47 protein-coding genes and 1 other RNA gene are annotated in these 46,993 nt (G+C 73.8%); 37 read left to right on the top strand and 11 right to left on the bottom strand.

The window, feature by feature from the left end:
- The first annotated feature begins 46 nt into the window (after positions 1-46).
- A complete protein-coding gene (locus VF202_12230) occupies positions 47-499 on the top strand; it encodes a GNAT family N-acetyltransferase (protein ID HEX7040880.1) in 453 nt (150 codons plus the stop codon).
- A gap of 95 nt (positions 500-594) precedes the next feature.
- Here the strand turns inward: VF202_12230 and VF202_12225 are convergent, their stop codons facing one another.
- Complete coding sequence (locus tag VF202_12225; GenBank protein HEX7040879.1) at positions 595-1,053, bottom strand: hypothetical protein; 459 nt, start codon at positions 1,051-1,053, stop codon at positions 595-597.
- Positions 1,054-1,109: 56 nt separating this feature from the next.
- Between VF202_12225 and VF202_12220 the strand changes: the two genes are divergently transcribed.
- Positions 1,110-1,553 carry a VOC family protein gene (locus tag VF202_12220; GenBank protein HEX7040878.1) on the top strand — a complete coding sequence of 148 codons (444 nt, stop codon included), beginning with the start codon at positions 1,110-1,112 and terminating at the stop codon, positions 1,551-1,553.
- Positions 1,554-1,592: 39 nt separating this feature from the next.
- Positions 1,593-1,952 (top strand): nitrilase-related carbon-nitrogen hydrolase, encoded by a 360-nt coding sequence (locus VF202_12215; GenBank protein HEX7040877.1) that lies wholly within the window; start codon positions 1,593-1,595, stop codon positions 1,950-1,952.
- Between the two features lie 90 nt (positions 1,953-2,042).
- On the opposite strand, the gene VF202_12210 is transcribed toward VF202_12215, so the two are convergent.
- A complete protein-coding gene (locus VF202_12210; protein ID HEX7040876.1) occupies positions 2,043-2,780 on the bottom strand; it encodes a CsgG/HfaB family protein in 738 nt (245 codons plus the stop codon).
- A gap of 214 nt (positions 2,781-2,994) precedes the next feature.
- On the opposite strand from VF202_12210, the gene VF202_12205 reads away from it, so the two are divergent.
- Positions 2,995-3,183 carry a hypothetical protein gene (locus tag VF202_12205; GenBank protein HEX7040875.1) on the top strand — a complete coding sequence of 63 codons (189 nt, stop codon included), beginning with the start codon at positions 2,995-2,997 and terminating at the stop codon, positions 3,181-3,183.
- 28 nt (positions 3,184-3,211) lie between these two features.
- Here VF202_12205 and VF202_12200 read toward each other — a convergent pair whose 3' ends face one another.
- Positions 3,212-3,748 carry a class I SAM-dependent methyltransferase gene (locus VF202_12200; protein HEX7040874.1) on the bottom strand — a complete coding sequence of 179 codons (537 nt, stop codon included), beginning with the start codon at positions 3,746-3,748 and terminating at the stop codon, positions 3,212-3,214.
- A gap of 275 nt (positions 3,749-4,023) precedes the next feature.
- Here VF202_12200 and VF202_12195 point away from each other — a divergent pair, with 275 nt between their 5' ends.
- Genes VF202_12195 through VF202_12180 form a run of 4 tightly spaced genes read left to right on the top strand, consistent with a single transcriptional unit; the run spans position 4,024 to position 6,504 of the window.
- Positions 4,024-4,251, top strand: a complete 228-nt coding sequence (locus VF202_12195; protein HEX7040873.1) for a hypothetical protein — start codon at positions 4,024-4,026, stop codon at positions 4,249-4,251.
- An 8-nt stretch (positions 4,252-4,259) separates the two neighbouring features.
- Positions 4,260-5,747 (top strand): pyridoxal-dependent decarboxylase, encoded by a 1,488-nt coding sequence (locus VF202_12190; protein HEX7040872.1) that lies wholly within the window; start codon positions 4,260-4,262, stop codon positions 5,745-5,747.
- A gap of 3 nt (positions 5,748-5,750) precedes the next feature.
- Positions 5,751-6,314 (top strand): nuclear transport factor 2 family protein, encoded by a 564-nt coding sequence (locus VF202_12185; protein ID HEX7040871.1) that lies wholly within the window; start codon positions 5,751-5,753, stop codon positions 6,312-6,314.
- 10 nt (positions 6,315-6,324) lie between these two features.
- The gene (locus VF202_12180; GenBank protein ID HEX7040870.1) at positions 6,325-6,504 is read left to right on the top strand and encodes a hypothetical protein; all 180 of its coding nucleotides are present in this window, start codon (positions 6,325-6,327) and stop codon (positions 6,502-6,504) included.
- A gap of 10 nt (positions 6,505-6,514) precedes the next feature.
- Here the strand turns inward: VF202_12180 and mgtE are convergent, their stop codons facing one another.
- The gene (gene mgtE, locus VF202_12175) at positions 6,515-7,912 is read right to left on the bottom strand and encodes a magnesium transporter (protein HEX7040869.1); all 1,398 of its coding nucleotides are present in this window, start codon (positions 7,910-7,912) and stop codon (positions 6,515-6,517) included.
- 191 nt (positions 7,913-8,103) lie between these two features.
- Between mgtE and VF202_12170 the strand changes: the two genes are divergently transcribed.
- The 5 genes from VF202_12170 (at position 8,104) to asnS (ending at position 13,888) form a co-directional block, all read left to right on the top strand.
- A complete protein-coding gene (locus VF202_12170) occupies positions 8,104-8,466 on the top strand; it encodes a hypothetical protein (GenBank protein ID HEX7040868.1) in 363 nt (120 codons plus the stop codon).
- Positions 8,467-8,688: 222 nt separating this feature from the next.
- Complete coding sequence (gene hisS, locus VF202_12165) at positions 8,689-9,948, top strand: histidine--tRNA ligase (protein HEX7040867.1); 1,260 nt, start codon at positions 8,689-8,691, stop codon at positions 9,946-9,948.
- The gene (gene aspS / locus VF202_12160) at positions 9,945-11,711 is read left to right on the top strand and encodes an aspartate--tRNA ligase (GenBank protein ID HEX7040866.1); all 1,767 of its coding nucleotides are present in this window, start codon (positions 9,945-9,947) and stop codon (positions 11,709-11,711) included. The genes hisS and aspS overlap by 4 nt, the downstream gene beginning before the upstream one ends.
- A 34-nt stretch (positions 11,712-11,745) precedes the next feature.
- Positions 11,746-12,555, top strand: a complete 810-nt coding sequence (locus VF202_12155; protein ID HEX7040865.1) for an HAD family hydrolase — start codon at positions 11,746-11,748, stop codon at positions 12,553-12,555.
- Positions 12,556-12,589: 34 nt separating this feature from the next.
- Positions 12,590-13,888, top strand: coding sequence for an asparagine--tRNA ligase (asnS, locus tag VF202_12150; GenBank protein ID HEX7040864.1), 1,299 nt, complete (start codon positions 12,590-12,592; stop codon positions 13,886-13,888).
- An 84-nt stretch (positions 13,889-13,972) separates the two neighbouring features.
- On the opposite strand, the gene VF202_12145 is transcribed toward asnS, so the two are convergent.
- The 4 genes from VF202_12145 to VF202_12130 are packed head-to-tail and all read right to left on the bottom strand — an operon-like array spanning position 13,973 to position 18,651.
- On the bottom strand, positions 13,973-14,524 hold the full coding sequence (locus VF202_12145; GenBank protein HEX7040863.1) for a hypothetical protein: 552 nt from the start codon (positions 14,522-14,524) through the stop codon (positions 13,973-13,975).
- Positions 14,521-15,909 carry an N-acetylmuramoyl-L-alanine amidase gene (locus VF202_12140; GenBank protein ID HEX7040862.1) on the bottom strand — a complete coding sequence of 463 codons (1,389 nt, stop codon included), beginning with the start codon at positions 15,907-15,909 and terminating at the stop codon, positions 14,521-14,523. Before VF202_12140 ends, VF202_12145 begins: the two co-directional genes overlap by 4 nt.
- Positions 15,906-16,349: an SsrA-binding protein SmpB gene (gene smpB / locus VF202_12135; protein HEX7040861.1), complete on the bottom strand. Its 444-nt coding sequence runs from the start codon at positions 16,347-16,349 to the stop codon at positions 15,906-15,908. Before smpB ends, VF202_12140 begins: the two co-directional genes overlap by 4 nt.
- 31 nt (positions 16,350-16,380) lie before the next feature.
- Positions 16,381-18,651, bottom strand: coding sequence for a hypothetical protein (locus VF202_12130; protein ID HEX7040860.1), 2,271 nt, complete (start codon positions 18,649-18,651; stop codon positions 16,381-16,383).
- A gap of 199 nt (positions 18,652-18,850) precedes the next feature.
- Here VF202_12130 and purM point away from each other — a divergent pair, with 199 nt between their 5' ends.
- A complete protein-coding gene (purM, locus tag VF202_12125; protein HEX7040859.1) occupies positions 18,851-19,870 on the top strand; it encodes a phosphoribosylformylglycinamidine cyclo-ligase in 1,020 nt (339 codons plus the stop codon).
- 73 nt (positions 19,871-19,943) lie between these two features.
- On the opposite strand, the gene VF202_12120 is transcribed toward purM, so the two are convergent.
- The 3 genes from VF202_12120 to VF202_12110 all read right to left on the bottom strand — a co-directional run bounded on the left by VF202_12120 (position 19,944) and on the right by VF202_12110 (position 22,715).
- The gene (locus tag VF202_12120; protein HEX7040858.1) at positions 19,944-21,407 is read right to left on the bottom strand and encodes an ATP-binding protein; all 1,464 of its coding nucleotides are present in this window, start codon (positions 21,405-21,407) and stop codon (positions 19,944-19,946) included.
- Positions 21,408-21,478: 71 nt separating this feature from the next.
- Complete coding sequence (locus tag VF202_12115) at positions 21,479-22,156, bottom strand: response regulator transcription factor (GenBank protein HEX7040857.1); 678 nt, start codon at positions 22,154-22,156, stop codon at positions 21,479-21,481.
- A 67-nt stretch (positions 22,157-22,223) separates the two neighbouring features.
- Positions 22,224-22,715 carry an S-ribosylhomocysteine lyase gene (locus tag VF202_12110; protein HEX7040856.1) on the bottom strand — a complete coding sequence of 164 codons (492 nt, stop codon included), beginning with the start codon at positions 22,713-22,715 and terminating at the stop codon, positions 22,224-22,226.
- A 27-nt stretch (positions 22,716-22,742) separates the two neighbouring features.
- On the opposite strand from VF202_12110, the gene VF202_12105 reads away from it, so the two are divergent.
- The 23 genes from VF202_12105 to pnp all read left to right on the top strand — a co-directional run.
- On the top strand, positions 22,743-23,366 hold the full coding sequence (locus tag VF202_12105; protein HEX7040855.1) for an NYN domain-containing protein: 624 nt from the start codon (positions 22,743-22,745) through the stop codon (positions 23,364-23,366).
- Positions 23,367-23,495: 129 nt separating this feature from the next.
- Positions 23,496-24,608 (top strand): BMP family ABC transporter substrate-binding protein, encoded by a 1,113-nt coding sequence (locus VF202_12100; protein HEX7040854.1) that lies wholly within the window; start codon positions 23,496-23,498, stop codon positions 24,606-24,608.
- An 88-nt stretch (positions 24,609-24,696) separates the two neighbouring features.
- Positions 24,697-25,064, top strand: an RNA gene (gene rnpB, locus VF202_12095) — RNase P RNA component class A.
- Positions 25,065-25,369: 305 nt separating this feature from the next.
- Positions 25,370-25,798 (top strand): division/cell wall cluster transcriptional repressor MraZ, encoded by a 429-nt coding sequence (gene mraZ, locus VF202_12090; protein HEX7040853.1) that lies wholly within the window; start codon positions 25,370-25,372, stop codon positions 25,796-25,798.
- A complete protein-coding gene (gene rsmH, locus VF202_12085; GenBank protein HEX7040852.1) occupies positions 25,795-26,685 on the top strand; it encodes a 16S rRNA (cytosine(1402)-N(4))-methyltransferase RsmH in 891 nt (296 codons plus the stop codon). Before mraZ ends, rsmH begins: the two co-directional genes overlap by 4 nt.
- Positions 26,682-27,074, top strand: coding sequence for a hypothetical protein (locus VF202_12080; GenBank protein HEX7040851.1), 393 nt, complete (start codon positions 26,682-26,684; stop codon positions 27,072-27,074). Before rsmH ends, VF202_12080 begins: the two co-directional genes overlap by 4 nt.
- Positions 27,065-28,507 carry a penicillin-binding protein 2 gene (locus tag VF202_12075; GenBank protein HEX7040850.1) on the top strand — a complete coding sequence of 481 codons (1,443 nt, stop codon included), beginning with the start codon at positions 27,065-27,067 and terminating at the stop codon, positions 28,505-28,507. The genes VF202_12080 and VF202_12075 overlap by 10 nt, the downstream gene beginning before the upstream one ends.
- Before the next feature lie 101 nt (positions 28,508-28,608).
- Positions 28,609-30,099 carry a Mur ligase family protein gene (locus VF202_12070; GenBank protein HEX7040849.1) on the top strand — a complete coding sequence of 497 codons (1,491 nt, stop codon included), beginning with the start codon at positions 28,609-28,611 and terminating at the stop codon, positions 30,097-30,099.
- A complete protein-coding gene (locus VF202_12065) occupies positions 30,096-31,016 on the top strand; it encodes a hypothetical protein (GenBank protein ID HEX7040848.1) in 921 nt (306 codons plus the stop codon). Before VF202_12070 ends, VF202_12065 begins: the two co-directional genes overlap by 4 nt.
- Positions 31,010-32,512: a UDP-N-acetylmuramoyl-L-alanine--D-glutamate ligase gene (gene murD, locus VF202_12060; GenBank protein ID HEX7040847.1), complete on the top strand. Its 1,503-nt coding sequence runs from the start codon at positions 31,010-31,012 to the stop codon at positions 32,510-32,512. Before VF202_12065 ends, murD begins: the two co-directional genes overlap by 7 nt.
- A complete protein-coding gene (locus tag VF202_12055; GenBank protein HEX7040846.1) occupies positions 32,512-33,597 on the top strand; it encodes an FtsW/RodA/SpoVE family cell cycle protein in 1,086 nt (361 codons plus the stop codon). Before murD ends, VF202_12055 begins: the two co-directional genes overlap by 1 nt.
- Entirely contained in the window at positions 33,594-34,682 is a 1,089-nt protein-coding gene (locus VF202_12050; GenBank protein ID HEX7040845.1) for a glycosyltransferase, read from the top strand. Before VF202_12055 ends, VF202_12050 begins: the two co-directional genes overlap by 4 nt.
- Positions 34,679-36,106 carry a UDP-N-acetylmuramate--L-alanine ligase gene (gene murC, locus VF202_12045; GenBank protein ID HEX7040844.1) on the top strand — a complete coding sequence of 476 codons (1,428 nt, stop codon included), beginning with the start codon at positions 34,679-34,681 and terminating at the stop codon, positions 36,104-36,106. Before VF202_12050 ends, murC begins: the two co-directional genes overlap by 4 nt.
- The gene (locus VF202_12040; GenBank protein HEX7040843.1) at positions 36,099-36,944 is read left to right on the top strand and encodes a UDP-N-acetylmuramate dehydrogenase; all 846 of its coding nucleotides are present in this window, start codon (positions 36,099-36,101) and stop codon (positions 36,942-36,944) included. Before murC ends, VF202_12040 begins: the two co-directional genes overlap by 8 nt.
- Positions 36,945-37,544, top strand: a complete 600-nt coding sequence (locus tag VF202_12035; protein HEX7040842.1) for an FtsQ-type POTRA domain-containing protein — start codon at positions 36,945-36,947, stop codon at positions 37,542-37,544.
- A 21-nt stretch (positions 37,545-37,565) separates the two neighbouring features.
- Positions 37,566-38,801: a cell division protein FtsA gene (ftsA, locus tag VF202_12030; protein ID HEX7040841.1), complete on the top strand. Its 1,236-nt coding sequence runs from the start codon at positions 37,566-37,568 to the stop codon at positions 38,799-38,801.
- Between the two features lie 27 nt (positions 38,802-38,828).
- Positions 38,829-39,893, top strand: a complete 1,065-nt coding sequence (gene ftsZ / locus VF202_12025) for a cell division protein FtsZ (protein ID HEX7040840.1) — start codon at positions 38,829-38,831, stop codon at positions 39,891-39,893.
- Between the two features lie 73 nt (positions 39,894-39,966).
- Complete coding sequence (locus VF202_12020; GenBank protein ID HEX7040839.1) at positions 39,967-40,458, top strand: NUDIX hydrolase; 492 nt, start codon at positions 39,967-39,969, stop codon at positions 40,456-40,458.
- 2 nt (positions 40,459-40,460) lie between these two features.
- A complete protein-coding gene (gene ribF / locus VF202_12015; GenBank protein HEX7040838.1) occupies positions 40,461-41,381 on the top strand; it encodes a riboflavin biosynthesis protein RibF in 921 nt (306 codons plus the stop codon).
- Between the two features lies 1 nt (position 41,382).
- Positions 41,383-42,132, top strand: coding sequence for a 23S rRNA (guanosine(2251)-2'-O)-methyltransferase RlmB (rlmB, locus tag VF202_12010; protein HEX7040837.1), 750 nt, complete (start codon positions 41,383-41,385; stop codon positions 42,130-42,132).
- Between the two features lie 9 nt (positions 42,133-42,141).
- On the top strand, positions 42,142-44,163 hold the full coding sequence (locus VF202_12005; protein HEX7040836.1) for a S9 family peptidase: 2,022 nt from the start codon (positions 42,142-42,144) through the stop codon (positions 44,161-44,163).
- A gap of 229 nt (positions 44,164-44,392) precedes the next feature.
- Complete coding sequence (gene rpsO / locus VF202_12000) at positions 44,393-44,662, top strand: 30S ribosomal protein S15 (GenBank protein ID HEX7040835.1); 270 nt, start codon at positions 44,393-44,395, stop codon at positions 44,660-44,662.
- A gap of 172 nt (positions 44,663-44,834) precedes the next feature.
- A partial coding sequence (gene pnp, locus VF202_11995; protein HEX7040834.1) for a polyribonucleotide nucleotidyltransferase occupies positions 44,835-46,993 on the top strand: 2,159 nt, incomplete at its 3' end.

Genomic DNA, 46,993 nt, shown 5'->3' with positions numbered 1-46,993 from the left:
GCACGACGTCACACGGCCGGCGCGCTCGGCCCCTATCGTGGCCGCGATGAGCGACCCCTCCGTGACCCTCCACCTCGTGACGGCCGTGAACGCCCACCTGCTTGACAGGGTGGCGCCGAACGTCTTCGACCACGACGTCCGGCCCGAGCTGCTGCGCGAGTTCCTCGCCAACCCGATGAACCACCTCGTCGTCGCGGTGGACGAAGGCACCGTGATCGGCATGGCCTCCGCGATCAGCTACGTGCACCCCGACAAGCCGCTCCAGCTCTTCGTGAACGAGGTCGGCGTGGCCGCCGCGCACCGGCGCCGGGGCATCGGTAAGCGACTCATGGCGGCGGTGCTCGACCACGGGCGACGCCTCGGCTGCACTGAGGCGTGGGTGGGCACCGAGGCGGAGAACGAGGCCGCCCTCGCGCTCTACAGGTCGACGAGCCCCTCTCTGGAGGAGCGCGTCGTGATCTTCACCTACGAGCTCGGCGCCGAGGAGCAGGCCGGCTAGGCGTCGACCGACGCGCCGCGGGCCCGGATGCGAGGACGTCGAAGGACGCGCCGCGGGCCCCGGATGGCAGGACGCCGTAGGCCCGGCGCCCGCGCTCACCGCCCTCTGTAGTCGACCCTCTCCCACGGCCACGCCTCCCTCAGCCAGACGGAGACCGCCTCGGCGAGGGGCTGGTCGAGCTGGGCGCGGTCGGCGCGGACCCACGAGCGGACGTCGGCGTCGTGGTCGGGCGACCTGCTCGGGTAGATGTAGACGCAGCCGATCACGTCGCCGTCAGATGGGTCGAGGACGGTGAACGTGAACCCCCGCCGGGCGGCGAAGTCGGCGGCGTGGCGCTCGAGGTCTTGGCGGTTCCGCTCCAGCGACATGCCGCCCTCCGGCGGCCAGCGGCCGTCAGGGTAGCCGGGCGTCGACCTGATGTGCTCGATGCTGCTCGTCCAGGCCCTGTGGTCGGACTGGTTGTGCTGCGGCCCGAGCGGTTCGAGCCGGAAGCGGTCCGTCACCAGCGAGGTGGGAGGGTCGAAGTCGGGAGGTACGAACGGCGCGTCGGCCATGACCGCACTGTAGCGGGAGCCGCGAGGAACCGCGCGCCGGACCGGGATACTGGCCCATGACGATCAAGAGGCTGGACCACACGGTAGTCGTCGTCGATGACCTCGAGTCGGCCGTCGCGTTCTTCTCGGCGCTGGGCATGACGGTCGAGGGCGAGGGGCAGCTCGAGGGCGACTGGATCGACCGCGTCAACGGCATGGACGACGTGCGCGTGAACATCGTGCTGCTGCGCACGCCGGACGGCCACGGGCGCCTGGAGCTGACGCGGTTCCGCAGCCCCGACCTCGTCCCGGTGCAGCCGGCGGTCCAGCCCCCGAACGCGCTCGGCCTGCGCAGCATCATGTTCGAGGTCGACAGCCTCGACGACGCCCTCGACATCGCCCGGAGGCACGGCGGCGTGCTTATGGGCGAGGTGGCCCAGTACGAGGACACCTACCGGCTCTGCTACCTGCGGGGACCGGCCGACATCATCGTCGCGCTGGCCGAGGACCTGCGGAAGTGACGGTGGGCTAGCGCCGCCCCGCTCAGTACGATCGTCGCCATGACCACCGTCAGGGTCGCGCTCGCCAACCTACGCCAGCCGACGTCCGTCGACGACGCGGTGAGCCTCGCCACCGCCGCCGTCGCCGAGCCCGGCAGCTACCGCCCCACGACGTTCGGCGACCCGGCCAACACCTTCCACGAGAAGGCCATCCTGTGCCGCGCGGCCGAGAACACCTGCTACTTCGCCTCGGTGAACTACGCCAGCGAGGGGTCGGGGACCACGTCGGCGATCGCGGCACCCGACGGCGGCCTCCTCTGTTACCAGCCCTACGGTCGGGAGGGGCTCCTCGTGGCCGACCTCGACCTGGAGGCGGCCACCGGTCTGCTGGCCGGCCGGCTGCTCACCTCTCCGCTGTAGGCGCCGCCGGGCCCTATGCGCCACCTGATCCCGCCTCGCTGGCGGGCAGGCTCCTCGCCGCCCCCTGTAGAGGACGGTCGCGCCGGCGGCTCAGCCCTTGGCGGCCGGCTTCGGCGGCAGCGACCGCGCGGCGTTCTCGATGGCCGAGCGGATCGCGTTGCGCACGGCGTAGTCGACGATCGTCGTGCCGGTGCGTCCCACGCGCAGGTCGGTCATCACGTTCGCGATGTCCACCGACACGTTGCGCTGAGACACCTGGGACACGCCCCGACCGATCGCCAGGATCTCGGCGGTGTTCGTGTCGACGAAGCGGATCTCCACGGCCACGCGCGCCGTCACCGTCTCCGACCGTCCGCCGAACACTCCCAGCACCCTGCCCCCGCCGCCGGTGGTCTGCACGCCGAACTCGCTGACGCTGCCGAGGACCATCAGCTCGGCGCCCTCGATGCGGCCGACCGCGGCGGCGGTGTCCGGGTTGATGCGCCCCGACCGCGCCAGGTCTTGTTCGTAGAGGATCTTGTCGATCTGGGCGCGCTCGGTGATGCGGAACTGCTGGCTCTCGTAGGCCTCGGCTATGAAGATGTCGGCGACGCCGGAGCCGAGCTCGCGGTAGAAGTCCTCGCCCTCGCGGGAGAGGTCGACGGAGCCGATCCTCACGCTCCCCGCGCCGACCTCGAAGCTCGGCACGGCGATGATCCAGCGCTCCTCGCGCGGCACCGGTTCCATGGTGAACTCCACGAGGTGCACGCCCGTGTCCTCCACCGTGACGGCGGGAGCGCACGCCGAGAGCAGGAGCAGTGCCAGCAGGGCGGGGAGGCCGGTCCTCACGGGGTGGAATATAGCCCGGGTGCCCTCGCCTTCCCGTCACCCGAGGGGGGCGGACTGCGCCTCCCGGCACGGCGCGCCGCACCGTACGGCTGGGCGGTCGCTCGAGGCCATGTGGCGCGAGACACGCGTTCCACGCGGCCCTCGTCGCAGGGTGGCGTTCCACTCCAGTCCCGCGCCGGGCGGGCCGCGGTGACACCTTCAAGGAGGCGTTCTGATGGCCATCCAGGAGGGTCAGGTACGCCGCTTCCTCGAGGGCTACACCCGGGCGCTGTCGAGCGGCGACGTCCGCTGGGACCACCCCGCCCCGGACGGCGGCTCCCTGGGCGGCGAGCACGCGTTCTACGTGGTCAGCGCGGGCCCGGACGGACGGCTCGGCATCGACCTCTGCTCGCCGGGCGACTGACGAGGCTGGTGTCTTCGCACGGACCGGCTCAGGTGAGCGCGACCGCGGCGTAGATGTCCCGGGGTCCGTAGCGGGAGCGCCGCCTGCCCACCTCGCGAGGAGCTCCGAGCCCGGCCGCCCTCGCCAGGTCGGCGAAGCGTCGCGGCGGCACGGGGTGCGGCACCCACGGGCTCCCCAGACGCTGGTCGTACTCGACGAGCACGAGCGCCCCGCCGGGTCGGAGGTAGGAGGCCACGAGCCCCAGGACGCGCTCCTGGTCACCCCGCGGCACGAAGTGCAGGGCGTTCGCCACGACCACCCCGTCGAGACCCTCGAGGGGCAGCGGACTCCTGATGTCGGCGACCAGCGGGACGAGACGGGCACCGCCTGGTCCGGGGCGCGCCGGGCCGGTCAGCCAGGCCAGCGCGTAGGGGTCCCTGTCGACCGCGTAGACGGTGCCCTCCGCGCCGACGAGCTCGGCCAGAGCGCGCGTGAACGTGCCCGTGCCGGCGCCGAGGTCGGCCCACGTGCCGCCCGTGCCGCTGACGGCACCGCGGATGAGGTCGACGGCGTCGGACGTCTCCATGCGCTCCGCACAGCATGGCGCACGCGGGCCCGGTCCGAGGCGACCGAGACGGAAGTCCCCACCAGGGAGCGACCGGCAACCAGCGCAAGGTCAAGCCGCGCCCGGGGCCGAGCCGGGCGGCGAGCGACTCCTCTGCCACAGGCGCGGCGCATGAGGGCATGAGCGACTCGATCGAGCTCCCCGAGGCCACCTGGCGACCGCACGATTTGATAACTCGCCCGAGCTCCTACCTTCGGCTCTTGCGCTACCGCGCTCCCCGGCTGTCTCATGCGTCCATGGGCGCGCTGCCCATCGAGGTCGACCTGCGGGAGAAGCTCGCGGGCATCACCGAGCACCGGAGCCCGCGCGTCGTCGTCCCGCGCGGCGCGGAGCACCGGCCCGCCAGCGACGAGGAGGGGCACGTCCCGCTCTTCGAGCCCGTCGGGACGCCGAACACGGGGGAACGCGCGCGACGAGCGCACCGTCGAGGGGCCCGAGTGGGCCTGAGACGCCACACCACCTAGGAGGGAACTTGAGACCCGCTGCCACAGACCACCAGGTCCGCGACGCCGCCGAGACCGGGGCGCTGACGCCGCTGCTCGGTCGCATCGGCGAGGCCCTCGACGACTACCTGAGGTTCGAGCGCCCCGACGCCCTCGTCACCGCCGACGACTGGCGTCGGCGCCTGAGCAGGCCACTGCCCGAGCGCGGTGTCGGCATCGCGGCGGTGGCTGAGGAGCTCGCCGCGACCGTGATCCCCAACGGGTCCGCGGTGCCGCGACCCGGCTTCACCGGGTTCATCACGACCGGCGGCGTGACCGCGTCCACCCTGGCCTCCACCGCCGCCAGCGTGGCGGCGCCCCAGCGCTACGGGCTGAACGCCTTCAACCTCCTCGAGGAGCTGAGCCTCGAGTGGCTGGCCGAGATGCACGGCATCGCCCACCTGAAGGGGGTCTACAGCAGCGGCGGCTCCACGGCGAACCTCGTCGCCCTGGGGGCGGCGCGGCAGCACGCGTTCGAGTCCGTCGGGCGGGACCCGGGCCTGGAGGGCGTCGACGGGCCCACGGCCGTCTTCGCCACCGCCGAGGCCCACCACACGGTCCAGCGCGCGGCGGGCGTGCTGGGCCTGGGCCGGCGGGCCGTGCGCCTGGTGGCCACCGACGAGTCCGGGCGCATGGACGTGGCCGACCTGCGCCGCGCCCTGGCGCGGGCCGCCGACGAGGGCGTGCTGCCCGTGGCCGTGGTGGCCACGGCCGGCACCACGAACACGGGCGCCGTGGACCCGCTCGGAGAGATCGCCGACGTCGCCGCCGAGCACGGCGTGTGGCTGCACGTGGACGGCGCCTACGGCCTGCCCGGCGTCCTCGACGAGAGGAAGGCGCACCTCTTCCGCGGCGTCGAGCGCGCCGACTCCGTGATCGTCGACCCGCACAAGTGGCTCGGCGCCTCGGTGGGCGTGGCCGCGACGTTCGTGCGCGACAGGGAGCTGCTGGCCCGCGGGTTCACGCAGACGCCGGCCGACTACCTCGAGGGCAACGTCGCGGACGAGGACCCCGAGCCCGGCCTCGGCCACTCGATGGACGACTTCGGCATCCCCTACTACGACTACGGCGTCGAGCTGAGCGCCCCGCCGCGCGGCGTGGTGGTGTGGGCCCTGCTGCTGGAGGTGGGGGTGAGCGGCCTGCGCGACCGGGTGCGCCGCCACAACGACATGGCCGCCCGCGTCGCGGCGGCGGCCCGCGAGCACCCGAACCTCGAGCTCCTCCTCGAGCCCACGCTGTCGATCTGCTGCTTCCGCTACGTGGCGCCCGGCGTCGCGGACCTCGACGCGCTGAACAGGCGCCTGCACAGGCGCCTCGTGAGGGAGAACGTGAACATCCCGTCCACCACGCGGGTGAACGGCAAGCTGGCCATCAGGCCCTGCTTCATCGGCGCCCGCACGGGCCCCGCGCAGGCCGACTCGCTCGTCGAGGACGTGCTGCGCATCGGCGCCGAGCTCACCGCCGGCCAGGCGTCCTAGGGCGTGGTCACGGGCGGCGCCACCTGGCACCGCGGGCTCGTCGCCCTCGACCCTGTGCAGGGGGTGGCGCGCCGCGAGACAGCGGCCACGCCGTGGCGGGGCGGGCGCTGGCCGCGCGTGCACCTGGGCCGGGAGGGCGCGCATGATGGGGGCACGGGCGCGTACCGCGCCCCGTGGGACCGCGGAGGTGGCGCCATGCCGGAGCACGTGTCGGAGCGGGTCCTCAAGGAGCTACTCGAGGCGTTCAACCGCCACGACCTCGACGCGATCATGGGCTACTTCGCCGACGACTGCGTCCTGTACATGCCGCGCGGCGCCGGTCCGCGCGGAGACAGGTACAGCGGCAAGGCGGCGGTGAGGGCCGGGCTGGCCCAGCGCTTCGAGGGCATACCCGACGTGCGCTACGGCGACGACACGCACTGGGCCTGCGGGCGCCTCGGCGTGTCGGAGTGGACGCTCACCGGCACGTCCGCGTCGGGGAGGGTCGAGGTGCGCGGGGTCGACCTCCTCGAGTTCGAGGGAGGCAAGGTCGTGCGCAAGGACTCGTTCTGGAAGATCGTCGGCTGAGGAGGAGCGGATGCGTTTCCTGCAGACCCTGCTGGGCGTCGTCGTCACGGCCGCCCTCATCTACCTGGCGTTCATCGTCGGCGGCTTCGTCCTGCGCGTGCTGCTCGGGCTGCTGGCGATCGCCGTCGTCGTGCTGCTCCTGATGCGGCTGTTCGGCGGGGGGCGCAGGCGCCCGCCGGGGCCGTACTGACCAGCCCGGCTCAGAGCAGCGTGCCGGTGAGCACGGCCTTGGCGATGAAGAAGAAGACGACGATGCCGACGACGTCGACGATCGTGGCCACGAACGGCGTCGAGGACGCGGCCGGGTCGGCGCCGAGACGCTTGAGGAAGATGGGCAGCAGCGACCCGACGAGGGAGCCCCACATCACGACGCCCACCAGCGCCAGGAAGACGACGAGCCCGATCAGCGGCCACAGCGGCCCGTAGGCGTCGAGGAGCGCGCCCCATATCGCCACGCGCAGGAAGCCGAGCCCGCCGAGGAGCACGCCGAGCGTCAGGCCGGCGACGAGCTCGCGTCGAGCGATGCGCCACCAGTCGCGCACCGTCACCTCGCCGAGGGCCATCGCGCGCGTGACCAGGGCCGCGGCCTGCGAGCCCGAGTTGCCCCCCGAGGAGATGATCAGCGGCAGGAACAGCGCCAGCACGACCGCGTCGGCGATCTCCGACTCGAACAGCCCCATGGCCGTGGCCGTGAGCGTCTGGCCGAGGAACAAGAGCACCAGCCAGAAGGCGCGCTTCCTGATGATCCCGCCCAGCGACGTCTTCAGGTAGGGCTCGTCGAGCGCGGACACGCCGCCGAGCATCTGGATGTCCTCTGTGGCCTCCTCGGCGGCCACGTCGAGCACGTCGTCGACGGTGACGATCCCCACCAGGACGCCCTGGCTGTCGGTGACGGGCAGCGCCGAGCGGTCGAGCTTGCGGAACTCGGCGACGGCGACCTCCTGGTCGTCGGAGGCCCGCAGCGCGACGAAGCGCTGGTCCATCAGGTCGGAGATCCGCGTCTCCGGGTCGACCAGCAGCAGCTCGCGCATGCGCAGGTCGTCGACGAGCACGCCGCCTGGCCCGGTGACGTAGACGACGTTCAGCGTCTCCGAGTCCTTGCCGTAGACCCGCACGTGCTCGAGGGCGCGGGCGACCGTCCAGTGCGGCTTCACGGCCACGTAGTCCGGGGTCATCAGGCGGCCGATCGACTCCTCCGGGTAGCCGAGGAGCTGCTTGGCCACGCGGCGCTCGCGCTCGTCGAGGAGGTTGAGCAGGCGCTTCGTGACCGCGCCGGGCAGCTCCTCGAGCAGGGCCGTGCGGTCGTCGGGCGACATGCCGTTGAGCACCTCGGCGACCTCGCTCTCCGCCATGCTCCGCATGAGCGCCTCCTGGTCGTCGATCTCGAGGTACTCGAACACCTGGCGCGCCAGCTCGCGGGGCAGGACGCGGAACGCGACGGCCTCGACGTCGTGGTCGAGGTGGCGGAACACCTCCGCCACGTCGTGCACGGTGAGGTCGGCGAGGAGGCCGCGCACCGCCGCCAGGCGCCTGGCGGCGACGACGTCCCTCACCTCGTCGGCGAGCGCGCGTGGGTCGACGGTCACGTCCTCCGGCATGCCGACGGGTATGGTAACGCCGCCGCCCCCGCCGGCCGCCCTCGCCCGCGTCGGCGCTCGCGGGCGCCCGAGGACAGCGCCGCTGCCCTCGCCGTGAGCCCCGCGGGGCGCGGCACGCCCGTACGGGGCTATGAAACAATGCATTGACCCGCAGCGAGGGCGTTCATACCCTCTGCGCTTAGGAGGACATAGTGAAGCGTCTCGCCTGGTTGACCATCGGCCTAGTGGCCCTGGCCGTGAGCGCCTGCGCACCGCAAGCCACCGTCCGCAACGACGTGATGCCCACGCTCATCTCCGTGACGGTGCCGAACGAACCGGGCGGGACCGTCGTGCTGCAGGGCCGCTACTTCGGCGACGGCTTCGGCGGCGAGGCCGACGACTCCTACGTCCTGGTGGGCGCGAACATGAACGGCGAGGGCGGCGTGCAGGCCGAGGTGACCATGTGGTCGCCCACGCGCATCGAGTTCGTGGCCCCCGAGCGCGCCGGCTCCGGCTTCGTGTTCGTCGTCGTCGGCGGCGTGAGGAGCAACGGCCTGCCGGCCAGCCTCCCCTGATCTCCTAGCCTTAGCGAGCGCGAGCGGGCGGCCTCTCGGCCGCCCGCTCCCTTCGTGGGCCGCGCGGCGGCCCCTCGTCGGCGGGACGCGAGCGCTCGCCAGTCCCTATGCGAGACCTTTCCTCGGCCCCCCGTTCGCTTCCACAGCCGACCCCGGCCGCTCGTTCCCCCTGACCTCCGCACGGCAGCCGCACCTGCCCTCGTCGGCGTACACTCGCACGTCATGAAGGCTAGGTCCGTCAAGGGCACGAGCGACGTCCTGCCGGAGCAGCAGGAGGCGTGGCGCCGCGTCGAGGCGGCCGCCGAGCGCGTCCTGGGCAACGCCGGCGCGGGGCGGGTGACCGTGCCCCTCTTCGAGTACGCCGAGGTGTTCGAGAAGAGCGTCGGCGAGTCGTCCGACATCGTCGTGCAGAAGGAGATGTACGTCTTCGAGGACCGCGGCGGGCGCGTGCTGGCGCTGCGGCCCGAGCTCACGGCCGGGATCATGCGCGCGTTCGTCGAGCACGGCATGCACACCAGGCCCCTGCCCGTGAAGCTGTGGGGCACGGGCGCCGCCTTCCGCGCCGAGAACGTGCAGCGGGGGCGGTACCGGCAGTTCCACCAGGTCGACTACGAGGTCGTGGGCAGCGACTCGCCCCTCGCCGACGCCGAGGCCGTGCACCTGATGTACGAGGTCCTCTCGGCGTGCGGGCTCACGCGTCACGTGATGCTGGTCGGCTCGGTGGGCGACCCCGAGGACCGCGCCGCCTACAACGCCTACCTGCGGGAGCGGCTGGAGCCGCACCGCGCCGAGCTGTCGCCGGTGAGCCGCGAGAGGCTGCGCCTGAACCCGATGCGGGTGCTGGACAGCAAGGACGAGGGCGACCAGCGCCTGATCGCCGAGCTGGAGAGGCCCCTCGACCGCCTGGGCGAGGCGTCGCGGGCGCACTTCGAGCAGGTGCGGCGCTACCTCGACGACTGGGGCGTGCCCTACCGGGTGGACAAGGGCCTCGTGCGCGGGCTCGACTACTACCGCCGCACGGCGTGGGAGGCGCACCACGAGGGCATCGGCGCGCAGTCGGCCCTGGGGGGCGGCGGTCGCTACGACGGGCTGCTGAAGCTGCTGGGCGGGCCCGACCTGCCGGCGACGGGCTGGGCTTTCGGCGTCGAGCGCGTGCTCGACGCCCTGGGCGAGGAGGGCGCGACGAGCCCGGGTGAGCGCGCGCCGCACCTGTTCATCGTCCCGCTCGACGACGAGGCCGTGGGCGAGGCCGCCGCCCTCGCCGTGCGGCTCCGCCGGCGCGGTCGCGTCGAGTACGCCTACCAGCGCCGCGCGCCCGGCAAGGGCCTCTCCGAGGCCGACAGGCGGGGCGCCACGCACGCCGCGCTGCGGGGCGAGAGCGAGCGCGCCCAGGGCGTGTGGCAGCTCAAGGACCTGGCCTCCGGCGAGCAGCGGGCCGCGTCGGAGGCGGACCTGTCGGCCCTGCTAGAGTCTCCCGCATGACCCGCACCCTCATGTGCGGCGAACTGCGCGCTTCCCACGTCGGGCAGCGCGTCGTGCTGCAGGGCTGGGTGAACCGCCGGCGCGACCTGGGCGGCCTGGTGTTCGTCGACCTGCGCGACCGCGCCGGCGTCGTGCAGGTCGTCGCCGAGCCGGACGCCGGCGAGGCCTTCGACGTGGCGTCGGGGCTGCGCAGCGAGTACGTGGTCACGGTCGAGGGCACGGTGCGCGAGCGTCCGCCTGGCCAGAAGAGCGACGCGCCCACCGGCCTCGTGGAGGTCGTCGCCGAGCGCGTCGAGGTCCTCTCCACCGCGAAGACGCCGCCGTTCCTCGTCGACGGCAGCGTGGACGCCTCAGAGGTCAGCGAGGAGCTGAGGCTCAGGTACCGCTACCTCGACCTGCGCCGGCCCGAGGCGCTCCGCCCGCTGCTGCTGCGCCACCGCGCCACGAAGGCCGTGTGGGACTACCTGGACCGGCGCGGGTTCGTGCAGGTGGAGACGCCGCTCCTCACGCTCTCGACCCCCGAGGGCGCCCGCGACTTCGTCGTGCCGGCGCGCCAGGCGCCCGGCTCCTTCTACGCGCTGCCCCAGTCGCCGCAGCTCTTCAAGCAGCTGCTGATGATGGCCGGCGTCGACAGGTACTTCCAGGTCGCCCGCTGCTTCCGCGACGAGGACCTGCGCGCCGACAGGCAGCCCGACTTCACCCAGGTCGACATCGAGATGTCGTTCGTGACCGTCGACGACGTGATCGAGCTGAACGAGGGCCTGATGGCCCACGTCGTCGAGGAGACGCTGGGCGTCACGGTCGACACGCCGTTCGAGCGCCTCCCCTACCGCGAGGCCGTGGACCGCTTCGGCTCCGACAAGCCCGACGTCCGCTTCGGCCTCGAGCTCGAGGACCTCACGGAGGCGTTCCGGGGCTCGTCCTTCCGCGCCTTCGCGGGCGCTGTCGAGGGGGGCGGCGTCGTCAAGGCCCTGGCCGTGGAGGCCGGCGACGCCGAGCCCGTCACCCGCAAGGTCCTCGCCGAGCTCGAGGACCTCGCCAAGGCGCACGGCGCGGCGGGTCTCGCCTGGCTGCGGCGCGGCGAGGAGGGCTTCAGCGGGCCGATCGCCAAGTTCCTCGGCGAGGCCGAGCTGGCGTCCGTCTCGCGGCTCGCGCCGCACCCGGGCGACCTGCTGCTCCTGGCGGCGGGACCGTGGTCCACGACCTGCACGGCGCTCGGTGCCGTGCGCTCGCGCCTCGGCGGCCTGCTGGGCCTGAGGCCCGGCGGCGACGTGCTGCGCTTCCTCTGGGTCGTCGACTTCCCGCTCCTCGAGCGCACCGACGAGGGCGGCTTCACCTACATGCACCACCCGTTCGCCAGGCCGCACGACGAGGACCTGCACCTCCTCGAGTCCGACCCGGGCGCCGTGCGGGCCTACGCCTACGACCTCGTCCTCAACGGCAACGAGGTGGGCGGCGGCTCGCTGCGCATCCACAGGCAGGACGTGCAGGAGCGCATGTTCGCCGCCATCGGCATCGGCCCGGAGGAGGCCAGGCGCCGCTTCGGCTTCTTCCTCGACGCGCTCTCCTACGGCGTGCCGCCGCACGGCGGCATCGCGTGGGGCTTCGACCGCGTGATCATGCTGCTGGCCGGCGTGCCTTCGATCCGCGATACGATCGCGTTCCCGAAGACCCAGCGCGGGCAGGACCCGCTCACCGGCGCCCCGGCGCCGCTCTCCCCCGAGCAGCTCGCCGAGCTGGGACTGGCGGTGACGGCGCCGTGACCCCGGCGCCCGCAGCGACGGGGGGCGGTGCGCGGTGATACCGCTGGTGGTCCTCGACCTCGACGGGACCGTGATCGGCGCCGACGCGCAGGTGCGCGACTGCGTCTGGGAGGCGGCTCAGCGCGCCCGCGACGCCGGCATGAAGGTCGCGCTGTGCACGGGCCGGCCGGCCTTCGGCACCGCCCTGAGGATCGCCGAGCGCATCGGCCCCGACAACCCGCACGTGTTCCAGAGCGGGGCCCACGTCGGCTACCCTGACGGTCGCTCGATCCAGGTGACGGCGCTCAAGGAGGCCGACGTGCGCGCGCTCATCGCCACGGCCCGTCAGCGCGGCGCCGTGCTCGAGCTGTACACGCCCAGCGAGCTCTTCGTCGAGCGGCGCACCCAGCTCTCCGAGCGCCACGCCAAGCTCCTCGGCGTCACGGCGATCGTCCGCGACCTGGAGGACGTGGCCGCGCACGAGCCCGTGGTCCGCGCCCAGTGGGTCGTGCCGTACCAGGAGCACGAGGAGCTGCTGCCGTTCACGCCCGAGGGGATCACGGCGGCCACGGCGACGAGCCCGGCGCTCCCCGGCATCGCGTTCGTGAACCTGACGCGCGCCGGCACGTCGAAGGCCAGCGCCGTCGCCCACCTCGCCAAGCACCTGCGCGTCCCGCTGGGCGACATCATGGCCGTCGGGGACAGCGAGAACGACCTCCCCATGCTCGAGATCGTCGGCCACCCGCGCGTCGTCGCCAACGCCTCGCCCGCGCTGCTGGCGCGCTTCCAGCCCGCGCTGCCCTCCGTCGAGGAGTGCGGGGCGGCCGAGGCGCTCGACGAGGCCATCGGCCTCCCCATCGCCTGATCCGCGCCCGAGGGGGCGTCGTAGACTGCCCCTCATGTCGCATACACCCATCGCTGAGCTCGGTGCCCACGTCGGCGAGGAGGTCGCCGTCGCGGGCTGGGTGACGGGCGTGAGGTCGAGCGGGAAGATCGCCTTCCTGCAGCTGCGTGACGGCAGCGGGTTCGTGCAGGGCGTCGTCGTCAAGGGCGAGGTGCCAGACGACGCCTTCGACCTGGCCAAGGGGCTCACCCAGGAGTCGAGCGTGCGCCTGCGCGGCGTGGTCCGCGCCGACGCGCGCGCGCCCAGCGGCGTCGAGCTCGGCCTGAAGGGCCTCGAGCTCGTCGCCCCTGGGAACGACTACCCGATCACGCCCAAGGAGCACGGCGTCGACTTCCTCTTCGAGCACCGCCACCTCTACCTCCGCCACCGCGGGCCGTGGGCCGTGATGCGCGTCCGCGACCTCGTCGAGCGGGCGATCCACGACTTCTTCGGCGCGCGCGGCTTCCTGCGCTTCGACGCGCCGCTGTTCATGCCCACGGCCGTCGAGGGCACGACGAACCTGTTCGAGATCGACCTCTTCGACGAGGACAAGGCCTACCTCTCCCAGTCTGGCCAGCTCTACGCCGAGGCGGGCGCGATGGCGTTCGGCAAGGTCTACACCTTCGGGCCGACGTTCAGGGCCGAGAAGAGCAAGACCAGGCGGCACCTGCTCGAGTTCTGGATGGTCGAGCCGGAGGTCGCTTTCCTCGACCACGAGGGGAACATGCGGCTGCAGGAGGAGCTCGTCTCGTACCTCGTGGGCCGCGTGCTGGAGGAGCGCGCGCAGGAGCTGGAGATGCTCGGGCGCGACGTCTCCAAGCTGCGCCCCGCGGCCGAGGGCGGCTACGAGCGCATCACCTACGACGAGGCCCTGGCCTACCTGCGCGAGCGCGGCGAGGAGCTGACGTGGGGCGAGGACTTCGGCGCGCCGCACGAGACGATGATCGGCGAGAGGTCGGACAAGCCCGTCTTCGTCGAGCTGTGGCCCACCCAGGCGAAGGCGTTCTACATGGAGCCGGTGCCGGGCGACCCCACGCGGGTCCTCGCCGCCGACCTGATCCTGCCGGAGGGCTACGGCGAGCTGATAGGCGGCTCGCAGCGGATCCACGACGCGGCCCTGCTCGAGAGGCGCATCGAGGAGCACGGCCTGCCCAAGGAGGCGTTCGGCTGGTACCTCGACCTCAGGCGGCACGGCAGCGTGCCGCACTCGGGCTTCGGGATCGGCCTCGAGAGGCTGCTGACCTGGCTCGTCGGCGGGCACCACCTGCGCGAGGTCATCCCGTTCCCGCGCATGCTCACGCGCATGTACCCGTGAGGGCGGCCAGGAGAGACGCGCCGTGGACAGCGGTCGCCCTGAGCCGGTGGTGGTCCTCCCCCGAGCGCCGCTCGCGTCCCGGCACTACAGGCCCGACGGCACGGCGACGTGGCCGAGCAGCGTGGCGGCCGGCTGGCCGTCCCTGAGGAACACGACCTCGTCGGCGCCGGCGAGCTCGGCGGTGCCGACGATCGCCCGGTAGATCGCCCTCTCCTGGGCGACGCTGACGCCGAGCCCCGGCGGCGGGCGCACGTCTACCACGGCGACCCTCCCGCCCTCGATCGTCTCGAGGAACGCGCGCGGGGCCGGCAGGTCCCCTGGCCACACCCCCTCGGCGACGAGGGCGTCGCGCAGCGCCGCCAGCACCGCCGTGAGGCGGGCCGAGGCGCCCGGCGGCGACTGCACCCGCTCCGCCCGCTGCCACTCGAGGCCGGTGGCGTCGACGAGCAGGAGCCTCACGTCGGCCGCGACGAGGCGGTCGTCCTCGGCGGCGATGTCGACCGTGGGCGGCGGGGGCACCGCGGGCGGCCTGGTGGATAGGAACAGGACCAGCGACCCCACGAAGGCGAGCGCCGCGACCAGCACCTGCGGGGTGAGGAGCGCGGCCAGTACCTTGCGCCCGAGCGCCGGGCTCATCGGCCCTCCCGCGCCACTTCCCGCGCCAGCACGTCGGCCACGGACGCGGCCAGGTGGAGGCCGAGCGCGTCCGAGGCGAGGTCGGCCGGGGAGAACTCGAGGAGCACGCCCCTGCCGGCCGCTCCGCCGAGCACCTGCAGCGGCGCCGGGCCCACCTCCCCCGCCCGGTAGTCGCCGAGCGTGAACAGCGTGGCGCCGATGCCCTCGGCGAACTCCCGCCCGGCCTCGAGGTCGGGCACCAGGCCCAGCAGCAGCTCGCGGCGCAGCCTGTCGGTCTCGCGCTCGGCGGCCGCGCCGGCGTTGCTCCTGATGGCCATCTCGAGGCTGGCCACGTCGCCGGCCTCGCCGAGGTAGTAGGCGTTGTACGTGCCCGGCGGCAGGTCGGCGGCGTGGAGGGAGACGAAGAGGTCGGCGCCGATCCCGGCCGCCGAGCGCGTGCCGACGGGCACGGAGAAGTCGCCGTCGCGGGTCATCACGACCTCGAAGCCGCGCTGGCGCAGGGCGCTGGCCAAGCGCTGGGCGGCGGCCAGCGTCAGGCTGCTCTCGCTGCCCTCCGGCCCGACCAGGCCCGTGTCCTGCCCGCCGTGGCCGGCGTCGATGACGACCCGCAGGCCGGCGGCGAGCGGGTTCTCGCCGGCGTCGCCCAGGGCGATCACGAGGCGGAAGCCGCGCCCGTCGGGGAGCTGGTAGACGTCGTAGGTCGCGTCCTCGGCGAGCTGCACGCGCACGTCGGCGCCGCCGCCCGCCGCCATGGCGGTGGCCACGATGAACCTCTCGCCCTCCACCGGCGACAGACGCACCTCGACGTCGGTGCGCTCGAAGTGGACCTGCAGCGTCTGGACGGGCTCGTTGTAGAAGGCGCTGTACCGCACCGGGGCGCTGAGGTCGAGCTCGATGCGCTCCGGGTTCGTCAGGCGCCGCATGCCCGTGAGGCGGGCTCGCGGCTGCACGACGACCACCGTCCCCTGCTCCTCGAGGTAGGTCACGCTGGCGCCCAGAGCCTCGGCCACCTGCTTCACGGGGAGGTAGACCTCGCTGCCGGAGACGACGGCGGCGGGTCCCGGCACGGCGACGCCGTCGAGGCGCAGCGCCCCTGGCAGCGCGCTCGCCTCCTGCGGCGAGGGCGCCACCAGGACCTGCAGCAGGCGCCCGCCGGCGTCGAGGACCACCAGGCCCCGTCCGAGGTCGACGGCGGCCGTGGCGCCGAGAGCGGCCGCTAGTGGCGCCGCCGGGGCGTAGCTGGCCCCGCTCACCAGGGCCGTGGTGTTGCCCGCCACCTCGCGCCCGTTCACGACCAGCGCCGGCTGGGCCAGCGCCGCCTGCAGCGCCGTGAGGAGCGCGACGAGCTGCAGGGCTGGTCCGGCGCCGCGGAGCCGCGCCCTCATCCGTCGAACGAGCCCTTCAGCGCGCGCTCGATCTCGCGCTTGGCGTCGCGCGCGGCCGCGTCGCGCCGCTTGTCGTGCAGCTTCTTGCCGCGCCCGACGGCGATGTCGAGCTTCGCCCAGCCGTCCTTGAAGTAGAGCCTGAGCGGCACGATCGTGAGGCCCTTGCGGCTCACGGCCCGTTCCAGCTCCGCGATCTCCTTGCGCTTGAGGAGCAGCTTGCGAGGCCGCCGCGGCTCGTGGTTGTTGTAGCTGGCGTCCTTGTAGGGCGGGATGTTCATGCCCTCGACGAACACCTCGCCCCCCTTGACGACGGCGAACGCCTCGGCGATGGAGCCGCCGCCCTGGCGGAGCGACTTCACCTCGCTGCCGGTGAGCTCGATGCCCGCGGTGTAGCGCTCGAGCAGCTCGAACTCGTGGGAGGCCCGCCTGTTGACCAGCATGACGACGCCGATGTTACCGCCCCGCGCGGGCTCACTCGAGGAGCTCCCCGACGTCCACGGGGTCGACGTCGACGGCCACGCGCGCGCCCGACAGCCTGTCGGGCAGGGCGGCCAGCAACCCCTCGAGGCGGGACTCGTCGGCCACGCGGAGCAGGAGCTGGAAGGTGTAGCGCCCCTTGACGCGCGCGACCGGCGCGGCCTCGGGCCCGAGCAGCTCGCCGTCGAGGGCCCCGGCGACGCGCAACCTGTCGGCGGCCGCGTGGGCGCCGGCGTGCGCGCTGGCGCGGTCGCGCGCCGTGACCTGCACCTTCGCGAGCGTCGCGAACGGCGGGTAGCCGAAGCGCCGCCGGCGCTCGAGCTGCGCGGCCAGCAGCGTCTCCACCGCCACCTCGGGCGCGTCGGAGGACGCGGCGCGCAGCGCCGGCGAACCGGGGGCGAACGTCTGGACCAGCACCAGGGGGCGGCGTCCCGCGGAGAGCTCGGCGACCTGGAAGAGCATCCGCAGGGCCTCCTGCTCGGCGCGGAAGTCCGCGAGGGCCAGGTGGACGTCGAACAGCGTGACGGCCACGAGGGAGAGCTCGGGCAGGGGCGGCAGGCGGAGCACGGCCGTCGTGCCCACGACCACGCCCGGCTCGCCGGCGTAGAGGGGGCTCAGGTCGTCGCGCCTGTCGGAGTCGTAGCGGTACCCAGGGAACCCCGGCGCGAGGCGCGCGAGCTGCGAGAGCACCCACTGCGTACCCGCCCCCTTGAGGGCGCCGAGGTCCTCGCTGCCGCACTGGGGGCAGACGGTCGGCAGGGGCGCGTCGTGGCCGCACTGGTGGCAACGCAGCCGCCCCTCGTCGCGGTGGTAGCGGAGCGTGAGGTCGCAGTTCGGGCACGGCGCCTGCCAGCCGCAGTTGAGGCAGCCGTAGGCGCCGGAGAAGCCGCGGCGGGGCGCCAGCACGACGGCCTGGCGGTCGCGCTGGACGACCTGCCTGAACGTGAGCTGCAGGTCGGGGTGGAGCGGCCAGCCGGCCCCGCCCGACATGTCGGCCACGTGGACGCGCAGGCGCGGCAGCGGGAGGAGCGTGCCGCCGCCCTCCCCGCCGAGGGCCAGGAGCTCGGGGCTCGGCACGACGTCCGTGAGCGTGAGGCCGGCGCCGGCAGCCGCCGCGACGCGCTGCGCGGCCTTCGGCACGTAGAGCCGGCCGCCCGACCTCAGCTTGTGCGCCTGGTTGCCGGCCTCGAGCACCACGACACGGCCGAGCTCGGGCACGGGCGCCAGCAGCGCCACGTGGCTGCCCACGAGCACGACCGGGCCGGACGACGGCAGCTCGGCGAACAGCGCCTCGCGCTGGTCGTCCGTCGCCTCGCCCGTCAGGTAGCGGACCGGCAGGCGCGTCGCCAGCAGGCCCGCTGCCTCACGCGCCAGCGTGTTCTCGGGGGCGACGACGATCGCGCTGCGGCCCGCCGCGAGGTCGTCGGCCAGGGTCGGCAGCAGCGCGGAGAGGCGGGCGCGCCGCGAGCCGCCCGCCACGTAGCCCCCGGCCGGCGCGGCCGCGGCGCCCGGCGGCGGGTCCTCGAGGCGGTCGTCGCGCAGCGGCGGGCCGGGCAGCGGCGGGACGGGCGCCTCGACCTCCTCGTAGGCCGCGTAGCCCTTCTCGACCAGCGCCCTGACCGCGCTCTCCGGCACCTCGGCGTCGCGCGCCAGCGCCGCGGCGCTCTCGACCTCCCCCAGCTCCAGCAGCCGCTCCATGGCGCCGCGCTGGTTCGCCTGCCTGGGACCAGCGAGGCCCTCGTCCGGTCGCCGGCGCGGCACCAGCACCCGCCGCGTCGGCTTCACCACCCGCACGGCCTCGTCGACGAGCCCCTGGGCGCGGAGGTGGTCGAGCTCCTTGGCGCCCAGGCGCTCCGCCGGCAGCCACGCGCCCGGCGTGAGGTCGCCGAACAGCTCGGCGGCCGCGGGCGTCTCGTGCAGCCTCACCTGGTGGTCCAGCTCGAGGGTCAGCCCCGGCACCCCGAGCGTGGCGAGGACCAGCCCCGGCGGCAGGCCCGTCCCCCTGGCGATCGAGTCGACGGCGCGCAGCTGGTCGGGTCCGAGGAACGGCGCCTCGTCGAGGTAGCGCAGGGCGTGCCTCAGCTCCAGGCCCCTGCCGGCGTCGACGGGGCGCGAGCGGGCCACGAGGCCCACCCGCACGCCGGCCTGCCACGGCACGACGACGCGGCGGCCGACGACGCCCTCCCCCGCCCCGGACCGCAGCGGCGCCAGGTAGGTGAGAGGGCCGAGCGGCAGCGGGAAGAGCACGTCTATCGCGCCCAGCACGTCCCTCGAGTGTAGCCGAGGGGCCCGCCGCGCCGGCGTCGGGGGCGCGGCAAGCGTCCCGTCGGCGGCGCGAGCTCGGCCGCCCCGCAGGCGGCGGCCCGCTCGGCCGCCCCGCCGACGGCCCCGGCTCGGCCGCTCCGCCGGCGGCGCCGGCTCGGCCGCCCCGCCGACGGCGCCGGACGCGGTTAGCATGGCCGCCATGGGCCGGACGGAAGGGCGGGCGTACGAGCGGGCGGGCGTCGACCTCGAGGCGGCGGCGCGCACCCTCGATTTGATAACTCGTGAGGTCGAGTCGACCTACACGCCGGGCGTACTGCGCGGCCTCGGCGCGTTCGGCGGGCTGTTCGAGCTGCCCCCGGGCCTCGAGCGGCCCGTGCTCGTCGCCTCCACCGACGGCGTCGGCACGAAGACCGTGCTGGCGCGGCGCTACGCCGGCGAGCCCGGCGTGCTCGAGGGCATCGGCCGCGACCTCGTGAACCACTGCGTGAACGACGTGCTGGTGCAGGGCGCGACGCCGCTCTTCTTCCTCGACTACGTCGCCGGCGAGCGGCTGGAGCCGGAGGTCACGGCCCGGCTCGTGTCGGGGGTGGCGTCGGCCTGCCGCGAGGCCGGCATGGCCCTGCTGGGCGGCGAGACGGCCGAGATGCCCGGCGTCTACCGCGAGGGCGAGTTCGACCTGGCGGGCACGATCGTCGGGGTCGTCGAGCGCGGCAGGGTCGTCGACGGCTCGCGCGTCGCCCCCGGCGACGCCGTGCTCGGCTTCCCCTCGGGCGGCCTGCAGACGAACGGCTTCAGCCTGGCGCGCCGCGCCCTGGAGGGGCGCCTCGGCGAGGCCCTCTCCGACGGCACGCCGGTGTGGCGGGCGCTGCTCGCCGAGCACAGGAGCTTCCTGTCGCCCGTGCGCGCGCTCCTGGAGCGCGGCCTGGCGCGGGCGATGGCCCACGTCACCGGCGGCGGCCTGCCCGGCAACCTGCCCCGCAGCCTGCCGGCGGGCGTCGGCGTCAGGCTCCGCCGCGGCGCTTGGGACGTGCCGGAGGTGTTCGGCCTCATCGCCGCGGCCGGGGGCGTGAGCGAGGCCGAGATGTGGGACGTCTTCAACATGGGCCTGGGGTTCGTCGTCGTCGTCGGCGCCGCCGACCTCAGCGAGGCGCTGGCGCTGGCGCCGGGAGCGCTGCCGGTCGGCGAGGTCGTGGCGGGCTCTGGCGTGGAGCTGGCCTAGCGGGCCCCGACGACGGACCGCACGAGCCCCCGCGCGCGGCGCACCCCGGCGTGACGAACCTACCGGGCCCGCCCTACGAGCGGCCGACGGCGCGCCGCTCGCCGCCGCCGGCGCGCGCCAGGGCCGGCGTCTCGCCCGTCTTCTTCGGGTCGAGGGCCGGCAGCATGATCGTGAACACCGTGCCCTCGCCGAGGCGCGACTCGACGCTGACGGTCCCCTCGTGCTGCTGCACGATCCACTTGACGATGGCCAGGCCCAGGCCGCTGCCGTTGCCGCGCGTGCTGCGCGCGCCGTCGACGCGGTAGAAGCGCTCGAAGATGTGCGGCAGCGCCTCCGGCGGTATCCCGGCGCCGTCGTCGAGGACCTCGAGGCGGACCTGCTTGCCCTCCTGCGCCACGCTCACGGTCACGCGGCTGGCGCCGGCGTTGATCGCGTTCGTGACGAGGTTCAGCACGACCTGCTTGAGACGCTCGGCGTCGCCCAGCACCTCCACCAGCGGGCGGCGGGAGCTGACGCTGACCTCGGCGCCCGGAGAGACGCGCGCGATCTCCTCGCTCACCGCCTCCGCCACCTCGACGAGGTTCATCGGCGCCCGCGTGACCGTGAAGCCGGCGTCGGCGCGGGCGAGCTCGAGGAGGTCGTTGACGAGCTTGCCCATGCGCTCGGCCTCGCGCTGGATCACCATCAGCGACTCCTGCTGCGCCGGCGTGGGGTTCGTGCGCCTCACCAGGTAGCTGGCGTGGCCCGCGATCGCCGTCACCGGCGTGCGGAGCTCGTGGCTGGCGTCGGCCGTGAAGCGCCTCTGCGTCTCGAACGACTCCTGGAGCCGGCCCAGCATGTTGTTGATCGCCATCGCCAGGTCGTGGATCTCGTCCTTCGTGTCCGGCACGGGCACGCGCAGCGACAGGTCGGAGCCGGAGACGTGGGCCGCGGCGTCCGTCACCCGCTTCAGCGGCCCCAGCACGCGCTGCGACAGCACCCAGATGCCCAGCCCGAAGGCGATGAACGCCAGGACCACGGTCATCACGAGGTCGCGGGCCAGCTGGTCGAGGGTCGAGGCCATCAGCCCGGCCGGCACGGCCACGAAGAACGCCGCGCTGAACGGGCGCGAGAAGGGCAGCGGCACGGTGCCGAGCTGACCGTGGATGCGCAGCCTGGTGTCACCGGAGCCGACCGTGACGGCGATCCGGCCCTCGTCGATCAGCCGCTGCAGGGCCGAGTCGGGCAGCCGGTTGAGGATGTAGAGGTCCCTCGCCTCGTGCCACACGCCGCTCTTGATGCTGTCGATCGAGCGGGGCCGCGTCCCCTCCTGCCCCACCAGCAGCACCAGGCTGCTGGCGTCGCTGGGCAGGCGCTGGACGGCGGCCTCCACGTCGTTGCGCCCGTTCACGAGCTCGGCCAGCGCCGAGGCAGCGCGCTCGTCGAGGCCGGCGGCCAGCGAGCGCTCCGTGAGCAGGTACACCGACACGGCGACGCCGCCCAGGATCATCGCGATGAGGACCCCGAAGACGAGCGTCAGCTGGAGCCGCAGACCCACCTAGGCCTCACCCTCCACGGTCCCGCGATGGTAGCGCCGGCGCGCAGGCTCCACGGTGGGCGCGCTGACGCTCACTCCTCGCGCAGCACGTACCCCACGCCGCGGACGGTGTGTATCAGGCGCCGCTCCCCCTCCCCCTCCAGCTTGCGCCTCAGGTAGCCCACGTAGACGTCGACGACGTTGCTGCCGCCGGTGTACTCGGGCCACACCTTCTCCTCGATCTCGAAGCGGTTGAAGACCTTGCCGGGGTTGCGCGCGAAGAGCTCGAGCAGCTCGAACTCCTTCGCCGACAGCTCGATGCGCCGTCCGTCCCGGAACACCTCGCGCCCCTCGAGGTTGATGACGAGGTCGGCGACCCGCACCTCGCCGGTGACGGCCGGGTTCACGCGCCTGAGGTGGGCGCGCACGCGGGCCAGCAGCTCCTCGATGGAGAACGGCTTGACGAGGTAGTCGTCGGCGCCGGAGTCGAGGCCGGTGACCTTGTCGTCGACCGAGTCCTTGGCCGTGAGGATGATGATCGGGGTGTTGCTAGTCTTCCTGATGCGCCTGGCGACCTCCAGGCCGTCCAGCACGGGCAGCATGAGGTCGAGCACGACGAGGTCGGGGTTCAGCTCGCGGAACTTCGACAGGCCGGTGACGCCGTCGTAGCTGACGACGGTCTCGTAGTTCTCGGCCTGGAGCTCGAGGTCGATGAACTTGGCGATCTCCTTCTCGTCCTCGACGATGAGGATAAGCGGTTTCCTCTCCATGGCGGCATCTTGGCACGCGTTCTCATGAGAGAGTTCTGCCCGTGCTGGTCGCTGTACCCGCGGGCCGTTAGCGCGAGATGGGAACGGTCTCCTGCACGATGAAGCCGGGCCGCAGGACCTCGGACGCCCAGGCGCGCGCCCCCGGCAGGGAGTGGTCGCGCCAGTTGCCGCAGGAGAGCTCGCTGCAGCCGGGCACCTCGCCCTCGTGCGCCGCCACCCGCCGGAGCGCCGCCTCGGTGGCCTGGCGCACGTCCTCGTGGCGCGGCTCGCCGAGGAGCGTGAGGTAGAAGCCGGTGCGGCAACCCATCGGCGAGAGGTCGACGACCGTCACCCCCGCGCGCGGCTCGAGCTCCTGGCGCAGGTAGCCGGCCAGCAGGTGCTCCATCGTGTGCAGGGCCGCGGTGGGCAGCTCGGCGCGGTTCGGCTGGACGAGGCGCAGGTCGTACTTGGTCACGACGTCGCCGCGGTCGCCGACGTAGCGGGCGGCGAGCCGCACGTACGGTGCCCTGACCCTCGTGTGGTCGAGCTCGAACGACTCGAGCCGGCTCGGTGCCTTCACCCGCCAAGGTTACACTTGCCAGCGGTCATGGACCAGAACGACTCGAACGGACGCCCGCCCCGCCCCCGCCGACCAGAGCCGCGCGACCCGGCGGCGGCGCGGCGCTTCGCTCACGCCCGCAGCCTCGCCCAGGGCGAGCGGGTCGCCATCTTCATCGACGGCAGCAACCTCTACAACGGCATGCGCGAGAACCTGCGCAGCACGCGCGTGAACTTCGCCGAGCTGATCCAGCAGCTGCTGCGCGACAGGCCGGTGTTCCGCACGTACTACTACAACTCCATCCTCACCGACGACTACGACGAGGAGCTGCGCGAGGGCCAGCAGCGCTTCTTCGAGTCGCTGCGCCGCATCCCCTACGTGACGGTGCGGCTCGGCACGCTGCACCGCCGCAACGACGGCACGCTCGTCGAGAAGGGCATCGACGTCGCGATCGCCGTCGAGGCGCTGTCGCTGGCCTACCAGGACGCCTACGACACGGCCCTGCTAGTGTCGGGCGACGGCGACTACGTCGAGCTCGTCGAGGCGATCAAGCGCATGGGCAAGCACGTGGAGTGCGCGATGTTCCGCGACCAGTCGGCGGGCATCCTCCTCGAGCACGTCGACGTGTTCCAGGCCCTCGACGAGCTCGACTGGACCCGCATCCTGTTCTGAGCCCCCGGACGCTGAAGCGGCGGTTAACCCCCCGCCGGTCAGGGGCCGCGTTGGCGCGCCTGACGCTTGCTATAGTCCGAGCGTCACCGCGTAGGTGAAGAACCTCACTGGTTGTCGAGAGGAAGACACATGCGCAAACTGCTCATCCTGCTCGCCGCCCTCGTCCTGACGGGGGCGTACGCCCAGGACTACGTGCTCGGCATCGTGTACGACGCCGGCGGCAAGTTCGACGGCTCGTTCAACGAGGGCACGTGGCGCGGCGTCCAGCGCGCCCAGCAGGACCTCCAGGCGGAGGGCTACGAGGTCGAGATCGTCGAGTTCGAGGGCACGCCGGACACCGCCGCCGAGGGCCAGCGCCGCATCGCCGGCGCCGGCGCCGACATCGTGATCGCCCCCGGCTTCCTGCAGGCCGACGCGATCCAGACCGTGTCGACCGAGTTCACCGACACCGCGTTCGTGCTCATCGACGCCGTGGCGGAGAACCCGAACGTGCGCAGCGTGCTCTTCAAGGAGCACGAGGGCAGCTTCCTCGTGGGCTACATCGCCGGCAAGCTCACCCGCACGGGCGTGCTCGGGTTCGTCGGCGGCATGGACATCCCCCTGATCCACGCCTTCGACCTCGGCTACCAGGAGGGCGTGAAGGCCGCCTGCCCCGACTGCACGGTGATCAGCAACTACGTCGGCGTGACGCCCGACGCCTGGAACGACCCGGCGCGCGCCCGCGAGCTGGCGTCGACGCAGAACGCCCAGGGCGCCGACATCATCTTCGCCGCCGCCGGCGCCTCCGGCAACGGCGTCATCGACTTCGCCAACCAGACCAAGTGCTTCGAGCCCACCGTCCCGCTGCGCGACTCCCCGCTCGTCGCCCAGCTCGCGAACGTCCCGCGGCCCGCCGACGAGGCGAGCTGCGGCGAGGGCACGACGCCCGTCTTCTTCATCGGCGTCGACAGCAACCAGAACCCGCTCGGCGACACCGACCGCGACCCCGCGACCCTCAACCACGGCCTGACGAGCATGCTCAAGCGCGTCGACGTGGCCGCCTACGACGCGATCATGGACGTCGTGAACGGCGAGTTCGAGGGCGGGGTCCTGAACCTCGGCCTGGCCGAGGAGGGCGTCGACTACGCGCTCGACGAGTACAACCAGGCGCTGATCCCGCAGGACGTAGTCGACGAGGTCAACGACATCAAGCAGCGGATCATCGACGGCGAGATCGTCGTCACCGACTACCGCCAGCTCTGACGCGCGGGGCCTAGCACCGCCGGCGGCCGGCTCCTTCCGGGGGCCGGCCTACCCTTGGCGCCTCCCCGCGTGGTATCATCCTTGGTCGCGGTGTGGGCGGTCTGGTCGCGGCCCGGAAGGGCCGAGGAAAGTCCGGGCTCCACAGGGCGAGGGTGCCAGCTAACGGCTGGGCGCGTAAGGCGACGGCAAGTGCAACAGAGAGCAGACCGCGCCGGCCGGCCTCAGGGCCCCCGGCGTAAGGGTGAAAGGGTGCGGTAAGAGCGCACCAGTGTCCCTGGCAACAGGGGCAGCTAGGTAAACCCCACCCGGAGCAAGGTCCGATAGGGAGAGAGAGCCTGCCCGGCTCGCCAGCATCTCCAGGCGACCGCTAGAGGCGCGCGGCGACGCGCGTCCCAGATAGATGACCAGAGGCCCCGCACGGGGTCACAGAACCCGGCTTACAAGCCCACCCGCGTTCCGCAGGAGGCGACCTTCTCACCGGAAGGTCGCCTTTCTCATCTGCAGATGAGACAGTCCGGCGGCGGCTCGAGACCCCGTCCCGGCCGGAACGTTCTCCCCGTCACATTCCGCGGTTCGCGTGCAGCACGGGCACGCCCGCGCCGTCGGCGCGGGTGGGAGAGATGCCACAGCGGGGGCCGCTCCGGGGTAGCAGTGTGGGGGATTGTGGGAGACTGTGGTAGAGTCGGGCCTGTCCGTGAGGACCACGCCCACAGAGCGACGTAACGAGTAGCGGCCTCGCCGCCACGCCGCCAAGGAGCCAGATGCCGTTCGGCGAGTACCAGTACAGCGTCGACGACAAGGGAAGGGTGATCGTGCCGCCCGCCTTCCGCGAGTTCGTCGACGGCGGCATGGTGGTCACCAGGGGCATGGACGGCTGCCTCTTCGTCTTCCCCCTCGGCGCCTGGCAGCACATCGAGGCCCACCTCACCGACCTGCCGCTCACCGACCCGAGCTCCCGCAACTTCGTCCGCTTCTTCTACTCGGGCGCGGCGAAGACGAAGCTCGACTCGGCAGGGCGCATAAGCCTCCCGGCCCCCCTCCGCAAGTTCGCCGCGCTGGAGGGGAACGTCATGTTCGTCGGCGCCCCCAACAGGCTGGAGATATGGAACGAACAGCGCTGGCTCGCGAACCTCGAGGCCGTCCAGGAGGCGCCACCGGCGCCCGAGCTGCTGAGAGAGCTGATCGGGTGAACGCGGTGACGGAGCGCCACGTCAGCGTCATGCCGCAGGAGGTCATGGACCACCTGGCGGTGACGCCGGGCGGCTGGTACGTCGACTGCACCTTCGGCGCGGGCGGCCACGCCAGGAGGGTCATCGAGCTGGGCGGCAGGGTGCTGGCGATCGACCAGGACCCGCGCGTCGCCGAGGACCTGCGGCGCGACCCCTACTGGCAGCGCGCGCTCGCCGCGGGCGACCTGCGCTTCGCCGCCGGCAACTTCAGGGAGGTCGAGCGCCTCGCGTACGAGCAGGGCGTGCGCGCCGCCGACGGCGTCCTCATGGACCTCGGCGTCTCCTCGATGCAGCTCGACGAGGAGGGGCGCGGCTTCGCCTTCCGCCACGACGGGCCCCTCGACATGCGCATGCAGGGCGAGGGCGAGAGCGCGGCCGACGTCGTCAACACCTACCCGGTCGAGGAGCTCGCCGCGCTCATCTTCAGGTACGGCGAGGAGCGCCACAGCCGCCGCATCGCTAGGCGCATCGCCGAGGCGCGCGCCTCCGCACCCATCCTCACGACGAAGCAGCTCGCCGACGTCGTCGCCGGCGCCTACCCCCCGGGCCCGCGCCGCGAGCACCCGGCGCGGCGCACGTTCCAGGCGCTGCGGATCCACGTCAACGACGAGCTCGGCGCGCTGCGCGAGGGCCTAGAGGGGGCCTCGCGCCTGCTCGTCCCCGGGGGGCGGCTCGTCGTGCTCTCCTACCACTCCCTCGAGGACCGCATCGTCAAGCGCTTCCTCCTCGACAGCCCGCGCTTCGAGGTCCTGACCAAGAAGCCCGTCACCGCCTCCGAGGAGGAGGTCGCGCGCAACCCCAGGGCCAGGTCCGCGAAGCTCCGCGCCGGCAGGAAGGTGGAGCCGTGACCGACTACGCCGTGAAGGAGCGTCCCCGGGACGAGCGCCCCGCCGCCCCCGCCGCCGAGGGGCGCGTCGCCGGCGGCGCGTTCCGCCTCGCCCTGCCGCTCTACCTCGTGCTCCTGCTCATGCTCGCCGCGCTGGGCGCGAACAACCAGGAGCTGGTCGAGAGGAGGGCCGCGCTCGTCGCGCGGAAGGAGGCGCTGCTCCAGAGCGTCGCGCGCGCCGAGGTCAGGGCCGCCGCCGTCGAGGGCCCCCTGGCCGTGGCCAGGTGGTCCGCCACGGCCGGCATGGTGCCGCTCCCCGAGGGCCGCGTCGCCGCCGTGGTCGCCCCCGAGCCCGCCCCCGAGGACGCACCGCCCGCGGGGTCACTGGAACTGAGGACCGTATGGCGCTGAGCACCTCCACCGTCTTCCCGCGCGCCCAGGCGGCCCCTCGGCGCTCGTCGGCGCTGCGCGTGGCGCTGCGCGAGCCCAGCGAGCTCGCGCTGCGGCGCGTCTGGCTCGTGCGCGTCGGCCTGGCGGTGCCGCTGCTCGCGGCCCTCCTCGGCTTCGCCGTCCACCAGCTCGGGCCCGCCTCGTTCCCGGCCCCGCCGACGGAGCCCGCGGTGCGGGGCGACATCGTCGCGTCCTCCGGCGAGGTCCTGGCCACGGGTCCCGTGGAGGCCCGCAGCTACCCGCTCGGGGTCGCCGGACCGCTCGTCGGCTTCACCGGCGCCGTGCAGCCCGACGGCAGGTACGGGCTCGAGGGACTCGAGTACACCCTCGACGATGTCCTCGCCGCCGGCGAGGACGTCCGGCTGACGATCGACGCCACGTACCAGGCGGCGGCCGAGCGCCACCTCGCCGAGGCGGCCGAGGCCTACGGGGCCGAGAGCGGCTCCGCGGTCGTTCTGGAGGCCGGTACGGGGAGGATACTCGCGGCCGCCAGCTACCCGGCGTTCGACGCCAACGACTGGTCCGCGGCGGGCCGCGACCAGATGCGCAACAGGCCGTTCCAGGAGACCTACGAGCCCGGCTCCGTGATCAAGCCCCTGGTCGTCGCCGGCCTGCTCGAGTCCGGCCGCCTGCGTCCCGACGAGGTGGTCGAGGCGCCGATGACGCTGCGGGTCGGGGAGCAGACGTTCAGGGACGTCGTCTACCACGACCCCCAGCTCACCGTCGCCGACGTGCTCGCCTACTCGAGCAACTCGGGCGCCATCCACCTCGGCCAGCGCTTCACCGACGCCGAGCTCCACGACTGGCTGATGCGCTTCGGCATCGGCCAGGACCTGCCCGTCAGCGGCACCTACACGAGCTCGGGCCAGCTCAACCCCTGGTACCAGTGGGTGCCGCAGGACCACGCGTCGAACACGATCGGCCAGAACCACTCGACGACGGCGCTGCAGCTCGCCGTGGCCTACTCCGTGTTCGCGAACGACGGGCTCTACGTGCCCCCCGTGCTGATCGAGGGCGCGGAGACGCCGCCGCCGCACCGCGTCCTCTCCCCCGAGGTCGCCGCCACGATGCGGGCGCTCCTGAGCCACGTCACGGAGGCGAGCGGGCTGAGGAACGCCAAGGTGAACGGCGTGAGCATGGCCGCGAAGACCGGCACCGCCGACGTCTTCGACCCCGAGCTCGGCCGCTACGTGCCCGGCGAGTACTCCCTCTCCGTCGCCGGCATGGTGCCGGCCGAGCGCCCGCGCGTCGTCGTCGTCGTCACGCTGCACAAGCCGCAGGAGGGCGCCACGAGCACCGTGGCGACGGGGGGACTGTTCAAGGACATCGTCACCGACGTCGTCGCGTCGTGGGGCGCCGCGCCCCGCCCCGAGGCGCTGGCCGCGCGTCCGTGAGCGCCCCCGACCCGGCGACCCTGGGGGCGGTGGCCGCCGCCGGCCATGCGGTCCATGCACATGATGCACACGTTGTGTAACGTGTGGATAGGATGGTGGGCGTGGGTGACGGTCGCGTCAGCGGGAGGCGGGTAGGAGCCGCGGGAGCGGAGGACCTGCTGCGCCCCGAGGCGCTGGCCGACCTGCTGGGTGGGCGCCTGCCGGCCGGGCCGCTCCCCGCCGGCACCGGCGTCGCCTACGACTCGCGCCGGGTGCGCCCCGGCGACGTCTTCTTCGCGCGCGGCGGCAGCTCCGGCCACGGGATCGAGCACGCCGACGAGGCGCTCGCGGACGGCGCCGCCTTCGTCGTCTCCGACGTCCCCCACCCCCGCGCCGTGCTCGTCGAGGACACCTGGGCCGCGCTCGCCGCGCTGGCCTCCGCCGCCCGCGGGCTGCTCGCGTCGCCCGTCGTCGGGGTCACCGGGTCGGCCGGCAAGACGACCGTGAAGACGCTCCTCACCGCCGCCCTCGGCGGTCGCTCGACGCCGGGGAACCTCAACACCGTGCCCGCGCTGGCCGCGGCGCTCGTCGAGGCGGCCCGCACCGAGGCCGGCCTCGACGTGCCGGGCGGGGACCTGGCCGGCGCCGGCGCGCCCGGCTCGCCGCTGGTGCTCGAGCTCGGCGTCGACCACCCGGGCGAGATGGACGAGCTGGTGGCCATCACGCGGCCCGACCACGCCGTGCTGACGACGGTGGGCGAGTCGCACCTGAGCCGCCTCGGCGACGTCGCGTCCGTGGCGCGCGAGAAGGCCGCTCTGCTGGCCGCCGCGCCGGGCGCGCGGGTGGCCGGCGAGGCGGCGTCCCGGCACCTGCCGCCCGACGTGCTCCGCCGCACGCACGTGACGCGGCTCCTGCCGCCCGCGGACGGCGACGGCGAGCCGGGGCCGCGGGCGTGCCCTCCGCTCGGCGAGGTCGCCGGCAGGCTCCAGGGCCTCACCCTGCGGGCGTTCGGGCTCGCCTTCGACCTGCCCTGGCCGGGGCGAGCGATGGCGGAGAACGCCCTCCTGGCGCTCACGACCGCCCGGCTCCTCGGCGTGCCTCCGGCGGCGGCGTTCCCCGCCATGGCCGCGGCGCGGCTCGAGAAGGGGCGCCTGCGCCGGCTGCGCCTGCGCGAGGTCACCGTGATCGACGACAGCTACAACTCGAACCCGCTCTCCGCCGCCCTCGCGCTCGAGGTCCTCGCCTCCTCGCCGCCGCCGCGCGCGGCCTTCCTCGGCGACATGCGCGAGCTGGGCGAGGTCAGCCGGCCGCGCCACCTCGAGCTGGGCGCCGCCACCCGGGACCTCGACCTCGTCGTCGCGATCGGCGAGGAGGCCGCCGCGCTCGCCGAGGCGAACCCGCGCGCGCGGCACGTCCCCACCTGGCGCGAGGCCGCGGGGCTGCTCGACCTCGTGCCCCCCGGCGCGACCGTGCTGGTCAAGGGGTCGAGGTCGCTGGAGCTCGAGAACCTCGTCGCGGCGCTGACCGAGCGCTTCGGCCCGGAGGCGGGCGCGGGGGACGAGGCCGGCGAGGCCAGCGGCGGCGCGGCCGCGCGCGACGGGGGCCGGCGATGACGCTGCTCCTCGCCGCCGCGCTGGGCCTCGTCGCCACCGGGTCCTTCGTGCAGCTGGCCCGCGCCCGCGGCTGGGGCAAGGTCGTGCGCGAGTCCGGCCCCAGGAGCCACCTCGGCAAGGCCGGCACGCCGACGATGGGCGGCGCCGCCTTCCTGCTCGCCGCCGCCGCCGCGGTGCTCCTGCTGGGCCCGCGCGACCAGACGACCCTGGCCCTGCTCGCCACCACGGCGTCCGCGGCCCTGCTCGGCCTCTACGACGACGTCGTCTCGCTGGCGCGCAAGCGCCGGCGCCTGGAGGGCGAGGACGTCGACGCCGCCACCGGCCTGCTGGCGCGCTACCGCATCCTCGGCCACCTCGTGATCGGCGCCGGCTTCGCCGTCTGGTCCGTGAACGCCGGCCACCGCACGCTCGCGGCCGAGTGGGCCGACATCGCGCTCTACACGCTGGCCGTGGCCGGCAGCATCAACGCCTTCAACTTCACCGACGGGCTCGACGGCCTCGCCGCCGGCGTCACGGCGATCGTGCTCCTCTTCTTCGTGGGCTCGCCGCTCGCCGCCGCGCTGCTGGGGTCGCTGCTGGCGTTCCTCTGGTACAACTCACACCCCGCCCGCGTGTTCATGGGCGGCGTGGGCGCCGAGGCGCTGGGCGCGGCCGTCGCCGGGCTGGCGATCACCAGCGGGACCGTCCTGGCGCTCCCGCTCGTCGCGCTGATACCCGTGCTCGAGGTCGTGTCAGTGGTCCTCCAGGTCGCGTACTTCAGGGCGACGGGCGGGCGCCGGCTCTTCAGGATGAGCCCGTTCCACCACCACTTCGAGCTGGCGGGCCTCTCCGAGCAGCAGGTCGCGATGCGCTTCTGGATCGTCACCGCGCTGTGCGTCGCGGCCGGCCTGGCCGTGACGGGGAGGGCGCCGTGGTGACGTCCGGCGGCGGCCCCATGGCCGTGGGCGGTCCGGCGCCGGCCGAGGCGGGCCTCCTGGTCTACGGCCTCGGGCGCAGCGGCACGGCCGTGCTCAGGCGGGCCGCGAGCATCGGCGCGCGCGTGGCGTTCTGCGAGGCCAGGCGCGACGGGGAGGACGTCGAGGAGGCGCTGTCGCTCGGCGCGACGAGGGTCGAGGACGTGTCCGCGGTGGACCCCGCGGCCTTCCCCACCTGCGTCGCCGCCCCCGGCGTGAGGATCGACCACCCCGACCTGGCGTCCCTCAGGTCCCGCGGCGTGTCCGTGATCGGCGAGGTCGAGTGGACCTACCTCCTCGTGCCGGGGCGCTACGCGGGCGTCACGGGCACGGCCGGCAAGGGCTCGACGACGCTGTGGCTGACCGCGGTGCTGCGGGCGTCCGGCGTGGACGCCGTCGCCGGCGGCAACAACGACCCCGCCCTCGCGGCCGTCGCGCGGCCCGGCGCCACGCACGTCGTCGAGCTCTCCTCGTTCCAGCTCGAGCGCTGCCCCACCTTCAGGCCCGACGTGGCCGTGGCGCTGAACCTCGGCGAGGACCACCTCGACAGGCACGGCAGCGTGGCGGCGTACCACCGCGCCAAGCGCGCGCTGATAGACAACCTCACGCCGCGAGAGACCTTCGTCTACAACGCCGACGACCCGCTGCTGCGCGGCTGGGCGGAGGACACCCCCGCGCGGACCCTCGCCTACTCGCTCCACCGCGAGGCCGACGCCCACCTGGGCCGCGACGGCACCCTGCGCCTGTTCGGCGCACCGCTGCTGCCCGCGGGCGAGCTGGCCGTGAAGGGCGAGCACCAGGTGGGCAACGCGCTGGCCGTGGCGCTCGCCGCCGCCGCCCTTGGCCTCGAGCGCGAGCAGGTCGCCGCCGGGCTGCCGACCTTCGCCGGCCTGCCTGGCCGCTACGCCGAGGTGGCCACGGCCGGCGGCGTGACGTTCGTCGAGGACTCGATAGCCACCAGGCCGCTCGCGGTGACGGCGGCGCTGCGAGCCTCGCGGCGGCCGCTCGTCTGGCTCGCCGGGGGCCAGGCCAAGGGCGCCGACAACTCCTCGCTCGTCCCTCTCGTGGCCGAGCGCGTCGACCTGCTCGTCGCCTACGGCGCCTCCGGCCCCGACCTGGCGCGCGAGTTCGCGCCCGTGACCGAGGTGCGCGAGTGCCGCCAGGAGGACGGCCGCGAGGCGCTGGAGAGCGCGGTGCGCCTGGCGGTCGACCACCTGCGCGAGCGCCACGGCGGCGGCACCGTGCTGCTCGCCCCGCTGGCCGCCTCGTTCGACCAGTTCCGCGACTACGCCCACCGCGCGCGGGTCTACCGCGAGGTCGTCGCCGCCGTGGTCGCCGAGCTGGAGGGCGGCGCTGACGGCGGCGCGCCGGGCGAGGACGGCGGCGGCGCGGGGTCCGTCGGCGCGGGCGACGCCGGCGCGGAGGGCGCGTCCGTCTCGTCCGCGAGGGGGCGCGGCTGATGGACAGGACCCTGCTCTTCGTGCAGCTCGCCCTGGGGGCGCTCGGCGTCGTCGGGGTCGCGGCCGGCGAGCCGTCGGCGGCGCTGGAGCACGCCTCGCGCGTGGCGCTGGCCGTCGCGCTCACCGTGGCCGTCTCGCGCCTGCGCCCGCGGGCGGTCACGCGGCTCTCGCCCTACCTCTTCGTCGGCACGCTTCTGCTCCTGCTCGGCGTGCTCGCCTTCGGCATCACGCCGGAGGGCTCGGAGAGCCGTCGCTGGCTGGACGTCGGGGGCTTCACGCTGCAGCCATCCGAGTTCATGAAGATCGCCGTGATCGCCTACCTGACGGCCTTCTTCCACAACCACCTCGGCGACTGGCAGATCTGGCGACCGATGCTCGTGATCGGCCTGGCCGTCGCCGCGATCGTCGCCCAGCCGAACCTCTCCACGGGCCTGTTCATCTTCGTGCTGGCCTTCGCCGTGATGGTCATGGCCGGCATCTCCACGACCCGCCTCGTCTCGATCTCGCTGGCGGCCGCGCTGATCGGCCTGCTGCTGGGCGGCTCCTACCTCAGCCAGTTCAGCTACATGAAGGACCGCCTGGTGGGCTACGCCGACCTGTGGGGCGCCCAGGAGCGCGCTCAGGACGAGGCCTACCAGGCCTCGCAGGCGCGCGAGGCGATGGCCAGGGGCGGCCTCACCGGCATCGGCCCCGGGCGCGCCGTGGCCGTGCCGGAGGTGGAGACCGACTTCGTCGCCGTCGCGATCGCCCAGTCGCTGGGCCTGTTCGGCGTGGCGGCGCTGGTGACCCTCTACCTCGTCCTCGCCTCGCGCGGCATCGCGATCGCCCGGGCCGTGACCGGCCCGCCGGCGCTGCTCGCCGGGGGCGCCGTCGCCTACGTCTGCGGCCAGGCGGCCATCAACCTCCTCGTCGCCTGCGGCCTCTTCCCCGTCACGGGCATGCCGCTGCCCGGCGTCAGCTACGGCTTCAACAGCCTGCTCTCCGTGGCCGTCGCCTTCGGCTTCGTACACGTCGCCTACCGCCAGGCCACGGCCGAGGCGGCGGAGCGACAGCGGCCCGCCGCGCTCGCGGGGGCGGCGCGGTGAGCGGCGCCGGCAGGTCCGCGGGGGTGGACCTCGTGCTGGCCACGGGCGGCACGGGCGGCCACGCCTTCCCCGCCCTGGCGGTCGCTCGCGAGGCCGCCGCCCGAGGGCTAGCGGTCGCCGTCCTCGGCGCCGAGGGCGGCGTCGAGGAGCGCCTGGCGGAGCAGGCGGGAGTGCCGTTCGTCGGCGTGAGCGCCGGCAAGTGGGAGCGCGGCCGGCCGAGCCCGCTGCAGGCGCTGCGCGCCGCGGCCGGCGCCGCGGAGGCGGTCGCCGTGCTGCGCCGCCTGCGCCCCCGGGTCGTGGTCGGCTTCGGCGGCTACGCCTCGTTCCCCGGGGCGGCCGCGGCGGCGCTCCTCGGCCTGCCGCTGGCCCTGCACGAGGGCAACGCCTACCCCTCGGTCGTGAACCGCTGGCTGTCGCGCCGCGCCGACCTCGTCGTCGTCGCGCAGGAGGAGGCGCTGCGCCACCTGAGGGGCGTGAGGCGGTCCGTCGTCGCCCCGTTCCCCGTGCGCGAGGAGCGTCGCCCGCGCGAGGAGGCCCGCGCGTCCCTGGGGCTGCCGCGGGAAGCCGTCGTCACCCTGGTGATGGGCGGCTCGCAGGGCTCGGCGACGCTGAACCGCGAGGCGCCCGCCGCCTACCGGGCGCTCGGCTGCGCGGCGCCCGGCGGAAGGGAGCACCACGTCGTCCACGCCGCCGGGCGCGGCCGCGCCGGCGAGGTCGACGCCGCGGGCCTGCCCCGCTACCACGTCCACGAGTTCGTCGACGCCGCGACCGCGTGGTCGGCGGCCGACCTGGCCGTGACGCGCGCCGGCATGGGCACGCTCTCGGAGGCCGCGTACCACGGCGTGCCGCTGGTCATGGTCCCGCTGCCCTCCAGCGCCGAGGACCACCAGCTGCACAACGCCCGCGCCTTCGCCGCGGCGGGCGCCGGCGTCGTCGTCGAGGAGAGGGAGGTCTCCGGCCTGGGGAACGCGTGGCGCTCGCTCCTCGAGCCGGCGGCCAGGGCGTCCGCGGCGGAGGCCGCCGCGGCCCGGACGCCCGCCGGCGCGGCCCGACGTATCTTGTGCGCCGTCATGGAGCTGGCGTGACCACACCGCAGACCGAGGCGCTCCGCGCGCCGGAGAACCTGTCGCGGATCCACCCTGCCACCACGCGCCTGCACTTCGTGGGCGTGGGCGGCGTGAGCATGCAGGCCCTCGCCCTCTGGTGCCGCCAGGACGGCTTCGCCGTGAGCGGCTGCGACCCGCGCCTCGACTCCGCCCGCGACGCCCTGGCCGCCGCCGGCGTGGAGGTCATGGGCGGCCACGACGTGAGCCACGCCGGCGAGGCCGAGGTCGTCGTGCACAGCATGGCCGTGCCCGCCGACCACCCCGAGCTCGTCGCCGCGCGCGACGCGGGGGCGCTCGTCGTCAGGCGCATCGAGCTCCTCGGCGAGCTGTTCAGGCGACGCCGCGCGATCGGCGTCACGGGCTCGCACGGCAAGAGCACGACCACCGGCATGCTCGCCACGATGCTCGTGGCCCTCGACGACGGCACCTCGGTGCAGCTCGGCGCGAGGCTGCCCAGCATCGGCGGCAGCCACCGCTACGGCGCCGGGGAGTGGCTGGTCGCCGAGGTCGACGAGTCCGACTCCGGCTTCGCCGACCTGACGCCCGAGGTCGCCGTGATCACGAACCTCGAGGACGACCACATCGCCGGCGACTTCCTGGAGCGGCGCAACTACCACGCCAGCGTCGCCGACCTCGAGGCGGCCGCCAGGCGCTACGCCCTCTCCGCGCGAGCCCTGGTCTACAGCGCCGACTGGCCCGACCTCGGGCGCGTCGTCGCCGGGCACCCCGCCGCCGTGACGTTCGGCGTGTCGGAGGGGGCCGGCTTCAGGGTCACGGACCTCGAGGTCGAGGCGGGCGGCAGCCGCTTCACCCTGCTGCGCCCCGAGGGCGCCCCGCTGGAGGTGCGCCTGCAGGTGCCGGGCCGGCACAACGCCCTCAACGCCGCCGCGGCCGTCGCGGCGCTCACGCAGGCCGGCTTCGACCCCGAGCCGGCGCTGGAGAGCCTGGCGGCCTTCGGGGGCGTGGGGCGCCGCTGGCAGGTGTGGGGGGAGCTGAGGGGCGCGCTCGTCGTCGACGACTACGCCGTCCACGTGACCGAGGTCAGCACCGTGCTCTCGGTGGCGCGAGCCACGGGCAGGCGGGTGCGGGCGGTGCTGCAGCCGCACAGGTGGGTGCGCACGGCCAGGCAGTGGAAGCAGCTCGCCGAGGCGGCGGCCGCGGCCGACGAGGTGCTGGTCCTCGAGGTCTACGCGGCCGGCGAGGCCCCGATCCCCGGCGTCTCGCCCGACCTCATCGTCGACAGGCTCACGGAGCTCGGCGTCAGGGCGTCGCGGCACGACCTCGCCTCGGCGACGCGCTACCTGAGGGGCGACGCCGCCGCCGGCGACCTCGTGATCACGCTCGGCGCGGGCGACGTCTGGCGCGTGGCCGAGGCGCTGGTGGCGGGGGACGACGGTGCCTGAGCGCACCGCCCCGGCGCGCACGGTCCTCCTCTCCGCCTACACGACCCTGAAGGTGGGCGGTCCGGCCGAGCTGTGGGAGGTCGAGGACGAGGACGACCTGCGGGAGGCGGCGAGCGCGCCGTACCGGGTGCTGGGCGGCGGCTCGAACCTCCTGGTGGCCGACGCGGGCGTACCAGAGCGGGTGATACGCCTCGGGCGCGCCTTCAACGACGTGCGCGCCTTCGACGGGCGCGCCGACGTCTGGCTCGGCGCCGCCACGCCACTGCCCGGCCTAGTCAGGCGCGCGCAGCGGGCCGGCCTGTCCGGCCTCGAGGGCCTCCTGGGCGTCCCCGCCGTCCTGGGGGGAGCCGTCGCGATGAACGCCGGCACGCGCTTCGGCGAGATGTCCGACACCCTGAAGGAGGTCGAGCTGTTCGTCGGCGGCGCGCTCGAGCGCGTGCCCGCCCACGAGCTGGGCCTCTCCTACCGCCGCGCCGAGCTGCCCGACGGCGCGATCGTCACGCGCGCGCGCCTGCGGCTCACGCCCTCCACGCCCGAGGCCGTGCAGGCGTACATGGAGAAGGTCGACGCGGCGCGCGCCGGCCAGCCGAAGGTGAAGTCGGCCGGCTGCGCGTTCAAGAACCCGCCCGGGGACTCGGCGGGGCGCCTGATCGACCGCGCCGGCCTCAAGGGCCGGCGCGTGGGCGACGCGATGGTCGCCTTCGAGCACGGCAACTTCGTGCTCAACCTCGGCGCCGCCACCGCCGCCGACGTGCTGGCGCTCGTCGAGGAGGTGCGCGCCGAGATGCGCTCCCGCGGCGTGGACCTCGAGCTCGAGTGGCGCCTGTGGGGGTTCTGAGTGCGCGGCCTCCTCCTCGCCCTGCTCGTGCTGGCCTGCGCCCTCGTCGTGGCGAGCCGCTTCTGGCCGCGCGTCGAGCACGTGGTCGTGACGGGCAACGAGCGCTTCACCGCCGAACAGGTGATGGACATGGCCGGCGTGCACCCGGGCGACCCCTTCCTGTGGGTGACCCGCCGCAACGTGGACAGGCTCGGGGCCGAGCCGTGGGTGCTCTCCGCCACCGTCGTGCGCCGCTGGCCGGACACGGTCTCGGTGCACGTGACCGAGCGGACGCCGGCGCTGACGGACGGCGTCACGACCTGGTCGGCCGATGGTACAGTCCTTCCCGGCGTCCCGGCCGACGAGGCCGCAGCGTTGCCTGTGCTCAGGGGGTGGGGCGAGGACCGCACCTCCGAGGCGCTGGAGCTCGTGAGGCTCCTCAGGCCCTTCGGAGTGCAGGTGATAAGCTACTCGCCAGAAGGATTCGAGATCCAGTTGATAGGCACAACGCTTCACACCCCGAGCGCCGAGGCCTTGCGTGAGCAATGGTCGGCCTTCGTCAACCACCGCGGCGGTACCGTGTCGGTCTACCCCTGGGGGGTGGCGACCAGCGATGAGTGACCTGCCTTGGAGGGCCCCTGCATGAGCGACGAGCGGATCATCGTCGGGCTCGACATCGGTACCACCAAGATCTGCACGGTCATAGGCGAGGTGGCCAAGGACGGCGTGCTCGACATCATCGGCGAGGGGACGGTGCCTTCCGACGGCCTACGCAAGGGGGTCGTCGTCAACCTCGAGCGGACGATCGTCGCCGTCAAGCAGTCCGTCGCCGAGGCCCAGCGCATGGCCGGCGTGGAGGTAAGGTCCGCCTGGGTCGGCGTGGCGGGCAGCCACCTCAAGGCGCTCACGAGCCACGGCATGGCCGCCATACGCCGCGGCCAGGAGATCACGCGCCAGGACATCGAGCGCACGATCGAGAACGCGCGCGCCGTGCCCCTGGAGCAGAACATGGAGGTCCTCCACGTCATCCCGCAGGAGTACGTGGTGGACGGCAACGACGGCATCAAGGACCCGGTCGGCATGTCCGGCGTGCGGCTCGAGGTCGACGTCCACATCGTCGCCGGCGCGCAGGGGCCGCTGCAGAACCTGCGCCGCTGCGCCGTCGACGCCGGCGTGGAGGTCGAGGGCCTCGTCGTGCAGTCGCTGGCCTCCGGCCTGGCGGTGCTGACGCCCGGCGAGCAGGAGCTGACGACGGTGCTCATCGACATCGGCGGCGGCACCACCGACATCGGCGTGTTCCGCCGCGGCACCCTCGCCCACTCGGCCGTGATCCCGGTCGGCGGCGACCACGTCACCCAGGACATCAGCCAGCTGTTGCGCATCCAGTCCGACGAGGCCGAGCGCGTGAAGCGCCGCTACGGCGTCGCCCTGCCGGAGCTCGCCGACCGCGACGTCGAGCTGGAGGTCGCGAACCCGAACTACACCGCGTCGATCTCCACCTTCGAGCTGGCGCAGGTGATCAAGCCGCGCGTGGTCGAGATCCTCGACCTCGTGAAGAGGAACATCGAGCAGAAGATGGGCGCCCTCGAGCTGCTGGCCGGCAACGTCGTCATCACCGGCGGCGCCTCGCTGATGCCCGGCATCGACCAGGTCGCCAACGAGCGCTTCCGGCTGCCCGTGCGCATCGGCAAGCCGGACGGCGTCTCCGGCCTGTCCGACGTCGTCGCCAGCCCGGCCCACGCCACGGCCGTCGGGCTGGTGCGCTACGGCATGGCGCAGACGGGCCCGGCGGGCGCCACGCGGCGCCAGAAGAGGGAGGGCAGCTTGGGCGGAGGCTGGTTCGACAGGGTGCGGAACGTCATCAAGGACTTCTTCTGACGGTCAGGGGAGCGTGAGCGCATGGCGATGAGCTTCAGTGAGAACGCGGTCATCCGCGTCATAGGCCTCGGCGGTGGCGGCAACAACGCCGTCAACCGCATGATCGAGACTGGTCTCCAGGGCGTCGAGTTCGTCGCCGCCAACACGGACGCGCAGGTGCTGGCCACCAGCCTCGCCGACGTCCGCATCCAGATGGGCGACCACATCACCAAGGGCCTGGGCGCTGGGGCGAACCCCGAGATCGGCGAGAAGGCCGCGATCGAGGACCGGGACCGCATCGCCGAGGCGCTGCGCGGCGCCGACCTCGTCTTCATCACCGCCGGCATGGGCGGCGGCACCGGCACCGGCAGCGCGCCCGTCGTCGCCGAGGTCGCGCGCGAGCTGGGCGCCTTGGCCATCGCCGTCGTGACCACGCCGTTCTCCTTCGAGGGCCCGCGCCGCATGCGCCAGGCCGAGGAGGGCCTGCGCCGGCTCGAGGACAAGGTCGACGCGCTCATCGTCGTCGAGAACCAACGGCTGCTCTCCGCCCTCGACCGCAAGGTCAGGCTGAACGACGCCTTCCGCGTCGCCGACCGCGTGCTCTACCACGGCGTGCGCGGCATCTCCGACGTGATCAACGTGCCCGGCATGATCAACGTCGACTTCGCCGACGTAAAGGCGCTGCTGCAGGGCGCCGGCACCGTGCTCATGGGCATCGGCGCCGGCCGCGGGGAGAACGTCGCCGAGGAGGCCGCCAACTCGGCCACGCACAGCCCCCTGCTGGCGCGCGGCGTCGAGGGCGCCCGCAACCTGCTCATCAACGTCACCGGCTCCGAGGAGCTCACGCTCGCCGACGCCACCGAGATCGTCGAGAAGATCTCGGAGGCCACCGAGGTCGACGACGTCAACGTCCTCTTCGGCGTCACCTACGACGAGGACGCGGCCGACGAGGTGCGCGTCACCGTCATCGCCGCCGGCTTCGACTCGGCGCCGCAGACCCGCGTGCTCAGGCCCACCCACCTGCGCACGACGATCACGAACCGCACCTACGACCCCAGCAACTACGACATCCCGGCGTTCCTCCGCTACAACCCCGACCTGAACGAGAACTGACGGGGCCGCTCCCGCTCCGACACCCGCGCCCGGGCGCTGAGCGCGCCCGGGCGTTCTGTTAGTCTGCGAGACCGTGCGCGAGGTCATCCACGCGGGGCGCATCGTCACCCTCGAGAGGCTGGACGGACGCTACGAGGTCGTGAGGCACGCCGACTCCGTCGCCGTGCTGGTCGCCGAGGGTCGGCGGGTGCTGGGGGTGAGGCAGCGCCGCGTGGCCATCGGGCGGGTCACCTGGGAGGTGCCGGCCGGGCTCGTCGAGCCGGGCGAGACGCCCGCGGAGGCGGCCGCGCGGGAGCTGGCCGAGGAGGTCGGCCTCACCGGCGAGCTGACGCCGCTTACCTCGTGCTACGTCTCCCCCGGCTTCACCGACGAGCGCGCCCACCTGTTCCGTGCCGAGGGCACCTCGCCGCTGCGCCTGCAGGGCGACGACGACGAGGACCTCGAGCCGGAGTGGCGCGACGCGCTGGAGGCGTGGCGCGCGGTGGCCGCCGGGGACGAGGTCACCAGCGCCACCACGCTGCTGGCGCTCGCCGTGCTCCTCGGCGCCAGGGGGGAGCTGCCCTGACCATGCGCGTCGTGCGGGCGCTCGGCGAGCTCGACCTCAAGGGCGTGATGCTCTCGATAGGCAACTTCGACGGCGTGCACCGCGGCCACCGGCTGCTCCTCGGGCGCCTGCGCGAGCTCGCCGAGCGCCACGGCGCGCCGTCGGTGGTCGTCACGTTCTTCCCCCCGGCGCGCGTCGTGTTCGGGAACGCCACCTACCTCTCCAGCGAGCGCGAGAAGCTCGACCTGCTGGCGGGGTTCGGCCCCACGGCCGTGGTGATGCTGCCGTTCAGCCGCGAGTACGCCAAGACCGACAAGGCCGCGTTCGTCGACGAGCTCCGGCGCCTCAAGCCCCACACGATCGTCGTGGGCGAGGACTTCCGCTTCGGCCACGGACGGCAGGGGAACCTCAACGACCTCTCCCCCATCGCCACGCGCCTCGAGGCGTTCGGGCTCGTGACGCACGGCGGCGAGGTCGTCAGCTCCTCGCGCGTGCGCGAGCACCTGGGGAGGGGCGACGTCGAGCGCGCGAACGAGCTGCTCGGCGCCCCCTACCGCGCCACCGGCGAGGTCGTGCACGGCGAGGAGCGCGGCCGGACGATCGGCTACCCCACGGCGAACGTCTCGACGGGCGAGCGCAAGGCGCTGCCGCCCGGCGTCTTCGCGGTGACCGTCGAGACGCCCTCCGGCACCTACGGCGGCATGGCCAGCTCGGGTACCAAGCCGATGTTCCCCGACGAGCCGCCGACCCTCGAGGTGCACCTGTTCGGGTTCGCCGGCGACCTCTACGGCAGCGTGGTCACGGTGCTCTTCCACGCCTTCCTGCGCGAACAGCGGCCCTTCGCGGGGCTCGACGAGCTGAGGGAGGCCCTGGCCCGCGACGAGGCGGAGGCGCGGCGCGCGCTGCGGCGTCTCGCCCTGCCGGAGCGTACGTATACTCCCTGAGGTGCTCATCTACGGCCGCAACGCCGTCCTCGAGGCCCTGCGCCAGGGCCAGACCGAGCGCGTCATGGTGGCGCGCGGCGTCCACCCCAAGCTCCTGGCCGAGCTCAGGAAGGAGGCCGCGAGGGTCGGGGCCGACGTCGAGGAGGTGCCGCGCGTCCAGCTCGACCAGGCGCTGCGCACGACGCAGCACCAGGGCGTGGCGGCCGAGCTGCCGGAGGTCCGCACCGGCGACCTGCGGGACGCGTTCGACCTGGCCGCCGCGCGCGGCGAGCGCCCGCTGCTCGTGCTCCTCGACCACCTCACGGACCCCCGCAACGTCGGCGCCATCGTGCGCAGCGCCGAGGCCCTCGGCGCCCATGGCGTCGTCACCGAGGAGCGCCGCAGCGCGCCGCTCTCCGCCGTCGTCGTCAAGGCGTCGGCGGGGGCCACCAGCCTGCTCCCGGTCGTCGTCGTGAAGAACCTGGCCAGGACGATCGACGAGCTCAAGGAGCGCGGCGTGTGGGTCTACGGCGCCGCCCCGTCGGGGCCGGGAGCGGTGGCGCCCGAGCTGATCGACTGGGACCGCGACGCCGCCCTGGTGATCGGGTCTGAGGGCAGCGGCATGCGCCGGCTCGTGGCCGAGCGCTGTGACGGACTCGTGACGATACCCATGACGGGCCGCATCGGCTCGCTGAACGCCTCGGTGGCGGCCGGCATCCTGCTCTACGCCGTCGCCAGGGGCCGCGAGCGCGCCGCGGCGCGCGGGAGCTGAGGGGAGAGCATGGCGCGCAGACTGAAGACCGAGGACCTCCACGGCCTTAGGTTCGTTTCCGACCCGCAGGTGTCGCCAGACGGCCGCACCGCCGCCGCGGTCGTGACCGAGATCGTGCGGGGCGAGGGGGACGCGCCGCCGCGCTACCGCGCCCGCGTCCACCTCTTCGCGCTGCCCGCGTCGGCGCGTCCGGGTCGCAGGGGCAAGGACGGCTGGCCGCGGGCCGCGCTCGGCGAGGGGGTGGTCTTCACGCGGTCCGAGCACCGCGACCTCTCGCCGCGCTTCAGCCCCGACGGCCGCCACCTGGCGTTCCTGTCCGTGCGGGCCGAGAAGGAGCCGCCCCAGCTCTACGTGATGCCGCTCTCCGGAGGCGAGCCGCGCCGCCTCACCGAGCACGCGGCCGGGGTCAAGGAGTTCGTCTGGCACCCGTCCGGCGAGGAGCTCCTCTACCTCTCGCGCGGCGAGGAGGAGGACGACCGCGCCGAGAAGGGCCTGCCGCTGCGCGTGAGGCGCCTGCGCTACCGCGGCGACGGCGAGGGCTTCTACCCGCCCGGAGCCCCCGACCTGCACGCCGTCACGCTGGCGGGCGACGGTCGGCTCGTGCTGAGCCTCCCCGAGCGCGCCCACGGGCTCGCGGTGGGTCCGGACCCCGACGTCGTCTACCTGATACGCCCGGGGGACGAGCGGGCCGAGGCCGACTTCCGCGCCGACGTCGTCGCCGTCGACCTGCGCCGCGGCAGTGAGCGCGTCGTCGCCGCCGGCCTCTGCAGCGTCGAGAGCGTCTCCCCCTCCCCCGACGGACGCTACCTGGCCGTGGCCGCGTCGCACCGCGACGACCTGGTGAGCCACACCGGCGTGTTCCTCTTCGACGCCGGCGGCGACGGCGACGTGCCGAACGCCAGGCGCCTGGTCTCCGGCGACCTCGACGTCAGCCCCGCCGAGGCGAGCGACTCGCGCCACGGCGCGCACCCGAACCGGCCGGCCTGGACGAGCCTGGCGAGCGGCGAGCCGGTGCTGCTCGTGAACGCGTTCGCGGACGGCGTCACGGGCCTGGGGCTCCTGGGCCTCGACGGGTCGTTCGAGCGCCTGCAGGACGGCGCCAAGCCGCGGGCGGTCACGTCCTTCGCCTCGCTGGGCGGCGGCGCGGCCGTGTTCGTCGCCGAGTCGCCGGTGCATCCCGGCGAGCTCTGGTTCCGCGACGCGCGGGGCGCCGAGACGCGCCTCTCCGGGCTCAACGACGAGTGGTGTGCCGGGCTGCACCTGCACCGGCCCGAGGGGCCCTTCGCGGCCAACGGCCACGGGGTGCGCTACTGGGTGATGAGGCCGCGCCGGCCCCGCGCCGACCGCGCCGCGGTCCTCGAGGTGCACGGCGGTCCCCACACGGCCTACGGCGCCGGGTTCATGTTCGAGTTCCAGCTCCTGGCCTCCCGCGGCTACGCCGTCGTCTACGGCAACCCGCGCGGGAGCGCCGGCCTGGGCCACGGGTTCGCGGCCCACGTCCTCGGCGACTACGGCGGCGACGACGCGCGGGACGTGCTCGACATCGCCGACGCCGCCCTGGCGACCCTGGGCGCGACGGACGCGCCCCTGCACCTCACGGGCGGCTCGTACGGCGGGTTCATGACGAACTGGCTCGTGGGCGTCACCGACCGCTTCCGCAGCGCCGTCAGCCAGCGCTCGATAAGCAACTGGACGAGCATGTACGGCACGTCCGACATCGGCCCGGCGTTCGTGGAGCGCGAGCTGGGCGGACGACCCTGGGCCGACCTCGACACCCTGTGGCGGCAGAGCCCCGTGCGCAACGCGGCGAACGTGCGCACGCCGCTGCTGCTCGTCCACTCGGAGGAGGACTGGCGCTGCCCCATCGAGCAGGCCGAGCAGCTCTTCGCGGCGCTCAAGCGCCTGGGCCGGGCCGAGGTGGAGCTCCTGCGCTTCCCCGGCGAGTGCCACGAGCTCTCGCGCTCCGGGCGCCCCGACCGGCGCGTGCTGCGCCTCGAGGCGATCGTCGGCTGGTTCGAGGACCACCCCTGAAGGGCGCCCCACGGCGTCCCGGACGCTCGACGGGCCGTCCCGCCGCGGCGACGCGCCGGGATCTCGCGGCGGCGGTCCACGGGACGCGAGCGACGGTGTCACGGCCCTCGGCCCAGGGACCGTCCCCGTGCTAGACTCTCACGGTTGTCCGGAAGGACGCCTCTGGCTCGGCATCGACGTCTAGGTCTGGATCCGCGCCGGAGAGGGATCTTACGCACGAGGAGAGAGGATGCCACTCACCGCCGAACAGAAGTCCGAGGTCGTGAAGGCCTTCGGCAGGGACGCCAACGACACGGGCTCGACGGCCGTCCAGGTCGCGCTGCTGACCAAGCGCATCGAGGAGCTCTCGCAGCACCTCCAGACGCACAAGAAGGACCACCACTCGCGTCGCGGCCTGCTCATGATGGTCGGCAAGCGCAAGCGCCTGCTGTCGTACCTCGAGAAGACCGACTACGAGGCCTACAAGGACCTTATCGGCCGTCTGGGCCTGCGGCGCTGAACGCCGGGGTCACATACGGACGACGCCTCCCCGCGGCCGCCGCGGGCGAGGGGAACGCCACGATCCCGGGCGGCGGGGCGCTACGCGCCTCGCCGCCTGAGGTTGGGCCGGCGGTGACCGCCCGCGGCGCGGTCCGCGGAGCGGCGGCGGAGCGGGAGCAGAAGGAGAGAGAGTGGACTCACAAGGACACGGACTAGCGGGCCACAGGGTGTACCGGACCGAGCTGGGTGGCCGCGAGCTGATCATCGAGACGGGCAAGTACGCCAAGCAGCTCCACGGCAGCGTGACGGTGCGCTGCGGAGACACGCTGGTCCTCGTCACGGCCGCCATGAGCGACGCGACGTCGCCCATGCCGTTCCTGCCGCTCACCGTGGAGTACGAGGAGCGGCACTACGCCGTCGGCAAGATCCCGGGCTCGTTCCTCCGCCGCGAGGGACGTCCCGGCACGCAGGCCACGCTCAACGCCCGCCTCATCGACAGGCAGATCAGGCCGCTGTTCCCCAAGCAGCTCCGCAACGAGGTCCAGGTCATCGCGACGATCCTCTCGGCCGACCAGGTCAACGACCCGGCGCCGCTGGCCGCGATCGGCGCCTCGGCGGCGCTGTCGATCTCCGACATCCCCTGGGCGGGACCCACGGCCTGCTGCACGGTGGGCTACCAGGACGGCCGTTACGTGCTCAACCCGAGCATGAAGGACCTCCACGATGGGCTCAGCCAGCTCGAGCTGACGGTCGCCGCCAGCGCCGACGCCGTGCTGATGGTCGAGGCCGCCGCCGACGAGCTGCCCGAGGACGTGATGGTCGGGGCGATCGAGTTCGCCCAGCGCGAGCTCGCCCGCGTGGTCTCCCTCATCGCCGAGATGCGCGAGGAGGTCGGCCTGCCGAAGCGCGAGTTCACGCCGGCCGTGGAGCTCGAGGACGCCCTGGTCGAGGAGGTCACGCGCGCCGCTCGCGAGGCGGGCCTGAGGGACGCGCTGCTCACGAAGGGCAAGCACGAGCGCGCCGACGCCGTGAAGGCGCTGCGCGACAGGCTCATAGCCGCCCGCGTGCCCGACCCCGAGGCCCCCGGCGCGGCCGAGCTCGTCGAGCAGCTCAAGGCCGCCTTCGACAAGGCCGAGCAGGCCGAGCTGCGGCGCATGGTCCTCGAGGAGGACCTCCGCACCGACGGACGCCGGCCCGACGAGATCAGGCCCATCTGGATCGAGACGGGCGTGCTGCCCATGGCGCACGGCTCGGCCGTCTTCACGCGCGGCGAGACGCAGGTGCTGGGCGTGACGACGCTCGGCACGGGCCGCAGCAACAGGCTGGTCGACGACCTCGGCCTCGAGCAGACCGAGGAGTTCATGCTCCACTACAACTTCCCGCCGTTCTCGACGGGCGAGGTCAAGCGCCTGCGCGGCACCTCGCGCCGCGAGCTGGGCCACGGCAACCTGGCCAGGCGGGCGCTCGTCGGCACGATCCCCTCGCAGGAGGAGTTCCCCTACGTGATCAGGGTCGTGGCGGAGACGCTGGAGTCGAACGGCTCCTCGTCGATGGCCTCGGTCTGCGCCGGCTCGCTCTCGCTGATGGACGCCGGCGTCCCCGTGAGGGCCCCGGTCGCGGGCATCGCGATGGGCCTCGTCATGGAGGGCGGCAGGTACAAGATCCTCTCCGACATCCTCGGCAGCGAGGACGCCCTCGGCGACATGGACTTCAAGGTCACCGGCACCGCCGACGGCGTGACGGCGCTGCAGATGGACATCAAGATCTCCGGCATCACGCCGGCGATCATGCGCGAGGCGCTAGAGCAGGCGAAGCGCGGCCGTCTCCACATCCTGTCCAAGATGGCCGAGGCGCTGCCCGGTCCGCGCCCCGAGCTCTCCCCCCGCGCGCCGCGCATCATCCAGGTCAAGATCCCCGTCGACAAGATCGGCGTGGTCATCGGCCCCGGCGGCAAGCAGATCCGCGAGCTCGAGGCACTGGGCGCCACGATCGAGGTCCTCGAGGACGGCACCGTGCGGATCTACTCGGAGGACTCCGCGGCGGCGAACTCCGTCAAGTCACAGATCGAGGGGCTCACGGCCACCGCCGAGGTCGGCAAGGAGTACTTCGGCCGGGTCGCCAAGACCACCGACTTCGGCGCCTTCGTCACCCTCTTCCCCGGCACCGACGGCCTGCTGCACATCAGCCAGATCGCCGAGGGGCGCGTCCAGCGCGTCGAGGACTACCTCAAGGAGGGCGACCTCATCAGGGTCAAGGTGCACAACATCGACGAGCGCGGCAAGATCGACCTGGTGCGGCCCGAGCTCGAGGGCAAGGTCGCGCCGCGCGGCTCCCGCGGCGGCGGCGGCGG

Source organism: Trueperaceae bacterium (assembly GCA_036381035.1).
Lineage (GTDB): Bacteria > Deinococcota > Deinococci > Deinococcales > Trueperaceae > DASRWD01.
The sequence above is the reverse complement of the archived record's forward strand: the minus strand, read 5'-3'. Positions and strand labels throughout refer to the sequence as shown.

Excerpts from the sequence above, each read along its gene's own strand:
- VF202_12215 (HEX7040877.1), top strand. The coding sequence starts at position 1,593 with ATGACCACCGTCAGGGTCGCGCTCGCCAACCTACGCCAGCCGACGTCC.
- VF202_12200 (HEX7040874.1), bottom strand. The coding sequence starts at position 3,748 with ATGGAGACGTCCGACGCCGTCGACCTCATCCGCGGTGCCGTCAGCGGC.
- mgtE (HEX7040869.1), bottom strand. The coding sequence starts at position 7,912 with ATGCCGGAGGACGTGACCGTCGACCCACGCGCGCTCGCCGACGAGGTG.
- rpsO (HEX7040835.1), top strand. The coding sequence starts at position 44,393 with ATGCCACTCACCGCCGAACAGAAGTCCGAGGTCGTGAAGGCCTTCGGC.
- mraZ (HEX7040853.1), top strand. The coding sequence starts at position 25,370 with ATGCCGTTCGGCGAGTACCAGTACAGCGTCGACGACAAGGGAAGGGTG.
- VF202_12105 (HEX7040855.1), top strand. The coding sequence starts at position 22,743 with ATGGACCAGAACGACTCGAACGGACGCCCGCCCCGCCCCCGCCGACCA.
- aspS (HEX7040866.1), top strand. The coding sequence starts at position 9,945 with ATGACCCGCACCCTCATGTGCGGCGAACTGCGCGCTTCCCACGTCGGG.
- ribF (HEX7040838.1), top strand. The coding sequence starts at position 40,461 with ATGCGCGTCGTGCGGGCGCTCGGCGAGCTCGACCTCAAGGGCGTGATG.
- VF202_12005 (HEX7040836.1), top strand. The coding sequence starts at position 42,142 with ATGGCGCGCAGACTGAAGACCGAGGACCTCCACGGCCTTAGGTTCGTT.
- VF202_12145 (HEX7040863.1), bottom strand. The coding sequence starts at position 14,524 with ATGAGCCCGGCGCTCGGGCGCAAGGTACTGGCCGCGCTCCTCACCCCG.
- VF202_12100 (HEX7040854.1), top strand. The coding sequence starts at position 23,496 with ATGCGCAAACTGCTCATCCTGCTCGCCGCCCTCGTCCTGACGGGGGCG.
- smpB (HEX7040861.1), bottom strand. The coding sequence starts at position 16,349 with ATGCTGGTCAACAGGCGGGCCTCCCACGAGTTCGAGCTGCTCGAGCGC.
- VF202_12225 (HEX7040879.1), bottom strand. The coding sequence starts at position 1,053 with ATGGCCGACGCGCCGTTCGTACCTCCCGACTTCGACCCTCCCACCTCG.
- ftsZ (HEX7040840.1), top strand. The coding sequence starts at position 38,829 with ATGAGCTTCAGTGAGAACGCGGTCATCCGCGTCATAGGCCTCGGCGGT.
- VF202_12195 (HEX7040873.1), top strand. The coding sequence starts at position 4,024 with ATGGGCGCGCTGCCCATCGAGGTCGACCTGCGGGAGAAGCTCGCGGGC.
- VF202_12115 (HEX7040857.1), bottom strand. The coding sequence starts at position 22,156 with ATGGAGAGGAAACCGCTTATCCTCATCGTCGAGGACGAGAAGGAGATC.
- purM (HEX7040859.1), top strand. The coding sequence starts at position 18,851 with ATGGGCCGGACGGAAGGGCGGGCGTACGAGCGGGCGGGCGTCGACCTC.
- asnS (HEX7040864.1), top strand. The coding sequence starts at position 12,590 with ATGTCGCATACACCCATCGCTGAGCTCGGTGCCCACGTCGGCGAGGAG.
- VF202_12180 (HEX7040870.1), top strand. The coding sequence starts at position 6,325 with ATGCGTTTCCTGCAGACCCTGCTGGGCGTCGTCGTCACGGCCGCCCTC.
- VF202_12220 (HEX7040878.1), top strand. The coding sequence starts at position 1,110 with ATGACGATCAAGAGGCTGGACCACACGGTAGTCGTCGTCGATGACCTC.
- VF202_12065 (HEX7040848.1), top strand. The coding sequence starts at position 30,096 with ATGACGCTGCTCCTCGCCGCCGCGCTGGGCCTCGTCGCCACCGGGTCC.
- VF202_12205 (HEX7040875.1), top strand. The coding sequence starts at position 2,995 with ATGGCCATCCAGGAGGGTCAGGTACGCCGCTTCCTCGAGGGCTACACC.
- VF202_12075 (HEX7040850.1), top strand. The coding sequence starts at position 27,065 with ATGGCGCTGAGCACCTCCACCGTCTTCCCGCGCGCCCAGGCGGCCCCT.
- VF202_12230 (HEX7040880.1), top strand. The coding sequence starts at position 47 with ATGAGCGACCCCTCCGTGACCCTCCACCTCGTGACGGCCGTGAACGCC.
- ftsA (HEX7040841.1), top strand. The coding sequence starts at position 37,566 with ATGAGCGACGAGCGGATCATCGTCGGGCTCGACATCGGTACCACCAAG.
- hisS (HEX7040867.1), top strand. The coding sequence starts at position 8,689 with ATGAAGGCTAGGTCCGTCAAGGGCACGAGCGACGTCCTGCCGGAGCAG.
- VF202_12140 (HEX7040862.1), bottom strand. The coding sequence starts at position 15,909 with ATGAGGGCGCGGCTCCGCGGCGCCGGACCAGCCCTGCAGCTCGTCGCG.
- VF202_12055 (HEX7040846.1), top strand. The coding sequence starts at position 32,512 with ATGGACAGGACCCTGCTCTTCGTGCAGCTCGCCCTGGGGGCGCTCGGC.